The organism is Bartonella japonica, assembly GCF_040545385.1.
In the GTDB taxonomy this organism is placed as follows: Bacteria; Pseudomonadota; Alphaproteobacteria; order Rhizobiales; family Rhizobiaceae; genus Bartonella; species Bartonella japonica.
In genome coordinates, this window is record NZ_JBEPLT010000005.1 from 1 (window position 1) to 57,671 (window position 57,671).

Consider the following 57,671-nt stretch of genomic DNA (forward strand, 5'->3'; position numbering starts at 1 on the left):
TTTGATGATTTTTATTTTACGATAGAAGTTAATAGCCCAAGTTTTCCGCTTCATTTAGCGAGCAAAGAACACCGTAAGATTTTTTATTCTAAAGTTGTTCTGATTCGCAATAATTGAGAGGCATATTGGAAAATCCTATTCCCTGATTTTTATCTATGCATCCCTCACTTCAAAAAACATATGAAAAATCAAAAACTTAATAGCTATATAAAAGCGTATGGTGCCCCCAGAGAGACTCGAACTCCCGACCCCCTGATTACAAATCAGGTGCTCTACCAACTGAGCTATAAGGGCATAGGCACATAGGAAGTAGCACAAACTTATAAAAAGGAAAATAGAAAATTATCAATTTTAGTACATATTTAAAAAAATTACATTATAAACTATAAAAACAATCAATTCTTTCATCTTTTCTGATACCGTTGATACTACTTTCATATTGATTTTTAATAAAAGCTTGAATGAAAATTCATCATTTTTTATTTGGCTATGATCTGGTCACAAATCTGAAGAGACTGATTGACTAGAAAGATATTTTTCTAGCCAGTGGATATTATAATTACCATCTGAAACATCTTGATTGTTAATAAGATCGCGAAAGAGAGGCAATGTGGTTTTTATCCCATCAACTACAAATTCATCTAAAGCACGTCGTAAACGCATCATACATTCTAAACGGGTACGTCCGTGAACAATTAGCTTTCCAATCATGCTATCATAATAAGGAGGAATGCGGTAACCTGAATAAGCGCCGGAATCGACGCGAATTCCTAAACCACCAGGCGTATGAAAATGCGTAATAGTTCCAGGTGATGGCGTAAAATTGATCGGATCTTCCGCATTGATACGGCATTCAATAGCATGGCCAGAGAAACAGACATCGTCTTGCGCAACAGAAAGTTTGCAGCCTGATGCGATATGAATTTGTTCATGAACTAAATCTATACCTGTAATCGCTTCAGTTACAGGATGCTCAACTTGTAAGCGTGTATTCATCTCAATAAAATAGAACTCACCATTCTCATAAAGAAACTCAATGGTACCCGCTCCACGATATCCAAGTTGTGCACAGGCATTGGCGACAATATCACCAATTTTTTTCCGTTCAGTCTCATTAAGTGCTGGTGAAGTAGCTTCTTCCCATACTTTTTGATGACGTCGCTGAAGTGAACAATCGCGTTCTCCTAAATGGATAGCATTTCCTGCTCCATCACCTATAATTTGAATTTCGATGTGGCGTGGTTTTTCTAGGTATTTTTCGATATAAACGGCATCATCGCCAAAAGCTGCTTTTGCTTCTGAGCGTGTTGTTTTGAGAGCTATAGAAAATTCTTGTTCAGAATGGACAACTTTCATACCACGTCCTCCACCACCGGCAGAGGCTTTAATAATAACGGGATAGCCAATTTCATGAGCAATGCGTAAAGCATCTGCTTCTTCTGTAACAGCTCCATCTGAACCAGGAACTACCGGAATTCCAAGCTTTTTTGCTGTTTTCTTTGCTTCAATTTTATCACCCATGATTCGAATATGTGCAGCCGTTGGCCCAATGAATGTAATATTGTGAGCTTCTAAAACATCTGCAAATTTTGCATTCTCAGAAAGAAAACCATAACCAGGATGAACAGCATCGGCTCCAGTAATCTCACACGCTGCAATAATCTGATGGATACTCAAATAAGAATCACGTGCTGGGGGAGGACCAATACAAACACTCTCATCAGCTAGGCGAACATGCATTGCATCAGCATCAGCAGTGGAATGAACAGCTACAGTTTTTATACCAAGTTCTCTGCAGGCTCGCAGAACGCGAAGAGCAATTTCTCCCCGATTAGCAATGAGGATTTTTCGAATCATGGTTGCCCCTCACTTTATTCAACAACAATAAGTGGTTCACCAAACTCAACAGGTTGGCCATCCTTAACGAAAATAGTAGTCACCGTACCTGAGCGTGGTGATGGAATTTGATTCATTGTTTTCATTGCTTCAATGATAAGCAAGGTCTGTCCTTCAGAAACATTTTGCCCTACCTCTACAAAAGCTTGTGCACCTGGAGAAGGTGCGAGATAGGCCGTTCCAACCATTGGAGATGTTACTGCATTGTTTGACTTATCTTCTTGTATAGAAGTTTCAGTTATTGGGGTAGAGGGAGGTGTTACGGCAACAGTAGGAGTTGAGACCGGAGCATAAATTGTTTGCTCTGAAGCAGAAGAGGTATTTTGACGTGATACACAAATACGAAGCCCACCTTGTTCAAGTTCAATATTCGTCAAATTTGTATCATTTAAAATTTCAGCAAGGTCGCGGATAATTTTTGTATCAATCGTGGTGTTTTTTTGCGCGTCCATTTTTTTTGTTGCCATTTTATTTCTAACTCCTTGATCAATGAAGATCTTCATTATTTCTTATAACTGAACATCTCTAGACTACGGGTGACCTTTTTAAAAGCTCTATGAAAAAAACTGTTTGCTTTTTTAGAATTATATTTCGTAATTCAAAACCATTATCTGCTACGCGAGAGTGCACTTATAAGCTTGTTGTTAAAAAAGAGAAAGCATAAAATCACATCACTTACAGTACTCTTTATAAAATTAGCAAAACAAAAAGTGTTTATTGCATATTTTTTAATGTTTCTTCTAAAATATCTTGATCTACTGCTCCAATGAACACTTTATCACCGATAATATAAGAAGGAGTGCCAGTAATATTAAGTTGAGAGGCAATTTGAATATTTCTTTTAAAGGAATTTTGAAAGTCAGGATTTTTTATCCTATCGCGCAGTTTTTTTTCGTCTGCTCCTAATGAAAGTGCTATTTTTATGGCTTTAGCTTCATTCGCACGACCATTATTGGTTAAAAGCGCTTTATGAAACTGTTGATATTTTTTTGGAAATTGTTCTCGAAAAGCATAGGCCACAGTATGTGCAGCTACAGAGTCATACCCTAAAATTGGTAAATCTTTTATAATAATCCGTAGGTCTGGGTATTTTTTTATTAAGCTTTCTATGTGTGGATAGGATAGTTTACAATATCCACAATTGTAATCAAAAAAATCAACAAATACCTTTTTACCATTTGGATTCCCCAAAATAGCATCATGTGGAGATTGAAAGATTTCCTTTTTCAATAAATTGATGATGAGAACTTGCTCTTGAGATTTTTTTTCATTTTCCTTTTCTAGTTTTTCTTGAAGAGCAATCTGCATTTCAATCAGAATTTCTGGATTAGTAAGTAAATACTCTCTTATAATCTTGTGAATAGCACGATCATCAATTTGTGGTGTGACTTTTTCTTTAAGCTTCGATAAAAAAGTAGAATTCTCTAGAAGTTGTATTTCAATTTTTTTTGAATTGAAACCATTGGGTGTTTTATCGCTTGATATTGCGTGTGATAAGGAAGATACAAAAATGAGAATACTCAACATAATTTTTGCTGAAAAATTTGTCATGGGCATTGTTTTTGAGTACTGAGGCTGATTGGTCATTATGTGATTTCATATTTCTATTGTGATGTTGAAAAATGGTATGAAAACTATCGCTTATACGCAATAAAGTATCCAGCTATAGTTTATATCTAATAGGTTGCAGGGAAAACATCAATTTTTTCTTTAAGAAAATTTTATTAATGCATTTTTGTGATGATTATATTCTTAATGGCTCATAGCTGTTTTTTTGTCAAATATTGTTCTTATTTATGATGAAATTCAAAATCGTTTAATTCATAATTTATTGTGGAAAAGACATATTGATAGTGCAATTAAAAGCGTTTGTCTTGAATTTTTATTGTTTCTTTATTGAGCACAGTAAAATAAATTAAATTGAATGATGAAAAATAAAATTATGAAAACCACAACACATTATGACCTGTTTATCATTGGAGGAGGGATAAACGGATGTGGACTGGCGAGAGATGCAGCTGGGCGCGGATTTAAAGTGGGATTGGCTGAAATGAATGATCTCTCATCAGGAACATCAAGTGCCTCGACGAAGCTTATTCATGGCGGTCTTCGTTATCTTGAACATTATGAATTCAAACTGGTTCGTGAAGCGTTAAAAGAACGCGAGGTTATTTGGTGTATGGCGCCACATCTTGTGCGTCCTTTGCGTTTTCTTCTCCCTTATCATAGGAATTTGCGTCCTGCTTGGTTGTTGCGTTTGGGGCTTTTTATTTATGACTATCTCGGTAACTGGAATCAAAAACTATGGCGCAGTAAAACGATTTATTTTTCAAAAAAATTTGGTTCCGTACTCAAGGAAGAGTATAAGATAGGTTTTGAATATTCTGATGCGAGAGTAGATGATGCGCGTTTGGTCATTGCCAATGCTCGTGATGCAGAAATGCAGGGAGCTGATATAAAAGTACGAACAGAAGTTCTTTCTTTAAAAAGAGAAAATAAAAAGTGGTTTCTCATTCTTCGAGATAAATTAAGCGGGAAAGAATATTGTGTTACAGCTTCTTATGTAGCAAATATAACGGGGCCATGGATTAATCGTATTCTGGCGGATGTATTAGATTGTAAAGAGCATTCACCTGTACGTCTTGTTCGGGGATCTCATATTTTAGTTCCTAAACTTTATGACCATGATCGCGCATACATTTTTCAAAATGGCGATGGGCGTATTCTATTTTCTATTCCGTATCAAGAAGAGTTTACCTTGCTTGGAACAACAGATTGTGACTATCAGGGAGATCCTGCTCATGTTTGCATTACTGATACAGAGGTTGATTATATTTGTACTGCAGCGAGTGAATATTTTGTACAACCTGTATTGCGTGAGTCCATCATCTGGACTTATTCTGGGGTCCGACCGCTTTATGATGATGGAACTTCAAAAGCGCAAGAAATTACACGTGATTATGTTCTGAAAGAAATGGGTACAGAAAATACGCCGCGGATCCTTAATCTTTATGGAGGGAAAATTACAACTTATCGCAAATTGGCAGAAGATGCGATGAAATTTGTTGAAAAAGCACTTGGGACAAGGGGAGCACCGTGGACAGAAAATTCGACACTTCCTGGAGGTAACTTTCCATATAATAAGCTTAATATAATTGAGAAAAAAATTGCTCTTTTGCTTCCAGATTTAGATGCTTTTACATATCGCAGACTTGCACGGTCTTATGGTCTAGAGGCACTGGTGATATTTGAAAACGGTAAAGCAAATAAAGGAAAAAATTTTGGACATGGACTCTACGAAGTAGAAATCAAATGGTTAATAGAAAAGGAATGGGCTAAAACATGTGAAGATGTGTTATGGCGCCGTTCAAAACTTGGGCTGTTGTTTAATGAAGAAGAAGTTTATGTTCTTTCTGCTTATATGCAAAGCCAAAAAGGGTGCAAACAAAATTTATGATAATTTGGCTTCATTATAGTGCTTAGGGTTTATTTGTATCACAAATTAAAAAATATTTCTTAACAAAAAATACGCTATAATGAGCTGAATTGCGGAACGTTTTCATTTGCCGTTTATCAGATTTGTAATGCTTTTAGATACTTACCGGATAAAGAGTATTTATGGTCTTTAAAGGTACATATGAATGGCAAAAAAGAGCATTCAAACAGCGATTTTTCTATATTTAAAACATCTTCTAGAACCATATAACCAAGATATTTGGAAATTGTTTCATTACGAGTAATCTACTTTGTTTTTTTCATTGGTTTTAATAGAATTTTAGATCAATAGAGAAATATAATAGGAGAGGGGATATTTATACAATTTTTAAAGATAAGAAGGTAATCAATTTTGTGTGAAGTAGAAAAAGCAAAAATTTGTATATATGAATGAGAAATCTTTTAATGAGGATATGAGAGTAATACTCCTATGATATTTTATAATCCTCCGTCACCAATAAAATTTGCGGTAGCACCAATGTTGGATTGGACAGACCGGCATTGCAGATTTTTTTATCGTCTTTTAACGAAAAAAGCGCTTCTTTATACTGAAATGATTGTAGCTGATGCTGTTATTCATGATGCTCGAAAACAATTGTTGGCTTTTAATTATGAAGAGCACCCAATTGCACTACAATTAGGGGGAGCTGATCCGAAAAAATTAGCAGAAGCTGCACGAATCGCTGAAGATTTTGGTTATGATGAAATTAATCTCAATGTTGGTTGTCCATCAAATCGTGTTCAAGCAGGTGTATTTGGTGCTTGCCTGATGTTACATCCTGACATTGTAGCAACTGCTGTAGAAGCGATGAAACAAGCAATTACTATACCTGTTACAGTTAAGTGCCGGGTTGGTGTGGATGAGCAAGATGAAGAATTTGCTTTAGATTCTTTTGCCCAGCAAGTTTGGAATGCTGGGTGTGATGCACTCTGGATACATGCACGCAAAGCATGGCTACAAGGATTAAGCCCGAAAGAAAATCGGGATATTCCTCCATTAAATTATGAAAGCGTTTATAAATTAAAACATAAATATCCACATAAATTCATTGGGATAAATGGTGGAATTAAATCAATTAATGAAATAAAAGAGCATCTGGCTTTGTGTGATGCTACTATGGTTGGCCGACAAGTTTATCATGATCCATCTTTGCTAAAACATATTGATTTTGAAATATATGGTGAGCAACAAAATGATCTGAGTGATCGTGATCTTATTGAAGCTATGTGTGATTATACTACTCGACATATCGCATCAGGAGGGCGTCTTTCTCATGTGACACGTCATATGATTGGTTTATTTCATGGTCGAAATGGAGCACGTAAATGGCGGCAAATATTGTCAAATGATGCAACAAAAAAAGATGCAGATACGCATATTCTAAAAGAAGCATTTTCTGCTTTCTTTTAACAACAGTTTTAGACAGTAGCTATACTAGATCGGATTATTTTAAATTTTACTTCTTACAAAAATTTTAAATAATCTCAATTGATGAATCTTTCAAAGCTATCATCTTTATCATGAAGGGGAGGTTGGCTTACACATCTTAGATAATTTTGATTAACACTACTCAATTATCATTTATATGTATAAAGTTTTTGTGAGGAAATAAACTAAAGAGTTAATTTAGAAACATAATATAAAACTTTGATAAAAAATATCTCTGTATAAATTTAATATAATATATCTCTGATTGAAAAATGCACAAATGATTTTATAAAAATATTTAATGTATTTTAAATACAGATCAAAGAAACAAATAAATTGTTCATATCCTGTATATATAGTGGTCTTCTCATTTTAAAAGGTATTTTCATGACCGTTAGTCCATTTGATGATTTTCGTGCTTTGCTCGCAAATTTACCTGTTGCTGATGGATTTTCTATAACTTTAGCAAAAAAACGGCAAGCAAAATTAACGAAAACTCAAGGAACGCTAGGAAAATTGGGAGATATTGCAGTTTGGTATGCTGGATGGAGAGGGGAAGAGAAACCTCTTGTAACGCGTCCTTTGGTGGCTATTTTTTCTGGGAATCACGGCATTACTGATGAAAATATTACTCCATTTCCGCAGTCGATGACACAAAAGATGGTACAAAATTTTGCTTCTGGTGGTGGAGCTATCAATCAAATTTGCATAGCTTATGACCTTGGACTAAAAATTTTTGACTTAGCGCTGAAATATCCAACAATAAATATTACAAAAGATGCAGCTATGGATGAGCGTAGTGCCGCTGCGACAATGGCATTTGGAATGGAATCTATTGCTGGTGGAACAGATCTCTTGTGTATAGGTGAAATGGGAATTGGAAACACAACCGTAGCTTCAGCTTTATGTTTAGCATTATTTGGTGGAGACGTTGAAGAATGGACGGAAGGTGGTATGGAATCTGAAGGGGATTTTTATCAACGTAAAATAACAGTGCTCAAAAAAGCAGTTTCTTTACATAAAGATCATTTTAACGATCCTTTTGAAATCATGCGTCGCTTAGGAGGACGTGAAATTGCCGCTATGGTAGGTGCTATTTTAGCAGCAAGAATAGAAAAAATACCAGTTATTTTGGATGGTTTTGTGGCGACTGCTGCTGCAGCCGTGCTTTATAAAATGCATTCAAGAGCGCTTGATCATACTCTTATTGGACATGTTTCTTCCGAAACTGTGCATCGTAAACTTTTAGAAAAAATTGGCAAAGAACCGCTTTTAGATTTTGGGATGTGTCTTGGAGAGGGAACGGGTGCAGCCATGGCAGCTGGTATTGTTAAAGCTGCTGTTTTAATGCACGCAAAAATGGCAGTTTTTGAACAATTAGATTTGACTGTCTGAATATAATCGCAGGTTAAAAATTTAAGATTATTATTCGTTTGTTTTTTCGCACAATTTTATATGATTGAATGAACGTTCCGTTGTATATTTAATCTGTTCCATTGCGAACAATGATGGTACATCACGAATATCAATTTAGCGATTAATTTTTTGTAAAAAAGATCATAAGCTTCAATATTAGAAACAACAACACGTAATAAATAGTCAATATTTTCACTCATTCGATAGAATTCAATAACTTCACAAAAATCCTGCACAATTTTTGAAAAACGCTTAAGTCATTCAGGACTATGGAGGTTAGTGCGAATAGAAACAAAAACAGTAACATGTGCATTTACTTTTTCTGAAAAAAGAATGGCAACACGACGCTGAATAATACTATTTTTTTATAATACTATTTTTTTCAAGTTTTTGAATTCTGAGTCAGAAAGAAATCATTGAAAGTCCAACTTCTTAGCAATATCAGAAACAGAGAGTGTTGCACTTTTTTATAAAAGATGCAGGATTTTTTGGTCAAGTTTATCCATATTTTTATAAAAAATTACGCACCAAACGACGAAGATATACAATAAGCTCATCGTTAAACCATGGATTTTTCTGTAGCCAAGAAGTATTTCGCCATGATGGATGAGGCAAAGGCATGACATTATAACCTCGAGGTTGCTGTACGGAAAGAATGTTTCTCCAATCGCTGACGGTTTCTGAAACTGTTTTATATTTTAATTCTGCAATATGCCACTTTTGTGCATAACTTCCAATAGCAAGGACAAGCTTTATCTGTGGCATAGCTTGAAATACTCTCTCATGCCATATTTCACAACATTCACGTCTCGGTGGTAAATCAGACTTATTTTTATCATAACCTGGAAAACAAAATCCCATAGGAACAATAGCAAAAAGAGATTTATTATAAAATTCATTCTTTGTAACATCGAGCCAATAACGCAATCTTTCGCCAGAACGATCATTAAAAGGAATAGAACTTTCATGTACACGCAATCCTGGTGCTTGTCCTGCAATCGCAATCAAAGCTGTGTGAGATAAATAAACGACAGGCTTTGGTTCGTGAGGAAGCGGAGGGAGATAATGTGGTTGTTGGATACAAACACGGCAAGAATAAATTTTTCTTTCAAGTTTAATAATTTGACTGCAATGTGATTGTTTCATCGACGCATAAAAGATTAAAGAATATATTGGGGAATAAAAATGTTTTTCTTATTCTGTTCGAGGATGTGTTTTTCGCCATTTCCTCGGATGTTGAAAATTTGACTGCCATATTCCTTTTTTTTTCTTTTTAGCTTCTTTTTCTTCTTCAGGGTAGTCATAATAACTTACAGCCCACCCATTACGTACAAGTGTTGCATTAATATTACTGATTCTTTTTGTTTCACATGTTGCGAGAATACGGTTATATTTGTCTTTTTTGTACCAGCGACATGTAACAGGATGATTTCCTATGAGGTCTTCTAAATATTCTTTTGCCTCAACTCCACATGGATAGCGTGTTTCCTTTGTACCACAAAATTGCTGAAGTTCTGGAGCATCAATGCCTACAAGCCGAATCTTGACAGAAGAAATCATAATTGAATCTCCATCAATAATAAGCGCCTTACCTTTAATTAATCCTTTAGAGAAAAAATCTGTTCTTTGAGAAGATGCTTGAATCTGTTTAAGGTAAATAATTATAGCGATAAAAATAGCAGCAATGACAAAAATGCTAAAGCTGATAATCGTTAGACTAAAATGAGATTTTTTTTTCATAAAATAAAAGAAACTACTATTATAAAATTGTTGCTTAAATTTTTTTAAAAGAAATTTATTTCAAAATTAAGGAATCTCTCTTCGTTATTACGAAGGAATTCCTATATTTAATAGAGCTACTATGCTGGATAGAACAAAAGTAATTCAACATAATATCACGATGATATTTATGATGATAACGGAGAAAAGCAATCAAAAAATGAAACAAATCTCCTAAAATCCATACAAAAAGCATGGATTACAATATAATATTTTTTTAATAAAAAATATTCTCTAGAACATAACTTTAAAGAGCAAAAAAAACACATTTTTTACGTTTGCAGAATCTGCAAACCAAATAACTAACTCAATTTATTTAATTTTTGTTTCTTTAAATTCGACGTGCTTTTTTACAACTGGATCATATTTACGTTTGCTCATTTTGTCTGTCATCGTACGGCTATTTTTCTTTGTAACATAAAAAAAACCAGTATCTGCTGTGGACAAAAGCTTAATTTTAATGGTCGCTGCCTTAGCCATAATTTAGGAATCCTATTTACATTGAACAATATTATCTTGTTATTAAAATTCGCTTTTAGCGTAATCAGATTTTGTGCGCAACACTACGGATGTTCTAAAAAAAGTCAAGAGCTGATTAATTTTCTCATGAGTTGAACAAATACTAAAATAACATATAAACCAAAAAAGCAAGCCATTGCTGTTGAAAAACCAAATGGTTTAAAGATATCCATGGTCTGTCCGATAATGGTTGGTCCAATAAGCATACCGATTCCATAGCAAAAGATAAAGGCAGAATTGGCAGTAGCAAGTTCATGTTCCTTGAAACGTACCCCTAGATGGGCAAGTCCGATTGTATAAAGTCCAGCAGATACACCACCAAGCAGAAAAAGATCAAACATGAGGATCCATGTATATTGGATGATCCATGGTATTATAAAAGTTCCAAGAAATCCTAAGATAGCACAACCTATAAGAGGATAACGTTGATCCTTTGCATAATCGCTTATAACACTGATAGGGATTAAAAGAAAAACACTACCAAGTGCGAGTGTTGTCATAAAGTGCGCAGCCTCATCTCCATTATACCCAATGGAAAGAGTAAAGGGGGCTATAAGAGTTAATGTCCCCATTTGAATAGCACCATAAACAAATACTGCCATCATTGAGCTTGGGACTCGAAAAAGATAAGGAATAAACGATGTATGTTGTTTTCCTCTAAATTTTGGACTTAGTTTCCAAGCAGCGAGAATTGGTATAAAAGCGAGCACAGTAAAAATGCAGCCTATGGCAAAAGGTACAATTCCTTGAGTTCCTACTTTTACCAATAGCATTGAACCTATTGCGAACGCTAATCCTAATGTAATAGCATAAATGGAAAGTACTAAACCACGTTTTTTATGTGGTGCATAACTGTTAATCCAAAACTCCGACAGGATGAACGTTACTGTCATAGTGAAATGTAAGATAAATTTTAAAACGAACCAAATCCATATTGATTCGAAAAAATAAAATCCTAGAAAGCTCAAATATCCTATGGATATCATAAGCATTATTGCTTTGGCAGTACCTAAATGCAGAGTGATTCGAGCAGTAAAAATAGCAGCGATAATTGTAGCAATTCCTCCAATTGTTCCACTATAGCCAATAGTACTATTTGAAATACCTTTCTCAGCCATCAAAAGTGAAACAAGCTGTATTCCCATTCCCAATGCTATTCCAACGGTACCAATCGTTGTAATGGCTGCAATGATTGCACGCAAAGAATTATTTTGAGAGTTTAAAGACTTTTTTATCATGAGAGTGGCTTAATGATGCCTTCATTTATTTAAACTGATGAAAAGTTGATTTGAAATCAGAAAATGAACCTGTACATTACAGATTTTCTCATTCAGTTAATAGGGGGAGTTTTTAGATTTCTATATGATCATTATTGGTGAGTAAAAAACATATAATAAGTAAAATTTACTTTGTATATAGAATAATAAAATTATAATACATGATAAATTGCCTATTTAATTCAAATTTATTTGTATTATTCATATTTCAGAAAATACAATAAGATAACATTAACTTTATTATAAAAGTTTTTAGTTATTTAAAATAAAAAATAATGAAATAAAAACTGTAAAAATGTTTTTTATTTTTAGTTATTATTATTTTTTCTACTATAGGAAATATGTTTTCGTTTTTTGACTATATGTTTGTTTTTATGGTAAGATATAGGTAAAAAGTTTACCGAACGAGGTTTAGTTAATATCTCAAATGATACAGATCCGGCGAAAGGTTGTACTGCTATGAGCTTTACCTCTACCTTATCGCTCAGTTGGTAACCTTTATGGCTACGCTTTCCTATGAGAACATGTTGTGTTTCGTCCAAGTGATAATAATCATTTTTAAGTGTAGAAATATGGACAAAACCATCTGTATTAAGTTTGTCAAGTGAGATGAAAAGCCCCGCTTTTGTGACTCCAGAAATATGACCTGTAAAAATACGACCGATTTTGTTAGTCAAATAATGTGCAACAAGCCGATCAATAGTTTCTCTTTCAGCCATCATTGCACGTCGTTCATATAAAGAAATCTGTGTGGAAATTTCCGCAAGATTTTGTTCTTGTATCTTTGTTAATTGGTCATTTCCTAGTTTTAGGACTTTAATAAGTGCTCGATGAATAATAAGATCAGCATAACGACGGATTGGTGAGGTAAAATGTGTATAATTCTGTAGATTCAACCCAAAATGTCCAATGTTTTTAGGATTATATTCCGCTTGAGATTGTGAACGCAGAATAACTTGATTGACTAATTCTTTCTGCTCAGTCTTCATGACTTTTGCTAAAATATTGTTGAGTCGTGCTGATGTAAGCTCTGCATTTCGAGAGAGCGCTATTCCCAAACTTTGGAGAAAATTTCGTAATACTTCTTGTTTTGCAAGAGAAGGTTTATCATGAATACGATAGATGAGGGATTGATGATGCTCTTTTAATGTTTCAGAAGCAGCAATATTCGCTTGTATCATGAATTCTTCAATCAAACGATGTGCTTCTAAGTGTGATTCACTTACAACATCTTTAATGCATCCATTTTGATCAAGAATAATCTTTTTTTCTTCTATTTCTAATTCTAGTGGTTGTCGATGGTCCCGCGCGATTTTTAGACACAGATAAGCTTCCCATAATGGCTGTAATGTACTCTCAAAAAGGGGAGCAATCTTTTCATTTATATTTCCTTCAATTGCTAATTGTACTTCTTCATAAGAGAGCTTGGCTATTACACGAATCATAACACGATGAAAACTGTGTTTCCGTTTGTTACCATTTGCATCAAAAATCATACGAACAGCTAAAGCTGGCCTTTCTTTTCCTTCATGTAAAGAACATAAATCATTAGAAATGCGCTCTGGTAGCATTGGAACAACGCGATCAGGAAAGTAAATAGAATTCCCTCGTTTTAATGCTTCTTCATCTAAAGGACTTCCTGTTTTTATATAGTAAGAAACATCTGCAATCGCGACTGTTACAACCCAACCACCACTATTTGCAGGATCTTTATCCTTTGTTGCATAAATAGCATCATCATGATCTTTTGCATCTGGTGGATCAATTGTAACAAACGGTAACTGCCGCCAATCTTCGCGATGATTGATGCTTGCAGGTTTTATATTTTTTACTTGTTCAATAACTTCTTCAGGAAAGATATAAGGAATCCCTTTTGAGAGAAGGGCAATCATTGATAATGTTTTTTCGCTATCAATATGTCCTAAAATATTTTTTATTTGTGCAGTTTTTTGTCCATATCCAGTATTTTTTTTAATTTCAACTTCGACCAAATCACCAGATTCTATCTTCATTTTTGAAGAGGTATCAAGAATCAGTTTGCTTGTTTTGCGGTCTATAGGTTCAAGTAGCCATTGGTTTGTTTTTAATTTTTGTACAATACCAAATGTATTTTTTAGAGATGCATCAACTTTACGGATAACCCGCCCTGTATAAGGAAAGCTTTGAGGCGTTTTATTTCTAAAAATTTTTATAAGAACATGATCTCCAATGCCAACACTGTCTCCTTTTATGCGGTAAAAAGAGCGTATTTCAATATTTGGCTTTGAATCATCTCTCCACTCAAGAGGTTGTGCAATTAAACTGCCATCTTGGTCGCGTCCAGTAATTTTCACCAAAGCAACGGGTGGCAGTTTTCCTTTATCTATTACTGTCTTACGCTGTTTTGATATGAGGTTCTCATTCTTTAATTCGCGTAATATATCTCTTAGCCAAAGACGAGAATCACTCTTTAAACTAAAAGCTTTGGCAATTTCACGTTTGCTTGAACGATCAGGATTTTCATTAATAAAGGAAAGAATCTCAGCCTTGTTGGGTACTCGTTCCGTATTGAATGATTGGAAATGTTCTATTTTTTTTTTACCTTTAGCCAAAATTTATGTCTCTTTTCTTTTGGAAGAAGTTTTCTTTGTGGTTTCCTTTTTACGAGAAGTTTTACCGGTTCCTTTTTTACTCAATTCTTTCACCGATATTAGTTCTAAGGCTTCTGAAAGTGTTACACTAATTGGTTCTTTATCTTTTGGCAATGTTGCATTAATTTTGCCCCAATTAACGTAGGGGCCATAACGTCCACTGCGTACAGTAATGGCTCCTCCATCAGGATGCTCTCCTAATGTTGCAAGGGCTGCAGATGTTGTTCTGCTTTGCGCTGTTTTATTTTCTCGTTTTTCGGCAAGCACTGTGACAGCGCGATTGATGCCAATATCAAAAACTTCATCTGCATGAAGGAGGGGAGCAGATTTTCCATCATGCGCAAGGTAGGGACCGTAGCGCCCAATGGTTGCTGTGATGACTTTGCCTGTTTCAGGATGAATACCAATTTCACGTGGCAAAGAGAGTAAAGCTAAAGCTTTATCAAGAGTGATATTTTCTGGTTGCCATTCTTTTGGTAGTCCTGCACGTTTGGCTTCTTTACTTTCACCTAATTGAACATAAGGTCCAAAACGGCCATTACGGAGAGAAATATCTTTTCCTGTTTGAGAATCTACACCGAGCATAATAGGCTCATCATTCCGTATGGATTCTTTTCCTTCTTCTGTGTCTGTTCCAAGTTGGCGCGTATATTTACATTCCGGATAATTGGAACAGCCAACAAATGCACCATAACGTCCTAGCTTTAATGACAACTCGCCGTTTGAACAAAGAGGACAGGAACGAACATCAGCTCCATCTTCACGAACAGGAAAGGCAAGGGGGGCTAGTGTTATATTTAAAACATCAAGAACGTTTGTTATACGTAGCTCTTTGATGTTGGTTATAGATGTGTTAAATCCATCCCAGAAATCACGCAACACGTCTTTCCAAGAAAGCTTTCCATCTGATATAAGATCTAGTTTTTCCTCAAGATTTGCTGTGAAACCATATTCTACATAGCGATTAAAGAAATTTTCAAGAAACGCCGTAACGATACGTCCTTTAGCATCAGGAATAAGCCTTCGTTTATCAATGACGATATATCCACGATCGCAAAGCGTGGATAATGTGGATGCATAAGTTGATGGACGACCAATTCCTAGTTCTTCAAGCTTTTTAATTAAGGAAGCTTCGGAATAACGGGGAGGTGGTTCTGTCGTATGTTGTAGTGCTTCAACTTTTTCTTTTGTAAGCATTTCACCAGTGTTTATTTGTGGCAAACGGGTTGCTTCGTTTTCTTCACCGTTTTTTTCTTCTCTATGATCAGCATAGACAGAAATAAAGCCATCAAAACGAATAACAGAACCTGTTGCACGTAAATTTGCATGATTTTCTCCTTGCTGTGCTTCGATTTCAACAGTTGTGCGCTCAATATTAGCAGAACACATTTGGCTGGCAATAGCGCGCTTCCATATCAGTTCATAGAGTTTTGCTTGATCTTTCTCAAGAAAACTGCTCACTTGACTGGGGAGACGTTGAAAATCCGTTGGGCGAATAGCTTCATGCGCTTCTTGTGCGTTTTTTGCTTTTGTTGAGTAAAAACGTGGCTTTTCAGGAACATAGTTATTGCCAAAGGATTCATGAATCACTTTTCTTGCTGAATCGATAGCTTCTGGTGCCATTTGTACACCATCGGTACGCATATAGGTAATAAGTCCTGCCATTTCTCCATTAATTTCAATGCCTTCATAAAGTTTTTGAGCGATTTGCATGGTACGAGAGGCTGAAAATCCTAATGTTGAAGAAGCAGCTTGCTGTAAAGTGGAGGTAGTAAATGGAGGAGAGGGATGTCTTTTTGTAGGTTTTGCTTCAACACTGAGTGTGCGATATTGTGCATTCTCCAACATAAGGCGAATTTGATCTGCTTGTTCTTGAGACTGAATATCAAGTTTGCCAATTTTGTTGTGGTTAAACATTGTGAGTCTTGCTTGAAAACCGTCATTTCGTATGGTTTTCAAGTCTGTTGTAATGGACCAATAATCTTCTTTAATAAAATGTTCTATTTCTGATTCACGATCACAAATAATACGTAAAGCAACTGATTGAACACGACCGGCCGAACGGGCACCGGGAAGTTTACGCCACAAAACAGGTGAGAGTGTAAAACCAACGAGATAATCGAGAGCACGACGTGCAAGATAGGCATCCACGAGTGAGGTATCAATATCGCGTGGATTGTTCATAGCATCAAGCACAGACTTTTTGGTGATGGCATTGAACACAACGCGTTTTACAGGTTTATCTTTTAAAACTTTTTTTTGACGAAGAACATCCAAGATATGCCATGAAATAGCTTCTCCTTCACGATCAGGGTCTGTTGCTAAGATAAGGCTATCGGCTTCTTTGACTGCTTTTGCTATTTCATTCAAACGTTTAGCAGAGGCAGAATCTACATCCCATTTCATAGAAAAATCTTGATCAGGTAGAACAGAGCCATCTTTTGCAGGTAAATCACGAACATGTCCAAATGATGCGACTACTTTATATTCAGATCCAAGATATTTATTAATTGTTTTAGCTTTTGCTGGAGATTCAACGATAACGATATTCATAATTTTACCCGAATGTTGAAATAAAAAACTTTTTTATAAACTCCTTTCACACGAATAGCTAATGGCAATTGGTTAAGAGCACATAAAAAACGTTAATTATACAAATGGCGATTGTTATTATTAAAGTATACCCTATATGGAATTATACTTATTTATCGTCCACAGTTAATACAAAAAAATACGACGAAATACTAAGATGACGTCTATTGAGAGGTGGGGAGAATACTCAAGGATAGAAGATTATGTTTATAAATCATTTAAAAGTTATCCAATATATTACAGATATGTCAAAACAAATGAACCAGATGGCACGTCAGGCTCATAGCCCTCTTCTAGCATTACTTTTGGATATGGTAGCTAAAGAAGGGCAGAGCATTATTAATAGTGCTGAGGCTCTTGGAGAGGATCCAAACTCGACAATGACACATAACCACCAGAGTGTCGAGTAAGCTTTCCAGCCAGTTCGAGTTCTACGAGCAAGAGGTAGAGGTTTTGTAATGAAACACCTGAATGGGTACTGAGTGTGTCTAAATCTATTGGGGTTGTTGAGAGAGCGGTAAGAACAGCTGCGCGTTCTACACTGTCTCCAAGAGAAGGTGGGGTGCTATTTTTTACATCAGATGAATAAGGTTCTTCCTTTTCAAGTTGAAGAGAGAGCGGTTCTTCAAAAAAATCACATTGATGATTCGTGGATGTCGAAGTTAATGGTGTAAGTGTTTCTATGATATCAGAAGGATGCGTGGTCAGCAGGGCACCATCTTTGATGAGATTGTTAGTTCCAACGGATCTTGGATCAAGTGGAGAACCAGGAATGGCGAAAGTTAATCGTCCCATTTCGGCAGCTTGACGTGCAGTAATGAGAGATCCTGATCGTAAAGCAGCTTCTACAACCAAGAGACCAAGTGATAAACCCGCGATAATACGATTTCTTCTTGGAAAATCAATAGCACGTGGCTTCCAAGAAATGGGCATTTCGCTGATAATGGCTCCTCCATTACTTATAATATCTTCTTGCAATTTTTTATTTTCAGGGGGATAGATGTGATCAATTCCACCAGCCATTACTGCGACTGTACCTGTTAACAAACTTGCTTGATGCACAATGCTATCAATTCCACGAGCGAGTCCGGAAATAGTTGTAAAACCAGAATCTCCAAGAAAATGAGCAAATTGAGCAGCAAGTTTTTTTCCTGCTGCTGAGGCATTTCGAGATCCAACAATTCCAATAGAGTGTTTATGAAAAACTGAACTATTGCCTTTTATAGCAATAAGTGGCGGTGGCGCTTCTATCATTCTAAGAAAACTTGGATAATCTGGTTCTCCTAAACCAATAAATCGAATACCCAATCTTTCAGCTTCTTGTATTTCTTTCTCAGCATCTTCTACCGTTGCTATTCGAAGAGATGAAGAAATCTTTCCTTTTTTTCTAAGTTCAGAAAGTGCAGCTAAAGCGTTTTCTGCTGTTTTATAATGATCAATGAGATTGCGAAAACTAACCGCTCCAATATTTTCACTCCGCAGCAACTGTAACCAGCTGAGACGTTGACGATCAGTGAGTAGAATCCCTTTATTCATTCTTGTTTTAAATGCCAATCTTGTTTTCTTTTCCTGTTAATAGTCTACTGATATTTGCGTGATGTTTTATAATAACGAATATGCTCATCGCGATAAACATACAATGGACATAAAAAGAAGGATATGAAAAATAAGCAAATACCGGAGTAATAATAACAGCTATGAGTGCGGATAATGAAGAGTAGCGTGTAAGGAAAAAAAATACACTCCACACCATAATAAAAACAATTGCTGACGGCCAATAAACCCCTAAAGATACACCCAAATAAGTAGCAACACCTTTCCCACCTTTAAACTTAAGCCATATGGGAAAAAGATGTCCTAAAAAAGCAAAAAAACCTGACAGAGAAATAATAATACTGTTTCCTATCGGATCATTAAAAAACTTTAATGCAAAGATAACAATAGTTCCCTTCAAGATATCACAAACAAGCGTGAGAGCAGCAATTTTTTTATTTCCTGTTCGTAAGACGTTTGTCGCTCCAATATTTCCAGAACCAATTGTTCTCACATCGCCAAGTTTGGCTAATTGTGTAAAAAGCAAACCAAATGGAATAGAACCAATAAGATAAGATATCAAAAAGGTAAACCATGCACAAAACTGAAAAATTACTTCTATTTTATCCATTAAAAATCTCATCAAGCTTAAAAACTGACTGCCCTTTAACAAAAGTTTGGAGAACACGTCCTTGAAAACGTGCACCTTCAAAAGGTGTATTTCTTGAACGTGAAAAAAACTTCTCTGCAGAGACGACCCATGGTTCATCAAGATCGACTAAAATAAGGTCTGCAGGTGCTCCTTTTTTTAATGTGCCTGCATTGAGTCCAAAGAGTTTTGCAGGTGACGTTGACAAAAGTTCAGTGAGACGTAGAAGAGAGATGTTTTCATTATGATAGAGACGTAAAGCAGCACTCAATAACGTTTCCATGCCAATAGCACCAGTCGCTGCATCATTAAATGGTAAAAGCTTTGTATCAATACCTTGAGGATCATGGGAAGAAACAATAATATCCACCGTTCCATCTTTTATGGCTTCAATCATTGCTATACGGTCTTCTTCTGCACGCAATGGCGGCATGAGACGAAAAGATGTACGATATTCACCAATGTCATTTTCATTAAGAGATAAGTGATTAATGGACACACCCGCTGAAATCTTTCTATTTTGTTGCTTGCCTAAGCGAATTGCATCAGCAGATAGTGCTGTCGATATTTGTGCAGCATGATAGCGTGTTTGTGTTAATGCAGCTAAGCGTAAATCTCTTTCAAGTGGAATAACTTCCGCTTCGCGTGGTATTCCAGATAGACCAAGCCAACTTGCTACCAAGCCTTCATTCATAACGCCTTGTTCTGAAAGGTCTTTATCTTGTACTTCATGTATTAATGGAACATCAAAATCGCGTGCATAAGTCATTGCTCGTCGCATAACAGATGAATTTTGAAGTGTTTTTTTTCCTTCACAAAAAGCAACAGCTCCTGCATCCTTTAGCAAGCCAAATTCTGTTATTTCTTGTCCTTTAAAACCTTGTGTGAGAGCAGCAACGGGATAAATATTGACTGATGACATTTCTCGCACTGTCCGTGTAATGAATTCAACAAGTGCTATATTATCAATGATGGGATGCGTATCTGGCATCATAAGGAAAGAAGTAATACCACCTGCTGCTGCTGATTGGCTTGCCGATACAATTGTCTCACGTCGTTCATTTCCTGGTTCTCCAACAAAAACACGAGCATCAACAAGTCCAGGTAAAATTGCTTTGTTTTGTGCATTAATAATTTCTGCTTTTTCAGGTATTCCCTGATTTAAAGCTTCTTTCCCAGCGGCTGTAATAGAACCATTTTCAACAATAACTGTGCCAATTTCATCGATCTTGCGTGAAGGATCAATAATACGAGCATTTTGAAAAACAATTGGCTTTATCATTTTTTTTCTCCACTTGCTCTCAAGCGTGAATCCAATAAAGCTTCCATGACAGCCATACGCACAGCAATTCCCATTTCTACTTGTGTATGAATCATACTTTGTGATCTATCTGCTATGTCAGATGCAATTTCTATACCACGGTTTATTGGGCCAGGATGCAGAATTATGCAATCGTTTTTGGCATAAACCAAATTTTTTTTATGTAAACCAAAATAATGAAAATATTCACGAATAGAAGGAATAAAGGAACCTGTCATACGTTCATGTTGCAAGCGTAGCATCATGATAACATCAGCATCTTTAAGTCCCTCTTGCATCGTGGTAAAAACCTCAACACCCATATCGGAAATTCCTGTGGGTAAAAGAGTTGAAGGAGCAACAACACGAACACGTGCGCCTAAAGCATTTAAACTGATAATATTGGAGCGTGCGACGCGTGAATGCAAAATATCTCCGCAAATTGCAACAGTTAATCCTTCAATACGGCCTTTTGTTCTTTTAATAGTTAGAGCGTCTAATAAAGCTTGTGTTGGATGTTCATGAGCACCATCACCTGCATTAATGACACAACAATCAACTTTTTGAGCCACTAAAGCAGCTGCTCCAGCACAATTATGGCGTATAACAAGTATATCTGGTTTCATTGCATTGAGGGTTGTGACTGTATCAATCAATGTTTCTCCTTTTTTGACTGATGAATTGTCAATAGCTATACTCATCACATCTGTTCCTAACCGTTTACCAGCTAATTCGAAGGAAGATTGTGTACGTGTAGAGGCTTCAAAGAAGAGATTAATTTGTGTACGCCCACACAATAGAGACTTTGTTTTATCAATTTTTTTAGAAAGAATAACATTTGCATCCGCGCGATCAAGCAATGTCGTCAGGTCTTGTATACTCAAATCTTTAATAGCTAAAAGATGTTGATGGGGGAAAAAGGGAAAAAAAGTGTTTTGAGTCATAGCATTCTTTTCTATCTCTCTTTAAGTAGATTAAACAAGTTAAATAGATTAAACAAGAATTAGTTTGAATATAGAAATATTTTTTAACTATAAAAAGACAAATAGTCTATGATATGAATGATAGGAATATGCCTATGAGTGCTCCGTCTGCACAAAATACTGGTCGGAAAAATACGTTTCTCAGTGATACGCTTATGTTTCGTATTGCCTCTACCTTGCCTAAATTTTTATTAGAAAGCTTTGAAGAAATAGGAGATTTCGTAGCCAATCGTGAAGCATGGGAGCTTTCTTCTCTGGCGAATCGCTATCGGCCAATTTTGCATTTTAATGATGAATGGGGACAGCCAATAAAAAAATTAGAGATACATTCTTCTTATCATGCCCTTCAAAAATATTCTAGACAGGCTGGTTTGGTTACTTCACTTTGGGAAAATACAACTTCAGAAAATGGGGTACGCTATCAAGCACGTGCTATTCGCTTGGCTTTATCTGCTGGTTTGGAAACAGGGCATTTGAATGAAGTTGTTGTAACAAGTGCAGCTATTGCAGTCTTAATTAATGATATTGAGCTCTTCAACCAATGGCAAGATGTCCTTTTATCACGTCAGTATGATTTATCATTCAAGCCTATTAATAGCAAAAAAGCTGCTTCACTTACTTGTGCTTTTGATGACGTTGAAAAGCATTCTTCTGATTTTTCAAGTGTTAGAAAAATTTCTTTTGATGAAAAGAGAGAGCGTGACCTCTATTGCCTAAATATTGCAAAAACTAATGTTATTAATCCTCTCGTTGATGGATATCTTGTTAGTGCAGAGTTAGATGGTCATTTAAGCTGTTTTTTAATTCCACGTGTACAAGAAAATGGGGCATTAAATGGTACCATATCAATTCGTCATTTAGTACAACGCTCTGGAGAAACTTTAACGCCAGAAGGGGTTGTTGAATTTCAGGGCAGTTGTGGTTGGCTTTTAGGAAAAGTTGGAGAAGGGCTTAAGGTTATTAAAGGTATCGAAACGATGATGCGTTTTGATCAATCTGTAATATCGGCGGGCGTTCTACGATCTGCGCTTCAGCTCGCTATAGATTTTTTTCGTCAAAAGATGCCAAACCAATCTTTACCACCACTCACAGAGCGTATTTTTGCGGATATTGCACTTGATATTGCAGCTGCACAAGCATTGGTTTTTCGCCTAGCACGGGCATTTGATAATGCTGCAAATGATCGTTCTGAAGCAGATTTTGCACGAATCATGACGCCGATAATTTCTTATCACGTGAGTCAATTGGTCGTTCCTATTCTTGGTGAAATTATCGCACAGCTTGGTATTGAAAGTTTTGTAGAGGATAATCCATTAGCACAAATGTTATGCAATGGACCTGCACGCATTGTGAGAAACAGTTCTGCAAATAAATTGGTCAAGGATGCAATTCTTATCGCTGAAAAAGTTCCAGGATTGTTTCAAAAATTGCTAGAGAAAATTGCTGTTTATATCGGACCAGCAGGACCGCGAGCAATTGAAATTATCAAATCTTCTGTAGAGATGGCTTCGGCAAACGAAGGAGCAGGAAGATTTTTTGTTGAACAAGTGGCGTATGCAGCAGCTGCTGCAGAATTACATTCTACGGATATAGAGCATGTTGCAAATGCTTATATGGAAAGTCGACTTGGAGGGCAATGGAGGTCTTCCTATGGGATGCTCATCACACGATATAATGCAGGACATTTATTAAATATTCTTTATCCTTTTATATGATCAAGTCCTTGAAGTCTGTCGAGAGCACCTTGCAATATAAAAGCAGCTGCTGCAGAATCAATCCTGATTTCTCTTTTAGTACGAGATACATTCATTCCTAAAAGAGAGCGTTCTGCGGCAATTGTCGATAAGCGTTCATCCCAAAAAACAAATGGAATTTCTGTATGTGCTTCCATATTTCTTACAAAAGTTCTGGTTGCTTGAGCACGAGGACCACTGCTTCCATTCATATTAAGAGGTAAGCCAATAACAATAATTCCCACATTTTCACGATCAAAAATTTGTATCAGTTTTTGGGCATCTGCCATAAATTTTTTTCGTTGAAGCACAGGACGTGGATTTGAAAAAGTCAATCCTATATCAGAAACAGCAATTCCGATTGTTTTTGTACCCAAATCTAAACCCGCTATCGTTTGCCTAGGCAAAAGATGCATCATAACTTCATTTATGTTAATAATGGCCATATGCTTTATAATTTAAGTCTTTGCGTATTTCACGTTCATACTATAGTTTATCAATATTCTTGCACTTGCAAACGTAGCCTTGTATAGCCAATAAGTGAATATAAAAATAACACGTAGAAAGGCCATAATATGTCTGTTGATCAAAAAACAGTCAAGCGGGTGGCGCATTTAGCGCGTATTGCTGTCCACGATGATGAAGCAGAACGTATGACAAAAGAACTCAATGTTATTCTAGACTTTGTAAAACAATTGAATGAAGTTGATGTCAGTGGTGTTGAACCATTAACATCCGTGGTACCAATGTCTTTACGGATGCGTGAAGATCATATCACAGATGGTAATAAAGCAGCGGATATTGTATCAAATGCACCAGTTACAGAAGAAAATTTTTTTCTTGTTTCAAAAGTCGTCGAGTAACTTTTTATATCAAAAAAATTGAGAATCAATATGACTGATTTAACCACTCTTACAATTGCACAAGCGCGTGATGCTCTCATAAAAAAGGAATTTAAAGCAACTGAATTAACAGAAGCTTATTTAAAAGCAATAGAATTGGCTAATCCAACTTTGAATGCTTATGTGGCAATAACAGCAGAACAAGCAAAAAAAATGGCTGCTGAATCAGATGGTCGTTTAGCTAAAGGGGAGGGTGGTATTTTAGAAGGAATTCCACTGGGAATTAAAGATCTTTTTGCAACACATGGTGTTCATACTCAAGCTTGTTCGTATATCCTTGATGGTTTTAAACCACATTATGAATCAACGGTGACTGCTAATTTATGGCTGGATGGAGCAGTCATGTTAGGCAAGCTCAATATGGATGAATTTGCTATGGGATCTTCCAACGAAACTTCATATTATGGTCCTGTTATTAGTCCATGGAGAAAAAAAGGATCTCATGAGAAGCTCGTACCTGGTGGTTCTTCAGGTGGTTCTGCAGCCGCTGTTGCAGCACGGATTTGTGCAGGGGCAACAGCAACAGATACAGGCGGTTCAATACGTCAACCAGCAGCATTCACTGGTACGGTAGGAATAAAACCAACTTATGGACGTTGTTCACGATGGGGAACTGTCGCTTTTGCTTCGTCACTTGATCAAGCCGGACCTATCGGGAGAGATGTTCGTGATTGTGCTATTTTACTTAAATCAATGGCTTCTTTTGATGAAAAAGATTCTACTTCCGTAAATTTACCCATTCCTGATTATGAAAATTATCTTGGTAAAACAATCAAAGGAATGAAAATTGGTATTCCAAAAGAGTATCAGATGGAGGGGATGTCCCCTGAAATTATTGAGCTTTGGCAAAAAGGTATGAATTGGCTAAAAGAAGCAGGTGCTGAGATAAGAGATATTTCATTGCCTCATACAAAATATGCTTTACCCGCTTACTATATTATTGCTCCTGCAGAAGCATCTTCTAATTTAGCGCGTTACGATGGTGTTCGTTTTGGTCTCCGTATACCAGGAAAAGATATCATTGAAATGTACGAAAATACCCGTGCAATTGGTTTTGGTTATGAAGTTAAACAACGTATTTTAACTGGTACTTATGTACTCTCATCAGGGTATTATAATGCCTATTATTTGAGAGCTCAAAAAGTACGAACATTGGTAAAGTATGATTTTGATCAATGTTTTGCTTCCGGTATTGATGCTATACTCACACCAGCAACACCAACAGCAGCTTTTGGCATTGCTGATGAAAAAATAAAAAATGATACTGTAGCAATGTATCTCAATGATATTTTTACTGTACCAGTTAATATGGCTGGTTTACCAGGAATCTCTGTTCCTGCCGGGCTTTCAGAAAGTGGTTTACCGTTAGGGTTACAGCTGATTGGTAAACCTTTTGCTGAAGAAGCCATTTTTCAAATAGCATACATTATAGAACAAGCAGCTGGAACATTTAATGCAGAAAAGTGGTGGGCATGACAATAAAAGAAGTCAGCTTTTTGTAAAGAAATTCATATTTTAATAAATATGAATTTTAAAAACGAGCAATAGACTGATTTATAAAGATAAATTATTCTTTAAACAAAGACTCTAGATCTAATAGGATTTTATTGTTTCAAGTCTTAAAAGAAAGATGTTTTGGTTATAAATGTTATTATGTCATTGCAGCTAAAGTTTTTACTGGCATAAAAAATGTTTCTAATATCTAACTGTACTCCAGCTTGTGCAAGCTTCTGAGACCAGTGTTATTATTCTTATATACGGTTGTGAATCATGATGCGTAATAACAAGAGGAAAAAATACGTAGAAGATAAATTATCAGTTTCTTTACAAGACAGAAAACTTCGTATGAAATAAGTAAGCTTTCCAATTTAATTTTACCTGTCACGGTAAAAATGTGATAAATATGGGCGTTATCCAGTGGTGTGGTTTAATCAAAGTATTTATTCAAAACAGCATTTTCGTGTATGGGCTGCATAAAAATGTATTTGTGTAATAAGGGATGTGCTTCTTAAAGAGTACAATCACTAGACAGAAGGGGATCTTTATTATTGAAAGATGTTGCCAGCATCTCATTTGAAACCAAACTAAAAGAAAAGAATAAGATTTTGAAGAACGGCTTTTATTTTTATGTCTTTAATTCTTTCAAGACAAAATTGTATGTGCTTATTTCAAAGATAAAAAAGTATACGTAATATTCTTTTAAAAATTTAGATTATAAATATCTCGGAAGATATTGAATTGTTTTGAGTTATCGGCTCTCATATTATAGTTCTTTAACCACCAAGATATGCTTCTTTTACGCGTGGATCAGACAGCATGGTTTTTCCTTCACCGTGAAATAAAACACATCCTACCTCTAAAATATAAGCATAATCAGCAATAGAAAGTGCTGCAAATGCATTTTGTTCAATAAGTAGAACAGTTTTGCCCATATCGTTAATTTTTTGGATAATCGAAAAAATTTCTCGAACGAGAAGTGGTGCTAAACCTAAAGAGGGCTCATCTAATATGACCATATCAGGATTGCTTATGAGTGCACGCCCCACAGCAAGCATTTGTTGCTCACCACCTGACATTGTTCCTCCTAATTGTTTAGCTCTTTCACGTAAACGTGGAAAAAGTTCAAATATCCACTCGATATCGCGAGCAATTCCTGATTTATCATGACGAATATAAGCACCTAGATGCAGATTCTCTAAAACAGAGAGATGGGGCATAATGCGTCGTCCCTCAGGGCTGAGAGCAATACCCAATCGCAAAATTTCCTCTGGCGTTTTTTTTATAATTGATTTGCCTTTATAGGTAATTTCCCCATAAACAGATCGATTCAATCCCGTAATAGAGCGTACAATGCTGCTTTTTCCTGCTCCATTGGCACCAATTAAAGTTACTATGCTTCCCTTTTTTATAGACATAGAAAGGTCTTGGATCGCTTTAATGGCGCCATAATGAACGTGAAGATTTTTTATTTTAAGAATATCCATAAACATCTCCGCCAAGATAAGCTTCAATAACTTTAGGGTTATTACGAATTTCATCTGGTGTACCATTGGCAATAGGGCAGCCGTGTTCCATTACCCAAATATATTGACAAAGTCCCATAACAACTTTCATATCGTGTTCGATAAGCAGAATTGTAAGATCAAAATCTTTTTGTACTTTTATTATGAATTTTCTAAGATCTTCACTCTCCTGTGGATTCATCCCAGCAACAGGCTCATCAAGAAGAAGTAACTTTGGTTTTGTTGCTAGTGCACGCGCAATTTCTAAACGTCTTTGCACACCGTAAGGCAGTGTCATTGCTGACTGATTGGCGAGATGATCGAGTTGTAACTGCTCAAGAAGTCCCATCGCATTTTTATGTAGTTCTCTTTTCTCTCTCATTGCTTTTGGAAAAAACAGAGCTGAAGAAAACCATGGATATTTTTGTCGAACATGAGCTCCTACCATGACATTTTGTAAGACGGTTAATCCTGAAAAAAGACGAATATTTTGAAATGTTCGTGCAATATGGTGTCTGCAAACAATATGAGGAAGCGCTCCAGAAACTTTTATCTCATCAAAAAGAATAGTCCCACTTGTTGGCGTATAAAATCCGGAAATCATATTAAAGATAGTTGTTTTTCCAGCACCATTAGGACCAATTAATCCAGTAATTGTTCCTCTTTTGATTTCCATATTCACATTATTTACAGCAATCAACCCGCCAAAGCGCATCACAATATTATTGAGTGAAAGGATAGTATCGTTCATAGCTTCCTCTCAGTATTAGAGAGCTTCTTGCGTGTCAAAAAGTTATAGATTCCATTCCATGAGAATTCATGTTGTCCCAACAAGCCTTTTCTCCAAAATAAGATAATTACGAGCAACAAGAGCGAAAAGATAACCATACGAAGCCCTGGTGTCTCTGGAATATGTATAAAACCTAAATCAAACGGACTTTCAATAACTCGAAGCCATTCAAGCATCACTGTAATAATAATGCTCCCAATAATGCTTCCAGTCATTGAACCAAGACCACCAGCAACAACAATCATCAAAATATTAAAAGTAAGAAGAAAGTTAAACATTTTAGGATCAATTGTTGAAATAAGAGCGGCCATTAATGCTCCTCCAATACCTGCAAAAAATGCGCCAATAGTGAAGGAAAAACTACGGTAGAAAAAAGCATTAACACCCATGGTTTTTGCTGCTATTTCATCATCACGAATAGCACGCAGTACATTGCCAGTATTGCTTTGTAGCAAGAGAATAATGAAGATAATTGTAAATGCTAACCAACCATAATTCCACCATAAGGTTGCACTTTGAGGTATTCCTTTGATTCCTAAAGAACCATTTGTGAATGATGTCGCGTTTGTAATAACAATGCGAATAATTTCTGCAAATCCCAATGTTGCAATTCCAAGATAATCACCACCAAGACGTAAGACAGGGAAAGCAATCAATAAACCGATCACCGCAGCACATAAACCGCTTACAATAACTGCTATAAAAAAAGGTAACTGCAATTGATTTAATGGCTCAGCCATAGGTTCAAGAATCCACATCATTTCTTTTTGTTCAGGAGAAAGAAGTAAAATCGCACATACATAGGCACCAATGGCTATAAAACCAGCATGTCCGAGAGAAAACATACCCGTAAAACCGTAAATCAAATTAAGCGAAATAGCTAGTATTGCATTGATAGCAATGAGATTAATAATGCGAAGTGTATAATCATTAAAATGCTTTTCAGCGTAAAATAAAAAACCAATAAAGGCTAAAATAGTGATACATGATAAAAAAGTCGTAATTGATTTTGCCATTAGATTTTCTCCTGACTTTTTTTGCCCATTAATCCGGTAGGCATTACCAATAAAATCAGAATCAATAAAACAAAAGCGAAGGCATCTCTGTATCCAGAAAGAGAAGGAAAAAATGCGATAATCATAATTTCAATAAATCCTAATAACAATCCCCCCAGCATTGCTCCTGGAATGGAACCGATCCCCCCAATAACAGCAGCAATAAATGCCTTGAGTCCAGGAAGAATCCCCATATAAGGTTGGATTTGAGGATAACGTAGTGACCACATAATGCCTGCGATAGCGGCAAGTGCTGATCCTATCCCAAATGTAAATGCGATCACTTTATTAACAGAAACACCCATCAAACGTGTCGTTTCAATATCATGGGAAATCGCACGCATAGCAAGACCAGGTTTTGTCTTGTAGATAATCCATAGTAACAAAATAATAAGAACAAATGAAACAATGGGAACAATAAGAGACATAGGAGCAATTCTAATGATTCCGTCTGCTCCTGATTTTAAATGCCACGAAAATGGTATGACAAGAAAATCTGGTTGTTTTACCCCTTTGGGAACACCACTGAAGAGTACAGTAGCAAGATTTTCAATAAAAAAGGAAACGCCTATTGCTCCAATAAGTGCTGAGATACGTGGAGCATGGCGTAGAGGTTTGTAAGCAAACTGATCAATAGTAATTCCTACTGCACTTGTAATAAAAATTGAAAAGCAAAGGGCTAATATCCAAGGCGGTGTAAAATCCTGTGGAGAAATTTTAAAATAATAAATGAATGCTAAAATAAGAATTAAAAAAACAGCGATCCAAAAACTTGAAGGACGCTTGTTAAACCTTATAAATACCGAATAATAAATAAAAACAGCTAATAATAAAAGAAGAACAGCAGCCCAAGCCGGCATAAAGCTAATCGTCGAAAAGAAAACAAAATATGCTCCCAGCATAAAGATATCGCCATGAGCAAAATTAATGAGTCTCAGTATACCATAGACCATGGTGTAACCAATGGCGATAAGCCCATAAAGAGATCCCAATGCCAGTGCATTAAAAAAATACTGGATGAACATTTCAGTGCTCATCTCTCATCCTTCCACATTCGTTGATTTGGACACGCTGATTCATATAAGATATAAGGATAAAATAAAAGATCCTCACATTTTAGTTGAGGAAAAAATCCTCAACCAATTCTTGTATTTTGATTAGAAAACTCTAATTTCCTAAAAAGCAGGTTTGACTTCATCTAAATAGACACGTTTTCCACCCTTTATTTCAATTATACCAATAGGGATTTTAGGATTATGATTTTCATCCATAGTCATGCCACCAAAGGGAGTTTGAAAATCTTTTAATTTGCTTAATGCAATAGTAATTTTCTCACGATCAGCACTGCCTGCATTTTTGATAGCTTCCATAAACATCATATAACTCGTGTACCCTAGAACAGAATTGATATTTGGCTCTTTATCAGGATACACAGCTTTCCATTCATTTGTGAATTCTCGTGCAGATTCTGACATATTTGGCATATCTTCACTGTAGGGAAGCGTTGTATGTAAGAAACCTTCTGCAGCTTTTCCCGCAATTGTAATTGTTTCCGGATTATCCATAGCATCTCCCCCCATAATTCGAAACTTTGCACCTAGCTCACGGGCTTGTTTAATGATGATAGCACCTTCAGAAAAATAGGACGGAATAAATAAAATATCAGGCTCTTTGGCTATGATCTGCGTGAGAACAGCTGAAAAATCTTGATCTCCAGAATTATAGTTTAAATTTGCTATAACTTCACCACCTAATTTTTTAAAAGCACGCACAAAATAACTCGAAAGGCCAATTGCGTAATCACTTGATACATCTTTAAGAATAGCGACTTTTTTGGCATGCAAAGTCTGGCTGATATAAGTCGCAATTCCTATGCCTTGGTAGGAATCAATGTAGCATGTACGAAAATAATATTTTTTACCCTGTGTAACAAGTGGACTTGTTGAAGATGTTGCAATGCTTGGAGTCTTTGCTTTTTCCGATATTTCTCCGCCAGCCAATGAGAGTGAAGAGCCATAACTTCCGATAATTCCATTGACCTTTTCACTCGCAGTTAAACGCATAACAGCATTGGCAGCTTCTACTTTATCAGATTTATTATCGATAATAATGAGTTCCACTTTACGTCCTAATATTTCTGGAACTTTTTTGTGTGCCAATTCTATACCTCTAATCTCAAGCTGTCCTCCAAATGCATTTTGACCACTCAACGGAAGGTAAACGCCTATTTTGATAGGTTCATTTGCATGAACATTTGTTACAAATGCCATGGCAGCTGCGACTGTAATGAGGATTTTCTTCAATTGCATTGCGCATTTTCCTTAGTTGGGGTTGTAATTTCCGCACTTTATCTTGAACTTCTTCATCATGCAAGTTACTCATTAAATGAAAATATCATTGCGTAAAAAATTTTTGTGTATCGCTTTTTGTAAGGTATCTGAAACAGACAATCAAACACTTTGTATAAATATCCATACTGATATTAACATAGAACCATGTTGATATTAATCATGGGGTGAACGACAATATGGGGAAATCTTATCTTGGGGCTTGCGTGTTGATACAAGAGCAATGTTTACTTAGGTTTAGAGAATCAATTTCGTACAATTTAGAGCTACAGGGTCACGTTTTATTATGACAAGTAAGGATGCATTAAAAGATTACTCCCCATCTGAGAACAAGATAGGTTCTTGTGGTGAAATTATCGAAATCAGTGGTGTCATTAAGTGGTTTGATAGTAGTAAGGGGTATGGGTTTATTGTACCTGATTTGCCTAATTCCCCTGATATATTATTGCACGTTACTGTGATGCGGAGAGATGGTTTTCAAACAGCTTTGGAAGGGGCTCAAATCGTCTGTGCTGTAGAAAAAACTGAACGAGGATTAAAGTGCGTTCAGGTAAAATCCATAGACTGTTCTTCAGCAGTTCATCCGTCGGAAATTCCAGCTCGTACACATGTTGTTGTGACACCAGAAAGTGGTTTAGAGCGCGCAATTGTTAAATGGTTTAATCGTGATAAGGGATTTGGTTTTCTTAGTCGCGGGCAAGGAACAGAGGATATTTTTATCCATATGGAAACATTACGTCGTTTTGGTTTAGCGGAACTTCGTTCTGGTCAGGTTGTTCTTGTCCGTTTTGGTAAGGGAGAAAAAGGTTTGATGACAGCGGAAATTTATCCTGATATTGGAGTTCCGTTTGCTACGCATTAGGCTGTAATCTTGTAGCTACATGATTTTGTGTTTTAATGAAATGTTGTTGCGCAGAGAGAGAGAGAGCTATAAAATCAACGTATCCGAAAGAAAATATCTCTATAAAGCTGTATTTGAATAAATTCAATTGCCAATACTGTATTGTAAGCAATGAAAATATGACATTTTTTTAATGTCTGGTATTTTTTATTTGTGCAACATTCAAAGAGCTGTCTGTAATGGAGATAAAAATGTTAACGTCTTTTAAAAAGTGGCTCATTATTGTATTGGCATCATTTCTTATGTCAGAAGTGAATATGGCTGGAGAAAATAAACCAATAGAGATCCCTATACATCCAGTCCTTTTAGAGATAAAAACAAAACAAGGTGTGGTTTCTTACAGTGTAGAAATTGCTTCTACACCATCCCAGACGAGAGCTGGTTTGATGTATCGTACTGACTTTCCCAAAAATCATGCAATGCTCTTTAAAAACCAGATAGGGGATCAATTAAAAGATAAGCAAAAGTTTTTTATGTGGATGGCAAATACGCCTTTACCTTTAGATATGATTTTTTTAAACAACGAAGGAATCATTGTATCAATTATTGAAAATACTTCTCCATTTTCAACGGATATTATTTCATCGGAAGTTCCTGCAATTTTTGCGCTTGAAGTTAATGCGGGCGAAGTTTTTGAAAAAAAGATAGAGAAGGGACAACATGTCATTCATCCTGCTATTTGTGGGGAATGTAAAGGTAATAAAATATGATAGCAGAAGATATTTGTTTTTTTGAATATGATGGTCTGCGCTTTGCTTATCGAGAAGAAGGGCAAGGCACACCTATTTTATTGATTCATGGTTTTGGGTCTTCTGCACGTGTAAATTGGCATGCAACGGGTTGGTTTCGTACTCTTACAGAAGCGGGATATCGTGTTATTGCTCTTGATAATCGCGGACATGGAGATTCAGTTAAAAGTTATAATCCTGCTTTTTATATGCCTCAGGCTATGGCCGGCGATGCTGTAAAATTATTGGAACATTTGGGATTATCTAAAGCGCATGTTATGGGATATTCTATGGGAGCACGGATTAGTGCATTTATGGCTCTTTTATATCCAACATATGTGCATAGCGTTATTTTTGGCGGATTAGGTATTGGTATGATAACTGGTGCAGGAAATTGGGAACCGGTTTCTGAGGCTCTTTTAGCAGAAGATATTTCGACAATTACCAATCCGCGTGGTTTGATGTTTCGTAAATTTGCAGACCAAACTAAAAGTGATAAACGAGCACTTGCTGCTTGTATTGTTACATCAAAACAAGAGTTAACAGCATCTGAGGTTTATAAAATTAAACAACCAGCGCTTGTTGCTGTTGGTTCATTAGATGAAATTAGCGGTGAAGCAGAACCATTAGCAGCTATATTGCCTTGCGGTGAAGCATTATCAATTCCCGATCGAAATCATATGCTAGCGGTGGGAGATAAAGTCTATAAAAAAGGTGTTATAGATTTTCTTTCTCGTCATCCACTCATGTAAAAATGATGCATAGATTATCGTATTTTAAGAAATATTAAATATTTTTATTTTGGATAAGATACAAAGCTTATTCAGAAGTCCGACTGTTGAAATGCAAGTTTTCTCTTTAGAAAGAAAAGAGAAATAGCGATAAAATTTAGTTAATTTTGTGTAAGAGTATAGTTTTTTCCATAGGTTAAATAAATTCTGAAAATCATTAAAGAGAATTATTTTTTAATACACAATGGGAATTTATGGCAAATTCAGCAAATCTAAAAAATAGAAATGTTTTTTAATTTATAAAAATCTATTTTGGGATAGAAGATAAAAAAAATTAGCGATTGATCAATGTTTTGTCAGAATATGTTCGTAAAGGAGATTGGTAAAATGAGTGATAAGGTAAATTTTATTAAAAATTTACGATCTTCTACCCATTTTTTTACTTTTAAATCTATATGAGTATATTTACTAATGATGGGTTATTTTAACCATTTTGTAAAAGGCATTCAGTAAATGTATGCAGATAGCGCTGTTTTGAGTATAGGTAATATTAAGTGAAGATTGAGAATAAGATTTTTTACTGTCTTTACATAATCGTAAGACTTATTTGCTGAACAGAATTTAATTGAATAGTCTCAAAAAAAACAGGAGAGCATAGTGAATGCTGATGAAATAAAAAAACTCGATAGTTATTTAAAAAAAACATTCCAAAATTCAGCATTGCAAGTAAAAGCACGGCCTAAAAAAGATGATTCTTGTGAGGTTTATATTGGCGATGAATTTTTAGGTATTATCTACCGAGATGAAGATGAGGGTGAGCTATCATATAATTTTTCAATGGCCATATTAGATGTTGATTTAGAAGCTTAATTTATTGTGAATCGTTAAACGAAGTTTTCTCCATTTAATCAGATTATATGAGTTTTAATGCTTTAAAACTTGTGTGCCCATTTCGTGCGATAATAAGATGGTCATGAATAATAATGCCTAGTGCGTTTGCTGCATCTTTTAATCTATATGTCATGGTTATATCTGCTTGAGAGGGTGTTGAATTACCAGAAGGGTGATTATGCACTAAGATAAGCCCAGACGCTGATAATTCTAAAGCTCGAGAGATTACTTCACGTGGATAGACAGGAGTATGATCAATGGTACCAGTTTGTTGTACTTCATCGGCAAGCAAACCATTTTTCTTATCAAGAAATAAGACACGAAATTGTTCGCGTGTTTCGTGAGCCATGACTGCTTTGCAATAAGCTAGTACTTTATCCCATGATGAAAAGATATCTCGTTTAAATAATTCAGCACGAGTAACGCGTCCGACAACATCTGAAATAATTTTTAAATCTACAGCAGTGGCTGGACCACAACCTTGAACTTCTTGAAGTAGATGAATATCAGCGCCCAATACATCTGCTAATGAGCCAAAACGTGCTATTAAGTTCTTCGCTATTGGTTTTGTATTTGCTCGTGGAATTGTTCGAAAAAGCAATAGCTCTAGGTATTCATAATCTTCAATTGCATTTCCTTTTGATTTTAAATAGCGTTTACGGAGACGTTCACGATGTCCTTGATAATGTTTATGTGTTTGTGATTTTTTTTGAAGTTTTGTATTTTTGAATTCTGTTATTGAACTAAGCGGGGAGTCTAATGTTGATGCAAAATGGTTGCTTTGAATGTCTCCATTTTTATTTATCTTTTTAACCATGATATTTCTACATTTATTTAGGAACATGATCTAGGCACATGAGTTTGGAATATAAAAAATATTTTTAGGAGATTGTGTAAAAATTTCACACCCTTCATTTGTTACACCAATTGTATGTTCATACTGAGCAGTAAGAGATCGATCACGTGTAACAGCAGTCCACCCATCAGATAGAATTTTAACCTGTGGTTTTCCAAGGTTAATCATTGGTTCGATTGTAAACATCATACCTTGTTTTAATTCTATCCCTTGTCCAGGAGTTCCATAATGTAGAATATTGGGGGCATCATGGAAAAGCTGACCGATTCCATGTCCACAAAAATCTCTTACAATTGAGCACCGTTCCGATTCTGCATAGTGTTGAATAGCTGCACCGATATCGCCCGTAGTTGCACCTGGTTTGACGGCAGCAATTCCTCTCATAAGACTTTCATGCGTTATTTTTAATAGTCGTTCTGCAGCACGTCTGATTTTTCCAACAGGATACATGCGGCTTGAATCTCCATGCCAACCATCGAGAATAAAAGTTACATCAACATTCACAATATCGCCTTCTTGTAGGGGCCTTTTATTGGGAATACCGTGACACACAACGTGATTGATAGATGTACAGCATGAATGTCCGTATCCATGGTAATTCAAGTCAGCCGGAAGTACACCACGTTTGGCACCAAAAATAAATACAAAATCATCAATTTCTTGTGTCGTGACACCAGGTTTAATAACATTAGTAAGTGCATCAAGGCATTCTGCAGCAATGCGACCAACTTCACGCATTTTAGAAAAAGCGTGTTCATCAAAAATGCGGATCTGTCCGTTAAATTTTAAGGGTATTTTATTATATTCAATATAATCAGTCATTACTTTTTCTGTTTTCTATTTTTACTCGATGAACCGGAAAAATACCTTTTATACTTACGTGGCATTTTACAGCATAAAACTCTACTCCCGATTCTAATGCTAAATTAAATTTACGCCCATAGGCTGGATCGAGGTCGTGGCAGACTGAAAAAGCTAGGCAATCTTCCCGTTGAATTATATAAAGCATAACCGCTCGTTTTCCTTGTTGCACGATTTTTATAAGCTCTTCAAGATGACGTGTGCCACGTTCTGTTTCAGTATCAGGAAATTCTGCTAATCCTTTCTGACGAATGAAATGGACATTTTTGACTTCTAAGTAACAATCAGGGAGAGTATCATCACGCAGAAGAAAGTCAATTCGTGATCGCATACCATAACATTGTTCCTTCAAGATTGTTTTGTATTCGCTTAGTTCGGGTAATAATCCATTTTGAATCGCTTCTAATGCCAGTTTGTTAGGCAAAGTCGTATTAATACCAATCAACGTGTTATTTGCTTCAACAATTTCTAATTGATATGCATATTTTCGCTTGGAATGATTATGATATGAAAGCCAAATATTGGAGTTAGGAGTTGTTAATCCAAGCATCGATCCTGTATTGGGGACTGATACGGTAAAGACATGTTGATTGTCTTGTTTAACGTCAGCAAGAAAGCGTTTATAACGACGAATAAGTTTTGCAGGAATAAGTTTGGGAATAAAGAGCATTTTCCTTTCTTAGAATTTATAATTTCATAATTCAACTCAGATTATGGTCTGTAAATGTTGCAGTATATTTATAAAAGGCATCGCTGATACACAAAGATGTTAAAAACTTACATAACAGCTCTTAGCATCTTTTGCTTTTCTTATTCATGATTAATATCTTTTATGCCATTGTTAATTCTTTTAAAGTTGTTAATTCTTTTAAAGTTGTTAATTCTTTTAAAGTTGTTACTTCATAATAAACTCCGAATGAAAAAATAATATTGGCTATAATTTGTTATTACAAAGGTTATTTTACACAGTATTCTCTTAAGAAGGTTACGTTCAAAAAATAGTAATTAAGAGCATATTACATGAAATTAGGTAAGATTGATGGCTGGAACCAATAGGAAACATAAAAATTTAACAAATGGTCCAATTATTATTTTAGTTGAACCGCAGTTGCCTGAAAATATTGGTATGGTCGCAAGGGCGATGGCAAATTTTGGGCTTTCTAAGCTTCGATTAGTCAAACCTCGAGAAGCATTTCCAAATGAAAAAGCCAGAGCTGCTGCGAGTAAAGCAGATCATGTCATTGATAATGCAGTCATTTTTGATAGTTTGTGTGATGCGATTGCAGATTTGCATTATGTTTTTGCTACAACAGCACGTGAAAGATGTGGTTTTAAAACTGTAAAAAGTGCTGTTGAAGCAGCAAATATTTTACGTCAGCGTGAAAATATTGGGCATAAAACAGGTATTTTATTTGGAAGAGAACGGTGGGGACTAAAGAATAATGAAATAAGTCTTGTTGATGAAATCATCACCTTTCCAGTTAATCCTGCTTTTGCATCGCTCAATATTGCACAAGCGGTCTTGCTCATGTCTTATGAATGGATGAAATCTGGTTTGGAGGAGATGAGTGATACGGCTTTTCGTACAGCAGAAATGGAGCCAGCTAATAAAGCGACGTTTCATGGTTTTTTATCTCAATTAGAAAATGCTTTAGATATTCGTGGGTATTTTAGACCCCAAGAGCGCAAAGAAGTGATGCTTGCAAATTTGCGTTCTGTTTTTACACGTGCCAATTTTAGCGAGTCTGAAGTTTATTTGCTACGTGGGGTAATCTCTTCATTGGATCATTTCTCACCTAAATTTCCACGGGGGAGTGGTGCACCTGCAGGTCGTGATCGTAAAAAGTTAACAACAAGTGTGAAAACGGATGGATGAGCAACCTATTCTTTTTTTTGATAGTGGTCTTGGTGGTTTAACAGTGTTGAGAGAAGTGCGCACTCTTATTCCTGATAGGCAATTTATTTATGTTGCTGATAATGCTGGCTTTCCTTATGGCAGTTGGGAAGAAAACGTTTTAAAAAATCGTATTTTAAAGATTTTTACAAATCTTTTAACACACTATAATCCTGCTTTATGTGTAATCGCTTGCAATACAGTTTCAACACTGATGATGGCTAATTTACGACAAAAATTTCCCAAGATGCTTTTTGTCGGGACAGTTCCTGCAATTAAAACAGCAGCTGAACAAACAAAATCTGGTTATATTTCAGTATTAGCCACTCCTGGAACAGTGAAGCGTACTTATACGCAGGAACTTATCAACTCTTTTGCTGGTCAATGTCATGTTCAGCTTGTTGGAAGTGAAAAACTTGCTGGATTTGCTGAAGATTATATACGTGGAAAACCTATTGATTTAAAAAAAATACGCCAAGAAATCCTTCCCTGTTTTGTTGAGAAAGATGGCAAATATACCGATATTATTGTTTTAGCTTGTACTCATTACCCTCTTTTGATTAACTTATTTCGTGAACAAGCTTTATGGACTGTTAAATGGATTAATCCGGCAAAGGCTATAGCCAAACACACCAAATCATTATTACCTAAAAGAATATATTCAAAAAACATCAAGGATCATGAAGATTTTGCATTGTTTACATCGCAAAATATCACTTCTTCAACAAAAAGTTTGTTAAAAGGATTTGGCTTAAATGTGATGAAAAGAGTTGATTTTGAAATACAAGATCAATAAAGTTATCTCAGCTTTTTCTTTTGAAGAAATGGCGTCAATTAACGTGTCCCGTGGATAACTTTGCATTACATGTTGAGGATATTCTGTCAGTCTTTATGTTTGAGGGCAGAGGAGGGCGCGTTTCCTTATGATCTCATTATGAGATTTAATTTTTTGTTTTAAAGGAAATGCGATGAGTAAACGCGAAACAACAAAATATAAAATTGACCGCCGTATGGGAGAGAATATTTGGGGTCGTCCAAAGTCTCCTGTTAATCGCCGTGATTATGGTCCTGGTCAACACGGACAGCGCCGTAAAGGAAAACTGTCTGACTATGGTGTGCAGCTACGTGCTAAGCAGAAGTTAAAAGGATTTTACGGTGATATTTCAGAAAAACAATTCCGTAAAACTTATGAAGAAGCTGCTCGTCGACGTGGTGATACGGGTGAAAATCTTATAGGACTTTTAGAATCACGTTTGGATGCAGTTGTCTATCGTGCAAAATTTGTGCCTACGATTTTTGCTTCTCGTCAGTTTATTAATCACGGTCATATCAAAGTGAATGGACGGCGTACAAATATTCAATCATACTGTTGTAAGCCAGGTGATGTTATTGAGGTTCGTGAAAAATCAAAACAGCTTGTTTTGGTTTTGGAGTCTGTGCAGTTAGCGGAGCGTGATGTGCCTGAATATATTGAAGCAGATCATAATCAGATGAAAGCAACATTTACTCGGGTGCCTGCTTTTGCAGATGTTCCTTATGCTGTGCAAATGGAACCTAACTTGGTTGTTGAGTTTTATTCTCGCTGAATTCTATGGGATATTTCTCTCTTCGTTTTCTTATATATTCTAAAAACATTGTCTTGCTTTGTAGTCTCTGAGACGAGAAGTTGGTTATTGGTAAATGGTGCTATATTGAATTCGTTGTTATATTCTATAACAACATTATCTATATAGCTCCATTTTTTGTGTTTTCAGTAGATCAATGAAACCTCAATTTGGAGTGTGTTGTGTCTGTTATTGTCTCTGGAATTCTTGCAAAACAGTTTATTTATTGTGCAGGATTATTATGGTATTATGAAGAAGATTTCAGTCAAATGTCAGACAATGGAGGAAAATATAGAGAGAACTGATCCTTTAGCGGAAGAAATTGTTGATTGTCATCCAATATTTCGGGGGGCCCCCTCAACTGTAGAGTTTAATAAATTACGCAAACGGCTTTTGCGTCACATGCGGCAAGCATTGGATGACTTTTCGATGCTTTCTTCAGGAAAAAAATGGCTCATTGCTTTATCAGGTGGAAAAGATTCTTATGGTTTACTGGCACTTCTTTTAGATTTAAAATGGCGTGGTCTTTTACCTGTTGAAATTTTAGCATGTAATCTTGATCAAGGACAGCCAAATTTTCCGAAGCATATTTTGCCAGATTTTTTAAATTCTTATCAAATTCCATATCGTATTGAATATCAAGATACTTATTCTGTTGTTACAGATAAATTATCACAGGCACAAACATATTGTTCGCTTTGTTCTCGATTACGGCGTGGTAATTTATACCGTATTGCACGTGAAGAGGGATGTTCTGCCTTAGTCCTAGGACATCATCGTGATGATGTTTTAGAAACGTTTTTTATGAATTTGTTTCATGGGGGACGATTAACAGCTATGCCTGGAAAGCTTATCAATGATGAAGGAGATCTTTTTGTTTTGCGTCCTCTTGTTTATGCAGCCGAGGAAGATATGGAAAAATTTGCTCAAGCAATGCAATTTCCTATCATTCCTTGCAATCTCTGTGGTAGTCAAGATGGTTTACAACGCAATGCAATGAAAGAAATGCTCAAAGATATAGAGAGAAGGATGCCTGGACGTAAAGATACCATGATTCGTTCCTTAACTAATGTACGTCCAAGCCATTTACTTGATAAAAAGGCTTTTAATTTTGAAAATTTATAAGAACAATATTCATCCTCAGTTTTTTTTGTAATTTCAAACTGCCATCCCATAAAGATCATAAGCATCTGATTGTTCTATTTTTACGGTGACAAATTCACCAGTACGTCTAGGTAGTCGTGATGTTATATGCACAATACCATCTACTTCTGGAGCATCATATTGGCTACGACCTTTAGCACTTTTTCCTTGACTTTCATCAATAAGAACTTTGAGTCTTTTCCCGACTTTTTTCTTTAAAAGGCGCGTAGAGATTTGTTGTTGTTTTGCCATAAAGCGATGCCAACGGTTTTCTTTGATTTCTTCAGAAATTTTTTCTAACCCTAAATCATTTGCAGCTGCTCCTTTTACTTCTTCATATTTAAAGCAGCCAGCACGTTCAATTTTTGCTTCTTCTAACCATTCAAGAAGTATATTGAAATCTTCGTTTGTTTCCCCTGGAAAACCGACAATAAATGTTGATCGTAAGGTAAGATCTGGGCAAATTGCTCTCCATTTTTCAATTCTACGGTTTGTTTTTTCCATAAAAGCAGGACGTTTCATATTGCGTAGAACGGTTGGTGATGCATGTTGAAAAGGAATATCTAGATAAGGAAGAATTTTTCCTTCTGCCATAAGTTCAATAATTTCATCAACATGAGGATAAGGATAAACATAATGCATACGTATCCAAATGCCCATCTCTCCTAGTTCGCGACAAAGATCAAAAAATTTTGTTTTTATTGTACGATCTTTCCAAGGTCTTTCGAGATATTTAAGATCAATACCATAAGCACTCGTATCTTGTGAGATAACTAAAAGCTCTTTTACACCTGCCTGTACAAGTTTCTCAGCTTCACGAAGTACATCATTAATGGGACGTGAAGTAAGATTACCACGTAGAGTAGGAATAATACAAAAACTACATCGATTAGAACATCCTTCAGAGATTTTTAAATAAGCATAATGGCGAGGAGTTAAGCGAATACCTTGCGAGGGAACTAAATCAATAAAAGGATCATGAACTGGAGGAACTGCTGCATGAACAGCTTGTATAACACTTTCATAGGCTTGTGGTTTTGTAATAGCCAACACATGAGGATGTGCTTGTCGAATGACCTCAGGGTCAGCACCAAGACACCCAGTTACAATGACTTTTGCATTTTCTTTAAGGGCTTTATCGATATTAGCTAATGATTCACTACGGGCAGAATCAAGAAAACCACATGTATTCACAATAACAAGGTCAGCACCTTGATGTTTATGTGTGATTTCATAACCTTCAGACCGGAGTCTTGTGATAATTCTCTCAGAATCTACTAGTGCTTTTGGGCATCCGAGAGAAACAAAACTAATACGAGGTACTGCCATGATGAATTCTACAACTTTATACTGATGAGATTAAATTTTCTATCGTACTTCATTAAGTAAAAATACTCTTTATATTGAATTCATATACAAAACAATTTCTTATAAAATTATTTTTTCTATAATTCTTTATCAATATATATTTTTTATTCATGTAAATGATATAATAAAAAATACTAAATAGTTTTTTTATTGAATATATAAAAAGCGCTGAAAAATTTTAGTATTTACGAATAAGTCCAATAAGTTTTCCTTGTATCTGTATACGCTCAGATCCGTATACACGTGTTTCATAATAAGGATTTGCAGCTTCTAATACAATAGAGGCTCCTTGGCGTCGATAACGTTTTAAAGTTGCTTCTTCTTGGTCAATACATGCAACAACAATTTCACCTGATATTGCTGTATCTTGACGTTTAACAATTATAGTATCTTTATCAAAAATACCAGCTTCAATCATAGAATCATCTTTAACTTCTAAAGCATAGTGTTCACCGTCGGTAATCATATCTTGTGGTATGGAAAGTATATTTGTTTGTTGCAATATAGCAGAGATAGGTATCCCCGTAGCAATGCGTCCCATAATGGGAATAGTGGTATTTTTTCTCTCTTCTTCCTCAAGATTATCAAGATTGTTGAAGTTCTTTAATATTTCTCTTTTATTTTTCTTTATCATGTTAGGAGAAATTTTACGCGCTAAAGAAAGATTAAATGTTATTTTATCGGGAAGACGAATCATCTCAATTGCGCGGGCGCGATTTGGCAAACGTCGTATAAAACTTCGCTGTTCTAAAGCTATAATAAGTTTATGAATACCAGACTTTGAAGAAAGCCCCAATGCAGTTTTCATTTCATCAAAAGAGGGAGGAATGCCAGTTTCTTTCGTATGGTTGTGAATGAACAAAAGTAACTCATATTGTTTACACGTTAGCATTCACTATTCCAATCAAAAAAATAAATATAAGATAAAATCAGAAACTTAAAAATATTGTTTTGACTTTATAAGTAAAATAAAAAATAATAGCTATTTAAGTTTATTAATATACAATATATATTGTATATGATTTATTTTATATTTATATTAAAATATTGTTAATGTATTACATTTAATAACAAATCGTATAATTTTTATACAAGTGACACGATAACCATAACTTTTAATGGATATATTTTCTATTGTACTTTATTCTCTAAATAAAATAACAGTGTATACTGTTTGATATTTTCTTGATTATTAATTAATTCAGTTTTCGGTGTTTACATATATTTTTTACTTTTCCCATAATTTTGAAATATTCACTATTTCATATTTTGGAAACTAGGATTCATTTTTTATGTTTAACTTATTCCTTTTATTCAAGCTCAAAAAGGAAAAAAATTAAAAACGCGATGATAAGAAAAAACAGAAAAATATTGATAACTAGAATAAATAATAATATTTTTTCCCAAAAGGTGTTGACCAAATGAAAAGTCGACCGTATGTTCCACTCACTTTCTGCAAGCGAGATGACTTGTTTGAGAGCGCGTAGCTCAGCTGGTAGAGCAACTGACTTTTAATCAGTAGGTCCAGGGTTCGAATCCCTGCGCGCTCACCATAATTTATTAAGCAGAATCAATATATTTTAGAACTCGAGAATTTTAATTATTTTTAGGTAATATCTTAAGAAACGATTCACAGCTGTTGAGATATATTCCATTATTCAAGATTTTTTTACCTCATAAATCAGAGTGTCTTACTGCTTTTTATGCAGATTAAGTTTGTTTATTCACAGCTTATATCATAACGTGATAATTTATTTTAAACATTTGACCTAATTATCTTTTTTTATTCTCTAACATCTATCTTTAATGCATTTACTTCTTGTGAAGAAAATAAAAAAGGTTAATAATGTGTTAATTTTGTTGATAAAGAGTAAATTCTGAGGATATCGTAAGCACGTGAGGGGAATCATCTGAAAATGCGAATTTTCCTATCTCGCCAATTTTAAGTATGGCGTGTTTTTGCAGCAGGTTTTGCAGCAAATACTTAATAGAAATAAGAGAGCTGACAAATGCTTTTAAACAGCAATAAAAAGTTTACTTCCGTTCTTAACTCAACATTTCAATTTGTTTTTGTGGTAGTTATTTCACAGTTCTTGATATCTTGTTGTGCAAGCAGGACAGCACATATTGCCGTAAAAAGTTTCTTTCATAAGGAAGAAACTGATGTAAAGACTACTGCTATGCCAAAAAAAAATTCAAACAATCAGAATCAATTAAAAGGAAATAAGAAAAGGGGAGTCATTGTTGGTAAACCTTACCAAATAAAAGGAAAATGGTATTATCCTCAAAATGATCCAACCTATAAACGTGTTGGAGAAGCGTCATGGTATGGTTCAGATTTTCATGGGCGTTTAACTGCGAATGGTGAAATTTATGACATGAATCTATTAACTGCTGCACATCCTACGATGCCTTTGCCCAGTTATGCTCGTGTTACAAATCTGAAAAATGGCTCTTCTATCATTGTTAGAGTAAATGATCGCGGTCCTTTTATGAAGGATAGAATTATTGATTTATCAAAACAAGCTGCAGAATTGCTTGGTTATGCAAATGTGGGGGTAGCAAATGTTAAGGTAGAATATATTTCTGAAGCTCCCATTGGCTATTATGATAGTGCTTATCTGATGGCTTCTTATAAGTCGGAGAATGATTCTTCATCCTCATTAGCACTGGCAAAACTTTTAAAAGAAAGAGAGGGACTTATGCTAAAGAAGTCTCATATGGCGAGTCAAAAGCAATCTGCTAAAGATCCTCTTGTAAGCAAAGAACTTGCTAAAACTGTTCCAATAAAATTACCGGAGATTGGTCCGTTTTTGGTTGATAAGCCGCTATTATTTGATCAAGTAGCCTTTATAAATATGATAAACCGAGCGAAAAAGTAAACGTCAAGAAAACACTTTTTAAAGAGTGCTTTATTCTGATTACTTATAATTTCAAAATTACAGATAAGTATCTGTTGTTTATAGTTAAATTCTCAACAAGTTGGATTTGTGTGTTGTTATGAAATGGCACTTTAAAAGATATTATTATGCTTTTCACGCTTATGAAGTAACAAGCCGGCACCATCATTATATTTGCCTGCGTTGCTACAGACCTTGCATTAAGACGGTTCATAAGAACCATTTTTAGTCCTTTCTTATATAAATTTGATCCACACACTCATCCCGCTTGTGACGTACAAGCGAATGGTTTTGATTAATGCAATATAAACAGGTTTGAAATGAGAGAATCTTACGTTATTCGAGATTATCATTCAACATATAAAACAGTGAATTATGATTATAAATCAATGCATTGCACGTTAAAGAATAAATCCTAAGCGAGAAGAAAAATAAAAATAATATGCTGATGTATCTTGATGATACTGAGAAAAAACAGAAAACCGTTCTAAATTTGTGATGTTTCTCACTTTGCTAAAATAAACAAATCTTTTCTTATATAAGAGGATTCTTTATGCTGATTCTATAAATATGGGAGAATCGGCTATGCAGGTGGCAATAAGGGGTTTATTTATCTTATTTTGGGTATTAGCATTGAATGGGGGGGGAAGAGCACAAGGTTTTCAAACCTCTGCATCACAATTACTATTACTTAATCATGAAACTGATACAATACTTTTTGAAAAGCAAAGTGATGTTACATTTTTTCCTGCTTCATTAGCAAAATTGATGACGGCTGAAGTTGTATTTCATCAACTAAAAGAGGGATTGTTAGACAGTACGCAAAAATTCAAAGTAAGTGAAAATGCTTGGCGCAAAGGTGGTGCACCTTCTGGCACAACAACTATGTTTGCAAAAGTAAATACAGAAATTAGTGTTTCTAACCTGTTACGGGGGTTGATTATTGTTAACGGAAATGATGCAGCCATTGCTCTTGCTGAAGGAATATCAGGAAGTGAAGCCGATTTTGCAAAATTAATGAATCAGCGAGCCAAAACACTTGGATTGTTGCACAGTCATTTTGTTAATGCAACAGGGCTTCCTGAGGAAGGACAATTTGTGACATTGCGCGACATGCTCACATTAGCGCGTTACATTATTCGTGAATATCCCGATTATTATACGCTCTATCGTGAACCTGATTTTACTTGGAATAATATTTTTCAACGTAACAAAAATCCTCTTATTTCTAAAGAAATTGGTGTTGAAGGGTTTGCTTTTGGTTATAGCCAAGAAGAAGGTTCATCAATGATTGTTTCTGTTTATAAAAATCGTCGGCGTCTTTTTCTGGCAATAAATGGTTTGCAAAATAATAAAGGGAATACAAAAGAAGTAGAACAGATTCTTCAATGGGGAATGACAGCTTTTGACCTTAAAACAATTTTTACAAAAGGAGAAAAAGTTGGGTGTGCTTCTGTTTATGGTGGAGTGCAAAATTTTGTTTCTCTTATTATTAAAGAACCTATAAGCTTTATGCTTTCAAATGAAAGAAAAGTAAATGTTAAGGCAAAAATTAAATATCACGGTCCATTAAAAGCTCCCATTGTTTTAGGGCAGAAGATTGGTGTTATTCAAATTATAGAAAACAAAAAGATTCTTCTTGAAAAGCCGGTTTTTGCTGGAAATAATGTTCAGAAAGGAAGCTTCTTTGCAAAAGTAAAAAATGCATTCTATGAAATAACGATTGGATGGTTACGGAAATATTTATAGTACGAGCTAAATTTAAGGGATAAATTTACGTGTCAGGTTATTTTATTACATTTGAAGGAGGGGAGGGTGCAGGGAAAACAACTCAAATTTCTTTGCTCGCTCAGTATCTTTGTAGCAAAGGCTATGAAGTTCTTACAACACGAGAGCCCGGAGGAACAGCAGGAGCAGAAGCAATACGACATGTTTTGTTATCAGGTCAGGTACAAGATTATGGACCTTTAATTGAAGCAATCTTATTTACAGCAGCACGTTCTGACCACGTTAATGAAGTTATTAAACCTTCTTTGCAAAAAGGTAAAATCATTTTATGTGACCGCTTTATTGATTCTACACGCGTTTATCAAGGACTCAATAATATGGTGAGTTCCTCTGTTCTTTCCGTTTTAGAATCTATTGCCCTCAATGGGATAATGCCTCATCTAACGTTCTTACTCGATATACCAGCAACATATGGTATGGAGCGTGCCAATCTACGTAGAAAACAAACAGAAGTTATCGATTATTTTGAAAAAAGTGAATTAAAAATTCAAGAACAAAGACGTCAAGCTTTTCTTCAACTGGCAAAACAGGAACCTCGTAGGTTTCGAGTAATTGATGCTACAGGTGCAGTGGAAGATATTGCTCAACAAATAAAAGCTATGTGTTATCAAGAAATATTGGATCAGTTTTCATGAGTGATGTAAATTTTTTACGCCAATATGATGATATCGAGGCAGTTTTATCACCTTCACAAAACAATATTATCTTTGGTCATGAGGTTGCTCGTCACTTTTTAGCGCAAATGCGTGAGGAGGGGCGTTTACATCATGCGTTATTGTTTGAAGGAGAACATGGGATTGGAAAAGCCACATTGGCACTTCATCTTGCTTGGAATATTTTAAGCTCTCAAAAAGGCGAATTGTTGCAACCAGAGTATCATTCCATCACATGGCATCAAATGATGCATGGTAGTCATCCTGGTCTTTTGCATATTTCTCGTCGTTTTGATTTAAAAATGCAAAAATTTAAAACAGGTGTGCTTATCGATGATGTCCGCGATATCATGCACTTTTTAAACAAAACATCACAAGATGATGGGTGGCGTATTGTTATTATTGATCCTGCAGATGATATGAACAGAAACGCAGCTAATGCAATTCTTAAAACCCTTGAAGAACCTCCTGCAAAAACTTTGTTCATTATCATCACACATTCTTTAGGACGATTGCTTCCGACAATTCGCTCACGCTGCCAACAAATCTCTTTGCGACCATTGAGTAATGATGAGATGAAAAAAGTCATTCCACATATTTTTTCTCATCAGGTTTTACCGGATGAAAAAACTATTGAAATGATTATTCAAAGATCCAAAGGAAGTCCTCGAAAAGCTGCTTTACTTATTTGCCAAGGCGGACTTGAAATGGTTAAAACCATTGATGCTCTTTTAGAACAATCTGTTTGCAATCCAGCTATCGTACACACTCTTGCACAAACGCTTTCGTCTCTTTCTTCCACTATCCAATTTCAACAATTTTGTGATGAAATTCTTGATAAAATTCAAAAAAGATCTATCATGCTCGCTGAGAGAGGAAATTTATTTCTCTCAAAAAAATGTGCGCAAATATGGCATGAGACGCACCAAGAGATAGGGGAAACACAATCATTTAATCTCGATAAAAAACAATTTATTATTAATCTACTTTTTAGAGTTCATAAGATCATTCGTGAAACTGAGCTTTTTCCGTGACAATGTGATTAACAGGCGTTATGTCACTATATATTTTATTGCGTTTTTTTCACAACGAGTCTGACATGCGTGACACATATTATATAACAACTCCGATTTTTTATCCTAATGGCACTCCACATATTGGACATGCTTATAGTGCGATTGCAAGTGATGTTTTGGCCCGCTTTCAACGCTTAGATGGCAAAGAAGTCTTTTTTCTATCTGGTACGGATGAACACGGTTTAAAAATGCAACAAACAGCGGCAGCATTAGGCATAACACCTAAACAGCTTGCAGACCGTAATAGTGCTGTGTTTCAAAAAATGCTTGTAGTATTAAATTGTTCTAATAACGATTTTATCCGCACAACAGAAGAGCGCCATTATAAAACTTGCCAAGAAATTTGGAACAAGATGAAAGAGAATGGAGATATTTATCTCGGTCGTTATAGCGGTTGGTATTCTATTCGGCAGGAAGCTTACTATGAAGAAGAGAATACTGAAGTTGGAGAAGATAATATTCGTCGTGAAAAAGAGTTAGGTTCTCCTGTTGAATGGAACGAAGAAGAAAGTTATTTTTTTAAACTTTCCCGTTATGAAAAAGCTCTTCTTGAGCATTATGAAAAATATCCTGATTTTATTGCTCCTGTTGAGCGGCGCAATGAGGTTATTAGTTTTGTTAAATCGGGTTTAAAAGATATTTCTATTTCACGAGCAAGTTTTAATTGGGGCGTTCCTGTTCCAAGTGATCCAAAACATGTAATGTATGTCTGGGTTGATGCACTTGCAAATTATCTTTCAGCAATTGGTTTCTTCGAAAAAAAATCACAAAAACACAATTTTTGGCCTGCAAATACTCATATTATTGGTAAAGATATTCTTCGTTTTCATGCAGTTTATTGGCCAGCATTTTTAATGTCTGCTGGCATTGAATTGCCTAAACATATTTTTGCTCATGGTTTTTTACTTAATCGTGGAGCAAAAATGTCAAAGTCTATTGGCAATGTCGTTGATCCTTTTGAAATGGTTGATCACTATGGTCTTGATCAGGTTCGTTATTTTCTTCTCCGTGAAGTGCCATTTGGGCAAGATGGTAGCTACAGCCATGATAGCTTTGTGAATCGCATTAATGCGGATCTTGCTAATGATCTTGGTAATTTAGCACAGCGTTCTTTATCAATGATTGCTAAAAATTGTGATGCAAAAATCCCTCTACCTGCTTCATTTTTAATTCAAGATGAACAGTTATTAGAAAAATCTCTTCAAACACTTGAAATTGTACGCCAAGCCATGTTTTCTCACGGAATTCATTTAGCGCTTTCAGCTATCTTTTCAGTCGTAGCAGACGCTAACCGTTATTTTGCTAACGAACAACCTTGGAGTTTACGGAAAAATAATCCAGAAAGATTTCATACAGTTCTTTACACAACGGTAGAAATTTTGCGGCGAATAGGAATTATGTTGTTACCTTTTATGCCACAATCAGCAGGAAAACTTCTTGATAGTCTCGCTATTTCTGAAGACAATCGATTGTTGCATCACATAGGAAATTCAAAGATTCAAGAGGGAGTTAATCTTCCTACTCCAGAACCAATTTTTCCTCGCTATATTTTAAAGGATGCTTCTCATCATGTTGATTGATACGCATTGCCATCTTGATTTTGAGGATTTTGCACAAGATTTAGATGGTGTTATCCAACGAGCTCTAGATGCTGATGTTAAACGTATGATAACAATTTCAACGCATGTTCGGAAATTGGATAGACTTTTAGCAATTACACAAGCCTATGATCAGGTATTTTGTTCCGTTGGAACTCATCCCAACAACGCTCGTGAAGAACAAAATATTACAGCTGAAGAGCTTATTCATCTCTCGCAGCATCCTAAAATTGTTGCACTTGGAGAAGTTGGTCTTGATTACCATTATGATTATTCTTCACCAGAAGAGCAAAAAAAAGTTTTTCAAGAACACATTATTGCTTCTCGAGAGACGCAACTTCCCCTTGTTATTCATTCGCGCAATGCTGATTTAGATATGGAAGAAATATTACGCAAACAGATAAAAGAAGGGGCTTTTCCATTTATACTTCATTGTTATTCATCTGGAGAGAGACTTGCTCGTGCTGGTATTGAACTTGGTGGTTATATCTCTTTTTCAGGTATTCTTACTTTTAAAAATGCAATTGAAATTCGTGAAATAGCAAAAATTGTATCTCATGAACGTTTATTAGTTGAAACAGATGCACCGTTTTTAGCTCCTGTTCCTCACCGAGGTAAAATAAATGAGCCATCTTTTGTATCATACACAGCTACGGTTTTGGCTAAAACAATTGGCTTAAGCACTGAAGAAATAGCTAAAATAACAACGCAAAATGCTTTTCGTTTATTTAATAAAATGAAATAAGGCAAAAATTATGTGTGATCAATACCGATTTACAATATTAGGCTGTGGTCCTTCTCTTGGGACCCCTCGTCCTAATGGTGATTGGGGTGCTTGTAATCCTAATAATCCTAAAAATAAACGCTACAGAAGCTCTTTATTAGTTGAGCGCATTCATCATGTATCAGGAAAAAAAACAACTGTTGTTATTGATACTAGCCCAGATTTTCGCTCACAAATGATTGATGCACATGTGAATCATCTCGATGCTGCACTTTATACGCATTATCATGCAGATCATATTCATGGTATTAATGATTTACGCAGTTATGCGCTTGCACAAAAATGTTTAATCGATATTTATGCAGATGAGTTTACACTGGAACATCTGAAAAATGCCTTTGGATATTGTTTTCAAACACCAAAAGCGTCGTTTTATCCACCCATCCTAAAAGCGCATCTTATTAACGAAGATAGCCAATTTATCATTCAGGGGGAGGGTGGTGCAATAATTGTTAATACGCATCTACAACTTCATGGCACCATTCATTCTTTAGGCTTTCGCATTGCCAATGTCGCTTATTGTACAGATGTGAGTAAATTTCCTGAACATACATTACCTAAATTAATGAATTTAGATGTTTTAATTATTGACGCTCTTCAGTTTGAAACTCATCCAAGTCATTTTTCTGTTGATCAAGCATTAGAATGGATAGAATACTTAAAGCCCAAACAAGCCATACTCACACATATGGATAGATCGCTTGATTACGATAAGCTTGTAAATTACATACCTCCATATGTTAAGCCTGCATATCAAGGTCTTATTTTTGAAACAAATGCATAAGTACTTATAGTACTATAGCCCAATATTTTCTATTAATTTCTGTTAATTAAATACGTTTTAAATATTATATTCTTTTTTTAGTTTAGTTAAGTTATAATGGTATTTTTTTATGTAATTATTGAGGTTTTTATGCATAATGTATGATGATTTTAGCTGTTTCTTTATCAGCGTGTGGGGGGCGTTTAGAAAAAAATATTTCAGTTACAACTTTACAGGATAATGCAATGAGTTGTGCTGATATTCAACGGGAGTTTTTTTGCTAATAAACGTCAGATTAATAACACAATTGCAGAGCGTTCTAAAGCAAGAAGCAAAAATGCTGCTTTAGTAGCAGCAGGTGTTCTATTTACGCCTGCTTTGTTTTTTCTGGATGTAAAATCAAGTGAAAGTAATGAAATTTTAGCTTTAAATAATCGTAATGCTGTTTTAAGTGATCTCGCATATATGAAGCGTTGTAAGTTTACATTACCACAGTAATTTTTCTTATTATTATAGTATATCTATTCTGTTATATTGTGTCATTTTATTGTTTTTATTTTGTATTTTAAGAAATATTATTTGAAATACATTTTATAACAAAAAATTGACACAATTTTGTTATAAAAGAGACATATGCGGTATAAATATGAACAATAATATGTATAAAACTTTTTATCGCATAATATATATTATGGAACTTTTATAAGATATGGAACTTTTATAAGATATTGAATGAAAGGATACATTCACATGTTAATAGCATCATTTTGGGGAACACTCGCAACATTAATATGGATATTTTCATCACCACCACCTGAAAGTATTTGGGAGTTATGGTGGGTACCGTTTATGTAAAAAAATATTTTATTCAAAATAAATTTGGGACAATAATTACTGTCCCAAATTTATTAAGCGCTTCTTTAAAAAAATCATTATGATAAGAATTAACAATAATGTTCCATGAAGTAATAGTATAATTATTTTATAGCTGGAAGCAGAATATAAGCTTATTATTACCAATGTTTCAGTAAAAGCTGCACTGCACCATAAGACAATTCCCCACAGAGAATACATCCAAATTCCTATCAACGCGATAGGATAAACAATAGCCAATGTGGCTGATAAAAACTGCCACTGCCATGGCATAAGATCAAAACGCCACAAAATGCCTGGAAATATACCAACAAGACGTACCCAATAAAAAACACTTAATCCTAAGCAAATAAGCGCCAAAAATCGCAAATAAAATCTATAAAATAAATTGATTTTCGAAAATCGTTCTTGCGTTTTTTTTATCAAAAGAATAATTCCCTTTCAACAAGTTGGAAATAAGAATCTATCATTTCATCTGTTACATCTGAAAGTTTATTTGGTTGCCATTTTGGAGTTTTATCCTTATCAATTAACATTGCACGCACACCTTCACGAAAATCATGCGAATTAATCATATGATGTGCGATACGATTTTCAATTCTTATATAATCTTCCAAAATTTGAGATGATGGATTTTGTTTCATTTGTTTCCAGATAATTTTTAAACTTGTTGGAGAACGTAACTGCAAAATATCATAACACTCTTTCGCAAACAAAAATCCTTCATTGCTTTTTTTATAAAGGAAATCTATACATTCTTCTAACGTATGGGTGCTAAAACAAGTTCTTATGAAGTGCCGTATTTCTTGACTTGTTTCATAGTCTTTTGTTATTGTTTGCTCCCTTAAAGCCAATGTAGGATTTCCCTGCTCAATAATAGTTTTTCTAACAATATTTAATTTAGCTTCGGGAACCGCATGCGTTGCCAATCCTAAGCGTAAACAATCTCCCCATTTTATGCGTGCTCCTGTCAATGCTAGGTAAATGCCAAAATAATCAGGAAGAGATGGTAAGAAAAAACTCGAGCCAACATCTGTAAAAAATCCAATAGCACCTTCTGGCATAGAAAAAAGTGTGTTTTCTGTAACAATTCTGTGTGAACCGTATATAGAAATACCTACCCCTCCTCCCATCCAAATACCATTTAAAAAAGAAATATACGGTTTTGGAAAGCGGCTAATATAAGCATTTAAGCGATATTCATCGCTAAAATATTGATAAGAAGAGGAACTCTGTCCCATATGGTAGATTTCTACAACATCTCCACCAGCACAAAAGGCTCGTCCCTCCCCTTCAATCAAGATGCAAGAAATATCACTATCTTTTTCCCACGTACTGAGAGCTTTCTTTAAAGCACAAACCATTCGTTGGTTAAGGGCATTTAATGTTGAAGGACGTGTAAGTTTAATAATACCAGCACGTCCTTCTTTTGTAAAAGAAATGTCATCACCTGCCCCAAAATCAATTTGCATATTGTAACTTTCCCCATGTATTTATTGTATTCCTTTTTTATGTTTTCTTACTCCCAATTGAGGAAATAATTGCATAATAGCGCCAATACAATACATATAAACACCTGTTACTGAAATACCTATCTTAACCCAAAGAGGAGCATCTAGTTGGTAAAAAAATGCAACAATACTGAAAGCACACCATAAAAGAAAAATTGAAAAATTAAGCTTACGTAAACGAACAACTCTTATTGGATGAATAAAATAAATTGGTAAAAAAGATATGATTGCAGATAAAGCAATAATAGTAAAAGTAATCCACTCCCCTGGTCTTACTACAAAAAGCATGAAAACCATCATGTTCCAAACTACAGGAAAACCTTTAAAAAAATTTTCCTTGGTTTTCATACCAGTATCTGCGTAATAAATAGCTGATGAAATGACAACAATAGCACTTAATAAAAATGATAATTTTGGTCCCATTAAACCACTTTGATAAAGCGCAAATGCTGGGATTAAGACATAAGTTACGTAGTCAATGATATTATCTAAAAGTTCTCCAGACCATGTTGGAAGTACATATTTAACGTCAAGTTTACGTGCAATTGGTCCATCGATACCATCAACAAGAAGTGCAAGTCCGAGCCAACAAAACATAGCAGTCCATTCTTTTTGTGAGGCCGATATAAGAGAAAGAAATGCTAAAAACGAACCAGAAGCTGTTAATAAGTGAACAGAAAAAGCCTTTGCTTGTGGCATCGTTACTTTTTTATGGCGTAATAAATCAGCATTCTTTTTGATTTTTTTTGTTAGCTTACGTTTCAAAATTTTATCATCCTCATTTTAGAGTCTTCATTCATCTGTCAGAGCGCCATTTTTACCTATGATATGATTCACTGCAAAAAAAACACAAAAAGATTACTTTTTTATATCGTATTATTTATTACATAATATATATTATATCGTATTATTTATTACATAATATAATAGAGAAAATTCATACAATAAAAAGAGATTGTTTATTTAGAAATGTAAAATATGGAGGAAAGGCTCAAAAAATTGTGACACTCAAAAAAAACAAGCATAAAAATATTGCTGTCATTGGTGCAGGTCCCGTTGGTATGTTAGCAGCTCTTAGTCTTGCACAGAGAGGCTATTCTGTCTTTCTCATTGGTCTACCAGCTCATATAAATGAATTAAGAACTACCGCTCTTATGATGCCAGCAATAGGTATGCTTCAAAAACTCAATATTTGGGATACTCTTAAAGATCACGCAGCTGCTTTATCTTTCATTAGAATCGTAGATATTACCTCTAGAATTGTGCGATCTCCTACTGTGAATTTTTCTTCCGCTGAAATTGGTGAAGAAGCGTTTGGTTATAACATTCCTAATGTAGAATTGAACAATGCTTTAATTGATTCTGTTACGCATACGCCTAATATTGTAAGATTTGTTTCTTCAGCAAAATATTTTTCTCATCAGAAGAGTCATGTATGTATTACCCTTGCGGATGGTAAAAATATTCAAGCATCACTTGTCGTTGCTGCTGATGGACGCCATTCTTTAACACGAGCGGCAGCAGGAATAGGTGTCAAGCAATGGAATTATCCTCAAACAGCACTCGTTCTTAATTTTTCTCATGATTTTTCTCATCAAAATATATCAACTGAATTTCACACAGAAAATGGTCCACTTACACAGGTTCCTCTACCAGGAAAAAGATCCAGTCTTGTATGGGTTGTTAATTCTTCTCATGTTGAAAAATTGCTGAATCTAAAGTCAGAAGAAATTGCAAAAGTAATCGAAGATCAGATGCATTCAATGCTTGGAAAGTTAACGCTAGATACACCAATTCAAGCATGGCCACTCTCAGGACTTATTGCTCATCGTTTTGCTGTTAATAGAACAGTTTTAGTTGGTGAGGCAGCGCATGTATTCCCTCCTATTGGAGCACAAGGATTGAATTTAGGACTTCGTGATGTTCAAACATTGATTGATATTCTGCCCAACTCAATATCCGACTCCACTTCTAAAACGATTGTTGCTCAGTATAACCAATACCGTCGACCTGATATATTAATCAGAAGTGGAGCTGTTCATACGCTCAACTCTTCTTTACTTTCTAATATATTACCTGTTCATATTATGCGAAGCATTGGGCTTGGATTGTTAGGTAATTGCACACCATTACGTCATTTATTTATGCGGGAAGGAATATATCCTAGTTATGGATTCAAAAAAATGATGCAAATATTTCCCACTAAATCATCAAAAAACTTTATTGATAATTAAGAAGTCAAGTAAACAGAAATTTTTATAAAAAAGTCAATCGTTACAGAGATATAAGCAAAAAACAAGTTAAAAAATAACCAAAGATGTAAAAAGCATCTTCAACAATATAGCAACCAATCCTTTGCAAGCAGTGCTTCTAATTTTCATTCTTTAAGCATTTAAACCTGAATACCATTTTAGTTAATTTTCCGTTTTTATTGCTTTTGCAAAAAATACATAAAATTGAAATAAGAAGCGCAATATTTTCATTGAAATGAAACCATAAGAGAGCTGTATAGAAGAAAGCTTATTCTCAAAAGTTTTTTCATAATTCACATAAAAATAATATACAAAAATCCTATCGTATTTGTGCTGCAATAAAAAAGCAGAAAAATATGTTAAGAGTGTGCACTTATATCAATTTTCTAGAAAAATATAAAAAGAAAAAACAATGAGTTAATCATTATAATTTTTTAGCAATTTGTACCGTTAAGTATAATATTAAAAATAAAATAATCTTGGGAACCTGTTAGCAGTACAAAAGTTAACAAAATATTGTTTTAACAGATGGTGACAAGATGAGATTATCTAATATTTTGAAATCAAGCATTTTTTTTATAACAATGATATGTCTTTCATCTATAGTCATAGCTTCAACAAGTAATTTTTTTCATACCCCCTCTTATTGTCAAGCTTCTGCATATTCCTTTACTAAAGATATCACTAAACCAGGACAAAATTCATTCACTGCTGCACAAATTAAAAACTGCCTTATGCAAAATGGTTTTACGAATATTAAACGATTGCGTTTAGATGACAAAGGTATTTGGCGTGCTTTAATAAAATTTAAAAAGTGTCCTCTTCTTGTATCAATTGATTATTCTGGAACGGTAAGTGTTCAAAATGAAAGAAAAAAATGTGATTAATTTTAAAACTTATAGCAATCCTGATTTTCATTATTATTGCGAGAAAAATTTTTTCAAAAAAATCTGTCATTCTATAAAAGAATCTGCATTTATTGGAAGTTTAAATGGTTCTATATCAGGAGTAATAGCAGCAATTCTAGCAACTTATGGTTATATTGCTCTTCCAGGATTTGGTCCAGTTATAGCAATGGGGCCAGGAATAGCACTTATCTTTGGCGTGATAATTGGTGCAATAATTGGATTAATAATGGGTCTTTTCGTTGGCATATTTTGTATTTTAT

Annotated in this window: 52 protein-coding genes, 2 tRNA genes and 2 pseudogenes (1 of these 56 running past the window's edge); 27 read left to right on the forward strand and 29 right to left on the reverse strand. The window is 35.1% G+C overall.

All coding sequences use genetic code 11. The annotated features are described in order from the left end of the window. Window positions 1–218: 218 nt before the first annotated feature. The 4 genes from ABID39_RS03255 to ABID39_RS03270 form a co-directional block, all read right to left on the reverse strand. Window positions 219–294: transfer RNA gene (locus ABID39_RS03255), tRNA-Thr, on the reverse strand. A gap of 204 nt (window positions 295–498) precedes the next feature. After that, window positions 499–1,857 carry an acetyl-CoA carboxylase biotin carboxylase subunit gene (gene accC / locus ABID39_RS03260; protein ID WP_354185996.1) on the reverse strand — a complete coding sequence of 453 codons (1,359 nt, stop codon included), beginning with the start codon at window positions 1,855–1,857 and terminating at the stop codon, window positions 499–501. Window positions 1,858–1,871: 14 nt separating this feature from the next. Next, a complete protein-coding gene (accB, locus tag ABID39_RS03265; RefSeq protein WP_354185998.1) occupies window positions 1,872–2,363 on the reverse strand; it encodes an acetyl-CoA carboxylase biotin carboxyl carrier protein in 492 nt (163 codons plus the stop codon). A 247-nt stretch (window positions 2,364–2,610) separates the two neighbouring features. Then, complete coding sequence (locus tag ABID39_RS03270; protein ID WP_354186000.1) at window positions 2,611–3,483, reverse strand: DsbA family protein; 873 nt, start codon at window positions 3,481–3,483, stop codon at window positions 2,611–2,613. Window positions 3,484–3,820: 337 nt separating this feature from the next. Here ABID39_RS03270 and glpD point away from each other — a divergent pair, with 337 nt between their 5' ends. The 3 genes from glpD (at window position 3,821) to cobT (ending at window position 8,215) form a co-directional block, all read left to right on the forward strand. After that, window positions 3,821–5,353, forward strand: coding sequence for a glycerol-3-phosphate dehydrogenase (gene glpD, locus ABID39_RS03275; RefSeq protein ID WP_354186002.1), 1,533 nt, complete (start codon window positions 3,821–3,823; stop codon window positions 5,351–5,353). 468 nt (window positions 5,354–5,821) lie between these two features. Next, window positions 5,822–6,802, forward strand: coding sequence for a tRNA dihydrouridine(20/20a) synthase DusA (gene dusA / locus ABID39_RS03280; RefSeq protein WP_354186004.1), 981 nt, complete (start codon window positions 5,822–5,824; stop codon window positions 6,800–6,802). A 405-nt stretch (window positions 6,803–7,207) separates the two neighbouring features. Beyond that, the gene (cobT, locus tag ABID39_RS03285) at window positions 7,208–8,215 is read left to right on the forward strand and encodes a nicotinate-nucleotide--dimethylbenzimidazole phosphoribosyltransferase (protein WP_354186006.1); all 1,008 of its coding nucleotides are present in this window, start codon (window positions 7,208–7,210) and stop codon (window positions 8,213–8,215) included. 30 nt (window positions 8,216–8,245) lie between these two features. Here the strand turns inward: cobT and ABID39_RS03290 are convergent. The 7 genes and pseudogenes from ABID39_RS03290 to topA form a co-directional block, all read right to left on the reverse strand. Next, window positions 8,246–8,742 (reverse strand): annotated as a pseudogene (locus ABID39_RS03290) (Lrp/AsnC family transcriptional regulator). 4 nt (window positions 8,743–8,746) lie between these two features. Further along, a complete protein-coding gene (locus ABID39_RS03295) occupies window positions 8,747–9,382 on the reverse strand; it encodes a uracil-DNA glycosylase family protein (RefSeq protein WP_354186008.1) in 636 nt (211 codons plus the stop codon). A 48-nt stretch (window positions 9,383–9,430) separates the two neighbouring features. Next, the gene (locus ABID39_RS03300) at window positions 9,431–9,976 is read right to left on the reverse strand and encodes a thermonuclease family protein (RefSeq protein WP_354186010.1); all 546 of its coding nucleotides are present in this window, start codon (window positions 9,974–9,976) and stop codon (window positions 9,431–9,433) included. 351 nt (window positions 9,977–10,327) lie between these two features. Further along, window positions 10,328–10,495, reverse strand: a complete 168-nt coding sequence (rpmG, locus tag ABID39_RS03305) for a 50S ribosomal protein L33 (RefSeq protein WP_004864083.1) — start codon at window positions 10,493–10,495, stop codon at window positions 10,328–10,330. Window positions 10,496–10,599: 104 nt separating this feature from the next. After that, window positions 10,600–11,772, reverse strand: a complete 1,173-nt coding sequence (locus ABID39_RS03310) for an MFS transporter (protein WP_354186014.1) — start codon at window positions 11,770–11,772, stop codon at window positions 10,600–10,602. Window positions 11,773–12,119: 347 nt separating this feature from the next. After that, complete coding sequence (gene rnr / locus ABID39_RS03315) at window positions 12,120–14,402, reverse strand: ribonuclease R (RefSeq protein WP_354186016.1); 2,283 nt, start codon at window positions 14,400–14,402, stop codon at window positions 12,120–12,122. A 3-nt stretch (window positions 14,403–14,405) separates the two neighbouring features. Then, the gene (gene topA, locus ABID39_RS03320) at window positions 14,406–16,994 is read right to left on the reverse strand and encodes a type I DNA topoisomerase (protein WP_354186018.1); all 2,589 of its coding nucleotides are present in this window, start codon (window positions 16,992–16,994) and stop codon (window positions 14,406–14,408) included. Between the two features lie 242 nt (window positions 16,995–17,236). Here topA and ABID39_RS03325 point away from each other — a divergent pair, with 242 nt between their 5' ends. After that, window positions 17,237–17,443 carry a hypothetical protein gene (locus tag ABID39_RS03325; protein WP_269031120.1) on the forward strand — a complete coding sequence of 69 codons (207 nt, stop codon included), beginning with the start codon at window positions 17,237–17,239 and terminating at the stop codon, window positions 17,441–17,443. Here the strand turns inward: ABID39_RS03325 and dprA are convergent. The 4 genes from dprA to ABID39_RS03345 are packed head-to-tail and all read right to left on the reverse strand — an operon-like array spanning window position 17,373 to window position 21,459. Next, a complete protein-coding gene (dprA, locus tag ABID39_RS03330; RefSeq protein ID WP_354186020.1) occupies window positions 17,373–18,587 on the reverse strand; it encodes a DNA-processing protein DprA in 1,215 nt (404 codons plus the stop codon). The genes ABID39_RS03325 and dprA overlap by 71 nt on opposite strands. Further along, window positions 18,577–19,197: a glycerol-3-phosphate 1-O-acyltransferase PlsY gene (gene plsY, locus ABID39_RS03335; protein ID WP_354186022.1), complete on the reverse strand. Its 621-nt coding sequence runs from the start codon at window positions 19,195–19,197 to the stop codon at window positions 18,577–18,579. The genes dprA and plsY overlap by 11 nt, the downstream gene beginning before the upstream one ends. Beyond that, entirely contained in the window at window positions 19,190–20,497 is a 1,308-nt protein-coding gene (locus ABID39_RS03340) for a dihydroorotase (protein WP_354186024.1), read from the reverse strand. Before ABID39_RS03340 ends, plsY begins: the two co-directional genes overlap by 8 nt. After that, window positions 20,494–21,459 carry an aspartate carbamoyltransferase catalytic subunit gene (locus ABID39_RS03345; protein WP_354186026.1) on the reverse strand — a complete coding sequence of 322 codons (966 nt, stop codon included), beginning with the start codon at window positions 21,457–21,459 and terminating at the stop codon, window positions 20,494–20,496. Before ABID39_RS03345 ends, ABID39_RS03340 begins: the two co-directional genes overlap by 4 nt. Before the next feature lie 134 nt (window positions 21,460–21,593). Here ABID39_RS03345 and ABID39_RS03350 point away from each other — a divergent pair, with 134 nt between their 5' ends. Next, window positions 21,594–23,213 (forward strand): acyl-CoA dehydrogenase family protein, encoded by a 1,620-nt coding sequence (locus ABID39_RS03350; protein WP_354186028.1) that lies wholly within the window; start codon window positions 21,594–21,596, stop codon window positions 23,211–23,213. On the opposite strand, the gene ruvX is transcribed toward ABID39_RS03350, so the two are convergent. Beyond that, on the reverse strand, window positions 23,198–23,677 hold the full coding sequence (ruvX, locus tag ABID39_RS03355; RefSeq protein ID WP_354186030.1) for a Holliday junction resolvase RuvX: 480 nt from the start codon (window positions 23,675–23,677) through the stop codon (window positions 23,198–23,200). The genes ABID39_RS03350 and ruvX overlap by 16 nt on opposite strands. A 129-nt stretch (window positions 23,678–23,806) precedes the next feature. Between ruvX and gatC the strand changes: the two genes are divergently transcribed. Both gatC and gatA read left to right on the forward strand, forming a co-directional pair. Beyond that, window positions 23,807–24,094 carry an Asp-tRNA(Asn)/Glu-tRNA(Gln) amidotransferase subunit GatC gene (gene gatC, locus ABID39_RS03360; protein ID WP_354186032.1) on the forward strand — a complete coding sequence of 96 codons (288 nt, stop codon included), beginning with the start codon at window positions 23,807–23,809 and terminating at the stop codon, window positions 24,092–24,094. Window positions 24,095–24,124: 30 nt separating this feature from the next. Next, on the forward strand, window positions 24,125–25,609 hold the full coding sequence (gene gatA, locus ABID39_RS03365) for an Asp-tRNA(Asn)/Glu-tRNA(Gln) amidotransferase subunit GatA (protein WP_354186034.1): 1,485 nt from the start codon (window positions 24,125–24,127) through the stop codon (window positions 25,607–25,609). Between the two features lie 797 nt (window positions 25,610–26,406). Here the strand turns inward: gatA and ABID39_RS03370 are convergent. From ABID39_RS03370 to ABID39_RS03390, 5 genes are all read right to left on the reverse strand, one after another. Continuing rightward, entirely contained in the window at window positions 26,407–27,117 is a 711-nt protein-coding gene (locus ABID39_RS03370; protein ID WP_354186036.1) for an ABC transporter ATP-binding protein, read from the reverse strand. Then, window positions 27,104–27,886: an ABC transporter ATP-binding protein gene (locus ABID39_RS03375; protein WP_354186038.1), complete on the reverse strand. Its 783-nt coding sequence runs from the start codon at window positions 27,884–27,886 to the stop codon at window positions 27,104–27,106. The genes ABID39_RS03370 and ABID39_RS03375 overlap by 14 nt, the downstream gene beginning before the upstream one ends. Continuing rightward, a complete protein-coding gene (locus tag ABID39_RS03380; protein ID WP_354186040.1) occupies window positions 27,883–28,941 on the reverse strand; it encodes a branched-chain amino acid ABC transporter permease in 1,059 nt (352 codons plus the stop codon). Before ABID39_RS03380 ends, ABID39_RS03375 begins: the two co-directional genes overlap by 4 nt. Next, complete coding sequence (locus ABID39_RS03385; protein ID WP_354186042.1) at window positions 28,941–30,017, reverse strand: branched-chain amino acid ABC transporter permease; 1,077 nt, start codon at window positions 30,015–30,017, stop codon at window positions 28,941–28,943. The genes ABID39_RS03380 and ABID39_RS03385 overlap by 1 nt, the downstream gene beginning before the upstream one ends. 138 nt (window positions 30,018–30,155) lie before the next feature. Continuing rightward, window positions 30,156–31,289 (reverse strand): ABC transporter substrate-binding protein, encoded by a 1,134-nt coding sequence (locus ABID39_RS03390; RefSeq protein ID WP_354186044.1) that lies wholly within the window; start codon window positions 31,287–31,289, stop codon window positions 30,156–30,158. Window positions 31,290–31,614: 325 nt separating this feature from the next. Here ABID39_RS03390 and ABID39_RS03395 point away from each other — a divergent pair, with 325 nt between their 5' ends. The 4 genes from ABID39_RS03395 (at window position 31,615) to ABID39_RS03410 (ending at window position 34,558) form a co-directional block, all read left to right on the forward strand. Continuing rightward, window positions 31,615–32,190, forward strand: a complete 576-nt coding sequence (locus tag ABID39_RS03395) for a cold-shock protein (protein ID WP_354186046.1) — start codon at window positions 31,615–31,617, stop codon at window positions 32,188–32,190. A 230-nt stretch (window positions 32,191–32,420) separates the two neighbouring features. Next, window positions 32,421–32,939 carry a DUF192 domain-containing protein gene (locus ABID39_RS03400; protein WP_354186048.1) on the forward strand — a complete coding sequence of 173 codons (519 nt, stop codon included), beginning with the start codon at window positions 32,421–32,423 and terminating at the stop codon, window positions 32,937–32,939. Further along, window positions 32,936–33,709, forward strand: a complete 774-nt coding sequence (locus ABID39_RS03405; protein WP_354186050.1) for an alpha/beta fold hydrolase — start codon at window positions 32,936–32,938, stop codon at window positions 33,707–33,709. The genes ABID39_RS03400 and ABID39_RS03405 overlap by 4 nt, the downstream gene beginning before the upstream one ends. 636 nt (window positions 33,710–34,345) lie before the next feature. Further along, window positions 34,346–34,558 (forward strand): DUF3126 family protein, encoded by a 213-nt coding sequence (locus ABID39_RS03410; protein WP_354186052.1) that lies wholly within the window; start codon window positions 34,346–34,348, stop codon window positions 34,556–34,558. 43 nt (window positions 34,559–34,601) lie between these two features. On the opposite strand, the gene radC is transcribed toward ABID39_RS03410, so the two are convergent. The 3 genes from radC to sfsA are packed head-to-tail and all read right to left on the reverse strand — an operon-like array spanning window position 34,602 to window position 36,966. After that, entirely contained in the window at window positions 34,602–35,396 is a 795-nt protein-coding gene (radC, locus tag ABID39_RS03415; protein WP_354186054.1) for a RadC family protein, read from the reverse strand. Between the two features lie 30 nt (window positions 35,397–35,426). Continuing rightward, the gene (gene map / locus ABID39_RS03420; RefSeq protein ID WP_354186056.1) at window positions 35,427–36,257 is read right to left on the reverse strand and encodes a type I methionyl aminopeptidase; all 831 of its coding nucleotides are present in this window, start codon (window positions 36,255–36,257) and stop codon (window positions 35,427–35,429) included. Further along, entirely contained in the window at window positions 36,250–36,966 is a 717-nt protein-coding gene (sfsA, locus tag ABID39_RS03425) for a DNA/RNA nuclease SfsA (RefSeq protein WP_354186059.1), read from the reverse strand. The genes map and sfsA overlap by 8 nt, the downstream gene beginning before the upstream one ends. Before the next feature lie 369 nt (window positions 36,967–37,335). Between sfsA and ABID39_RS03430 the strand changes: the two genes are divergently transcribed. The 4 genes from ABID39_RS03430 (at window position 37,336) to ttcA (ending at window position 40,919) form a co-directional block, all read left to right on the forward strand. Further along, entirely contained in the window at window positions 37,336–38,172 is an 837-nt protein-coding gene (locus ABID39_RS03430) for an RNA methyltransferase (RefSeq protein ID WP_354186061.1), read from the forward strand. Next, window positions 38,165–38,986 carry a glutamate racemase gene (gene murI / locus ABID39_RS03435; RefSeq protein WP_354186063.1) on the forward strand — a complete coding sequence of 274 codons (822 nt, stop codon included), beginning with the start codon at window positions 38,165–38,167 and terminating at the stop codon, window positions 38,984–38,986. Before ABID39_RS03430 ends, murI begins: the two co-directional genes overlap by 8 nt. Before the next feature lie 172 nt (window positions 38,987–39,158). Next, window positions 39,159–39,776, forward strand: a complete 618-nt coding sequence (rpsD, locus tag ABID39_RS03440) for a 30S ribosomal protein S4 (protein ID WP_354186065.1) — start codon at window positions 39,159–39,161, stop codon at window positions 39,774–39,776. A 267-nt stretch (window positions 39,777–40,043) separates the two neighbouring features. Next, window positions 40,044–40,919 carry a tRNA 2-thiocytidine(32) synthetase TtcA gene (ttcA, locus tag ABID39_RS03445; RefSeq protein ID WP_354186067.1) on the forward strand — a complete coding sequence of 292 codons (876 nt, stop codon included), beginning with the start codon at window positions 40,044–40,046 and terminating at the stop codon, window positions 40,917–40,919. 33 nt (window positions 40,920–40,952) lie between these two features. Here ttcA and rimO read toward each other — a convergent pair whose 3' ends face one another. Together rimO and lexA are read right to left on the reverse strand one after the other, a co-directional pair. Then, window positions 40,953–42,266, reverse strand: coding sequence for a 30S ribosomal protein S12 methylthiotransferase RimO (gene rimO / locus ABID39_RS03450; RefSeq protein WP_354186069.1), 1,314 nt, complete (start codon window positions 42,264–42,266; stop codon window positions 40,953–40,955). Between the two features lie 217 nt (window positions 42,267–42,483). Next, window positions 42,484–43,197, reverse strand: a complete 714-nt coding sequence (gene lexA, locus ABID39_RS03455) for a transcriptional repressor LexA (protein WP_354186071.1) — start codon at window positions 43,195–43,197, stop codon at window positions 42,484–42,486. Window positions 43,198–43,782: 585 nt separating this feature from the next. On the opposite strand from lexA, the gene ABID39_RS03460 reads away from it, so the two are divergent. The 9 genes and pseudogenes from ABID39_RS03460 (at window position 43,783) to ABID39_RS03500 (ending at window position 52,365) form a co-directional block, all read left to right on the forward strand. Beyond that, window positions 43,783–43,858, forward strand: a tRNA-Lys gene (locus ABID39_RS03460). A gap of 456 nt (window positions 43,859–44,314) precedes the next feature. Continuing rightward, window positions 44,315–45,187 carry a septal ring lytic transglycosylase RlpA family protein gene (locus ABID39_RS03465; protein WP_354186073.1) on the forward strand — a complete coding sequence of 291 codons (873 nt, stop codon included), beginning with the start codon at window positions 44,315–44,317 and terminating at the stop codon, window positions 45,185–45,187. Between the two features lie 603 nt (window positions 45,188–45,790). Continuing rightward, window positions 45,791–46,954 carry a D-alanyl-D-alanine carboxypeptidase family protein gene (locus tag ABID39_RS03470; RefSeq protein WP_354186075.1) on the forward strand — a complete coding sequence of 388 codons (1,164 nt, stop codon included), beginning with the start codon at window positions 45,791–45,793 and terminating at the stop codon, window positions 46,952–46,954. Window positions 46,955–46,983: 29 nt separating this feature from the next. Then, window positions 46,984–47,628: a dTMP kinase gene (gene tmk / locus ABID39_RS03475; protein WP_354186077.1), complete on the forward strand. Its 645-nt coding sequence runs from the start codon at window positions 46,984–46,986 to the stop codon at window positions 47,626–47,628. Next, a complete protein-coding gene (locus ABID39_RS03480) occupies window positions 47,625–48,680 on the forward strand; it encodes a DNA polymerase III subunit delta' (protein ID WP_354186079.1) in 1,056 nt (351 codons plus the stop codon). The genes tmk and ABID39_RS03480 overlap by 4 nt, the downstream gene beginning before the upstream one ends. 65 nt (window positions 48,681–48,745) lie before the next feature. Then, entirely contained in the window at window positions 48,746–50,302 is a 1,557-nt protein-coding gene (metG, locus tag ABID39_RS03485) for a methionine--tRNA ligase (RefSeq protein WP_354186081.1), read from the forward strand. Beyond that, on the forward strand, window positions 50,292–51,065 hold the full coding sequence (locus ABID39_RS03490) for a TatD family hydrolase (protein WP_354186083.1): 774 nt from the start codon (window positions 50,292–50,294) through the stop codon (window positions 51,063–51,065). Before metG ends, ABID39_RS03490 begins: the two co-directional genes overlap by 11 nt. 10 nt (window positions 51,066–51,075) lie before the next feature. Next, the gene (locus ABID39_RS03495) at window positions 51,076–51,888 is read left to right on the forward strand and encodes an MBL fold metallo-hydrolase (protein WP_354186085.1); all 813 of its coding nucleotides are present in this window, start codon (window positions 51,076–51,078) and stop codon (window positions 51,886–51,888) included. 143 nt (window positions 51,889–52,031) lie between these two features. Next, window positions 52,032–52,365, forward strand: a pseudogene (locus ABID39_RS03500) (hypothetical protein). Between the two features lie 393 nt (window positions 52,366–52,758). On the opposite strand, the gene ABID39_RS03505 reads toward ABID39_RS03500, so the two are convergent. From ABID39_RS03505 to pcsA, 3 genes are read right to left on the reverse strand one after another with little or no spacing between them, the layout of a single operon-like run. After that, the gene (locus ABID39_RS03505) at window positions 52,759–53,166 is read right to left on the reverse strand and encodes a DUF6163 family protein (protein ID WP_354186087.1); all 408 of its coding nucleotides are present in this window, start codon (window positions 53,164–53,166) and stop codon (window positions 52,759–52,761) included. Continuing rightward, entirely contained in the window at window positions 53,163–54,212 is a 1,050-nt protein-coding gene (locus ABID39_RS03510) for an enoyl-CoA hydratase/isomerase family protein (protein ID WP_354186089.1), read from the reverse strand. The genes ABID39_RS03505 and ABID39_RS03510 overlap by 4 nt, the downstream gene beginning before the upstream one ends. Before the next feature lie 21 nt (window positions 54,213–54,233). After that, the gene (gene pcsA, locus ABID39_RS03515; RefSeq protein ID WP_354186091.1) at window positions 54,234–55,016 is read right to left on the reverse strand and encodes a phosphatidylcholine synthase; all 783 of its coding nucleotides are present in this window, start codon (window positions 55,014–55,016) and stop codon (window positions 54,234–54,236) included. A 236-nt stretch (window positions 55,017–55,252) separates the two neighbouring features. Between pcsA and ABID39_RS03520 the strand changes: the two genes are divergently transcribed. The 3 genes from ABID39_RS03520 to ABID39_RS03530 form a co-directional block, all read left to right on the forward strand. After that, window positions 55,253–56,485 carry a UbiH/UbiF family hydroxylase gene (locus ABID39_RS03520; protein WP_354186093.1) on the forward strand — a complete coding sequence of 411 codons (1,233 nt, stop codon included), beginning with the start codon at window positions 55,253–55,255 and terminating at the stop codon, window positions 56,483–56,485. Window positions 56,486–57,042: 557 nt separating this feature from the next. Continuing rightward, entirely contained in the window at window positions 57,043–57,390 is a 348-nt protein-coding gene (locus ABID39_RS03525) for a hypothetical protein (protein WP_354186095.1), read from the forward strand. Continuing rightward, window positions 57,368–57,671: the 5' portion of a hypothetical protein gene (locus tag ABID39_RS03530; RefSeq protein ID WP_354186097.1), read on the forward strand. 29 nt of this gene lie beyond the right edge of the window; the window shows 304 of its 333 coding nt (coding positions 1–304); its start codon is at window positions 57,368–57,370; the stop codon falls past the right edge of the window. The genes ABID39_RS03525 and ABID39_RS03530 overlap by 23 nt, the downstream gene beginning before the upstream one ends.

Excerpts from the sequence above, each read along its gene's own strand:
- accC (WP_354185996.1), bottom strand. The coding sequence starts at position 1,857 with ATGATTCGAAAAATCCTCATTGCTAATCGGGGAGAAATTGCTCTTCGC.
- accB (WP_354185998.1), bottom strand. The coding sequence starts at position 2,363 with ATGGCAACAAAAAAAATGGACGCGCAAAAAAACACCACGATTGATACA.
- ABID39_RS03270 (WP_354186000.1), bottom strand. The coding sequence starts at position 3,483 with ATGACCAATCAGCCTCAGTACTCAAAAACAATGCCCATGACAAATTTT.
- glpD (WP_354186002.1), top strand. The coding sequence starts at position 3,821 with ATGATGAAAAATAAAATTATGAAAACCACAACACATTATGACCTGTTT.
- dusA (WP_354186004.1), top strand. The coding sequence starts at position 5,822 with ATGATATTTTATAATCCTCCGTCACCAATAAAATTTGCGGTAGCACCA.
- cobT (WP_354186006.1), top strand. The coding sequence starts at position 7,208 with ATGACCGTTAGTCCATTTGATGATTTTCGTGCTTTGCTCGCAAATTTA.
- ABID39_RS03295 (WP_354186008.1), bottom strand. The coding sequence starts at position 9,382 with ATGAAACAATCACATTGCAGTCAAATTATTAAACTTGAAAGAAAAATT.
- ABID39_RS03300 (WP_354186010.1), bottom strand. The coding sequence starts at position 9,976 with ATGAAAAAAAAATCTCATTTTAGTCTAACGATTATCAGCTTTAGCATT.
- rpmG (WP_004864083.1), bottom strand. The coding sequence starts at position 10,495 with ATGGCTAAGGCAGCGACCATTAAAATTAAGCTTTTGTCCACAGCAGAT.
- ABID39_RS03310 (WP_354186014.1), bottom strand. The coding sequence starts at position 11,772 with ATGATAAAAAAGTCTTTAAACTCTCAAAATAATTCTTTGCGTGCAATC.
- topA (WP_354186018.1), bottom strand. The coding sequence starts at position 16,994 with ATGAATATCGTTATCGTTGAATCTCCAGCAAAAGCTAAAACAATTAAT.
- ABID39_RS03325 (WP_269031120.1), top strand. The coding sequence starts at position 17,237 with ATGTTTATAAATCATTTAAAAGTTATCCAATATATTACAGATATGTCA.
- plsY (WP_354186022.1), bottom strand. The coding sequence starts at position 19,197 with ATGGATAAAATAGAAGTAATTTTTCAGTTTTGTGCATGGTTTACCTTT.
- ABID39_RS03340 (WP_354186024.1), bottom strand. The coding sequence starts at position 20,497 with ATGATAAAGCCAATTGTTTTTCAAAATGCTCGTATTATTGATCCTTCA.
- ABID39_RS03345 (WP_354186026.1), bottom strand. The coding sequence starts at position 21,459 with ATGACTCAAAACACTTTTTTTCCCTTTTTCCCCCATCAACATCTTTTA.
- ABID39_RS03350 (WP_354186028.1), top strand. The coding sequence starts at position 21,594 with ATGAGTGCTCCGTCTGCACAAAATACTGGTCGGAAAAATACGTTTCTC.
- ruvX (WP_354186030.1), bottom strand. The coding sequence starts at position 23,677 with ATGGCCATTATTAACATAAATGAAGTTATGATGCATCTTTTGCCTAGG.
- gatC (WP_354186032.1), top strand. The coding sequence starts at position 23,807 with ATGTCTGTTGATCAAAAAACAGTCAAGCGGGTGGCGCATTTAGCGCGT.
- gatA (WP_354186034.1), top strand. The coding sequence starts at position 24,125 with ATGACTGATTTAACCACTCTTACAATTGCACAAGCGCGTGATGCTCTC.
- ABID39_RS03370 (WP_354186036.1), bottom strand. The coding sequence starts at position 27,117 with ATGGATATTCTTAAAATAAAAAATCTTCACGTTCATTATGGCGCCATT.
- ABID39_RS03375 (WP_354186038.1), bottom strand. The coding sequence starts at position 27,886 with ATGAACGATACTATCCTTTCACTCAATAATATTGTGATGCGCTTTGGC.
- ABID39_RS03380 (WP_354186040.1), bottom strand. The coding sequence starts at position 28,941 with ATGGCAAAATCAATTACGACTTTTTTATCATGTATCACTATTTTAGCC.
- ABID39_RS03385 (WP_354186042.1), bottom strand. The coding sequence starts at position 30,017 with ATGAGCACTGAAATGTTCATCCAGTATTTTTTTAATGCACTGGCATTG.
- ABID39_RS03390 (WP_354186044.1), bottom strand. The coding sequence starts at position 31,289 with ATGCAATTGAAGAAAATCCTCATTACAGTCGCAGCTGCCATGGCATTT.
- ABID39_RS03395 (WP_354186046.1), top strand. The coding sequence starts at position 31,615 with ATGACAAGTAAGGATGCATTAAAAGATTACTCCCCATCTGAGAACAAG.
- ABID39_RS03400 (WP_354186048.1), top strand. The coding sequence starts at position 32,421 with ATGTTAACGTCTTTTAAAAAGTGGCTCATTATTGTATTGGCATCATTT.
- ABID39_RS03405 (WP_354186050.1), top strand. The coding sequence starts at position 32,936 with ATGATAGCAGAAGATATTTGTTTTTTTGAATATGATGGTCTGCGCTTT.
- radC (WP_354186054.1), bottom strand. The coding sequence starts at position 35,396 with ATGGTTAAAAAGATAAATAAAAATGGAGACATTCAAAGCAACCATTTT.
- map (WP_354186056.1), bottom strand. The coding sequence starts at position 36,257 with ATGACTGATTATATTGAATATAATAAAATACCCTTAAAATTTAACGGA.
- sfsA (WP_354186059.1), bottom strand. The coding sequence starts at position 36,966 with ATGCTCTTTATTCCCAAACTTATTCCTGCAAAACTTATTCGTCGTTAT.
- ABID39_RS03430 (WP_354186061.1), top strand. The coding sequence starts at position 37,336 with ATGGCTGGAACCAATAGGAAACATAAAAATTTAACAAATGGTCCAATT.
- murI (WP_354186063.1), top strand. The coding sequence starts at position 38,165 with ATGGATGAGCAACCTATTCTTTTTTTTGATAGTGGTCTTGGTGGTTTA.
- rpsD (WP_354186065.1), top strand. The coding sequence starts at position 39,159 with ATGAGTAAACGCGAAACAACAAAATATAAAATTGACCGCCGTATGGGA.
- ttcA (WP_354186067.1), top strand. The coding sequence starts at position 40,044 with ATGAAGAAGATTTCAGTCAAATGTCAGACAATGGAGGAAAATATAGAG.
- rimO (WP_354186069.1), bottom strand. The coding sequence starts at position 42,266 with ATGGCAGTACCTCGTATTAGTTTTGTTTCTCTCGGATGCCCAAAAGCA.
- lexA (WP_354186071.1), bottom strand. The coding sequence starts at position 43,197 with ATGCTAACGTGTAAACAATATGAGTTACTTTTGTTCATTCACAACCAT.
- ABID39_RS03465 (WP_354186073.1), top strand. The coding sequence starts at position 44,315 with ATGCTTTTAAACAGCAATAAAAAGTTTACTTCCGTTCTTAACTCAACA.
- ABID39_RS03470 (WP_354186075.1), top strand. The coding sequence starts at position 45,791 with ATGCAGGTGGCAATAAGGGGTTTATTTATCTTATTTTGGGTATTAGCA.
- ABID39_RS03480 (WP_354186079.1), top strand. The coding sequence starts at position 47,625 with ATGAGTGATGTAAATTTTTTACGCCAATATGATGATATCGAGGCAGTT.
- metG (WP_354186081.1), top strand. The coding sequence starts at position 48,746 with ATGCGTGACACATATTATATAACAACTCCGATTTTTTATCCTAATGGC.
- ABID39_RS03490 (WP_354186083.1), top strand. The coding sequence starts at position 50,292 with ATGTTGATTGATACGCATTGCCATCTTGATTTTGAGGATTTTGCACAA.
- ABID39_RS03495 (WP_354186085.1), top strand. The coding sequence starts at position 51,076 with ATGTGTGATCAATACCGATTTACAATATTAGGCTGTGGTCCTTCTCTT.
- ABID39_RS03510 (WP_354186089.1), bottom strand. The coding sequence starts at position 54,212 with ATGCAAATTGATTTTGGGGCAGGTGATGACATTTCTTTTACAAAAGAA.
- ABID39_RS03525 (WP_354186095.1), top strand. The coding sequence starts at position 57,043 with ATGAGATTATCTAATATTTTGAAATCAAGCATTTTTTTTATAACAATG.